The organism is Agrobacterium sp. Azo12 (genome assembly GCF_029193765.2).
In the GTDB taxonomy this organism is placed as follows: Bacteria; Pseudomonadota; Alphaproteobacteria; order Rhizobiales; family Rhizobiaceae; genus Agrobacterium.
In genome coordinates this window covers 461,374-515,000 of sequence record NZ_JARFYO020000003.1, presented here as the reverse complement: position 1 = coordinate 515,000, position 53,627 = coordinate 461,374, and the positions used below count along the sequence as shown (strand labels likewise).

The 53,627-nt window shown below is 55.3% G+C and carries 44 protein-coding genes and 1 pseudogene (1 of these 45 running past the window's edge); 18 read left to right on the top strand and 27 right to left on the bottom strand.

Annotated features, from left to right (window positions below):
• Nucleotides 1-189: 189 nt before the first annotated feature.
• Entirely contained in the window at nucleotides 190-1,164 is a 975-nt protein-coding gene (locus PYL13_RS24410) for an MBL fold metallo-hydrolase (protein WP_275643633.1), read from the bottom strand.
• Nucleotides 1,165-1,255: 91 nt separating this feature from the next.
• On the opposite strand from PYL13_RS24410, the gene PYL13_RS24405 reads away from it, so the two are divergent.
• Complete coding sequence (locus PYL13_RS24405) at nucleotides 1,256-2,194, top strand: LysR substrate-binding domain-containing protein (protein ID WP_192490297.1); 939 nt, start codon at nucleotides 1,256-1,258, stop codon at nucleotides 2,192-2,194.
• 69 nt (nucleotides 2,195-2,263) lie between these two features.
• Here the strand turns inward: PYL13_RS24405 and PYL13_RS24400 are convergent, their stop codons facing one another.
• Entirely contained in the window at nucleotides 2,264-3,157 is an 894-nt protein-coding gene (locus PYL13_RS24400; RefSeq protein ID WP_275643632.1) for a LysR family transcriptional regulator, read from the bottom strand.
• A gap of 156 nt (nucleotides 3,158-3,313) precedes the next feature.
• On the opposite strand from PYL13_RS24400, the gene PYL13_RS24395 reads away from it, so the two are divergent.
• Together PYL13_RS24395 and PYL13_RS24390 are read left to right on the top strand one after the other, a co-directional pair.
• Entirely contained in the window at nucleotides 3,314-3,958 is a 645-nt protein-coding gene (locus tag PYL13_RS24395) for a hydrolase (RefSeq protein ID WP_275643631.1), read from the top strand.
• An 83-nt stretch (nucleotides 3,959-4,041) separates the two neighbouring features.
• Complete coding sequence (locus PYL13_RS24390; protein WP_275643630.1) at nucleotides 4,042-5,007, top strand: quinone oxidoreductase family protein; 966 nt, start codon at nucleotides 4,042-4,044, stop codon at nucleotides 5,005-5,007.
• Nucleotides 5,008-5,185: 178 nt separating this feature from the next.
• Here the strand turns inward: PYL13_RS24390 and PYL13_RS24385 are convergent, their stop codons facing one another.
• Together PYL13_RS24385 and PYL13_RS24380 are read right to left on the bottom strand one after the other, a co-directional pair.
• Nucleotides 5,186-5,797: a response regulator transcription factor gene (locus tag PYL13_RS24385; protein ID WP_275643629.1), complete on the bottom strand. Its 612-nt coding sequence runs from the start codon at nucleotides 5,795-5,797 to the stop codon at nucleotides 5,186-5,188.
• A 12-nt stretch (nucleotides 5,798-5,809) separates the two neighbouring features.
• Complete coding sequence (locus tag PYL13_RS24380; protein WP_275643628.1) at nucleotides 5,810-7,849, bottom strand: two-component system sensor histidine kinase NtrB; 2,040 nt, start codon at nucleotides 7,847-7,849, stop codon at nucleotides 5,810-5,812.
• Between the two features lie 178 nt (nucleotides 7,850-8,027).
• Here PYL13_RS24380 and PYL13_RS24375 point away from each other — a divergent pair, with 178 nt between their 5' ends.
• The 4 genes from PYL13_RS24375 to PYL13_RS24360 all read left to right on the top strand — a co-directional run bounded on the left by PYL13_RS24375 (nucleotide 8,028) and on the right by PYL13_RS24360 (nucleotide 11,440).
• A complete protein-coding gene (locus tag PYL13_RS24375; protein ID WP_275643627.1) occupies nucleotides 8,028-9,032 on the top strand; it encodes a TRAP transporter substrate-binding protein in 1,005 nt (334 codons plus the stop codon).
• 75 nt (nucleotides 9,033-9,107) lie between these two features.
• Nucleotides 9,108-9,734 (top strand): TRAP transporter small permease, encoded by a 627-nt coding sequence (locus PYL13_RS24370; RefSeq protein WP_275643626.1) that lies wholly within the window; start codon nucleotides 9,108-9,110, stop codon nucleotides 9,732-9,734.
• Nucleotides 9,734-11,056 carry a TRAP transporter large permease gene (locus tag PYL13_RS24365; RefSeq protein ID WP_250985836.1) on the top strand — a complete coding sequence of 441 codons (1,323 nt, stop codon included), beginning with the start codon at nucleotides 9,734-9,736 and terminating at the stop codon, nucleotides 11,054-11,056. Before PYL13_RS24370 ends, PYL13_RS24365 begins: the two co-directional genes overlap by 1 nt.
• A 165-nt stretch (nucleotides 11,057-11,221) precedes the next feature.
• Nucleotides 11,222-11,440, top strand: a complete 219-nt coding sequence (locus PYL13_RS24360; protein WP_275643625.1) for a hypothetical protein — start codon at nucleotides 11,222-11,224, stop codon at nucleotides 11,438-11,440.
• A gap of 31 nt (nucleotides 11,441-11,471) precedes the next feature.
• Here the strand turns inward: PYL13_RS24360 and PYL13_RS24355 are convergent, their stop codons facing one another.
• The 4 genes from PYL13_RS24355 to PYL13_RS24340 form a co-directional block, all read right to left on the bottom strand.
• Nucleotides 11,472-11,975 carry an SRPBCC domain-containing protein gene (locus tag PYL13_RS24355; RefSeq protein WP_275643624.1) on the bottom strand — a complete coding sequence of 168 codons (504 nt, stop codon included), beginning with the start codon at nucleotides 11,973-11,975 and terminating at the stop codon, nucleotides 11,472-11,474.
• 166 nt (nucleotides 11,976-12,141) lie between these two features.
• Entirely contained in the window at nucleotides 12,142-12,846 is a 705-nt protein-coding gene (locus PYL13_RS27015; protein WP_441296702.1) for a ZinT family metal-binding protein, read from the bottom strand.
• A 1,219-nt stretch (nucleotides 12,847-14,065) separates the two neighbouring features.
• On the bottom strand, nucleotides 14,066-14,347 hold the full coding sequence (locus PYL13_RS24345) for a hypothetical protein (RefSeq protein WP_275643622.1): 282 nt from the start codon (nucleotides 14,345-14,347) through the stop codon (nucleotides 14,066-14,068).
• Complete coding sequence (locus tag PYL13_RS24340; protein WP_303299148.1) at nucleotides 14,344-15,588, bottom strand: CobW family GTP-binding protein; 1,245 nt, start codon at nucleotides 15,586-15,588, stop codon at nucleotides 14,344-14,346. The genes PYL13_RS24345 and PYL13_RS24340 overlap by 4 nt, the downstream gene beginning before the upstream one ends.
• A 310-nt stretch (nucleotides 15,589-15,898) precedes the next feature.
• Between PYL13_RS24340 and PYL13_RS24335 the strand changes: the two are divergent.
• From PYL13_RS24335 to PYL13_RS24315, 5 genes and pseudogenes are all read left to right on the top strand, one after another.
• A pseudogene (locus PYL13_RS24335) lies at nucleotides 15,899-16,765 on the top strand (peptidase dimerization domain-containing protein); the annotation flags it as partial.
• A gap of 72 nt (nucleotides 16,766-16,837) precedes the next feature.
• Nucleotides 16,838-17,554, top strand: coding sequence for an ABC transporter permease (locus PYL13_RS24330; RefSeq protein WP_192490289.1), 717 nt, complete (start codon nucleotides 16,838-16,840; stop codon nucleotides 17,552-17,554).
• The gene (locus PYL13_RS24325) at nucleotides 17,551-18,270 is read left to right on the top strand and encodes an ABC transporter permease (protein ID WP_275643621.1); all 720 of its coding nucleotides are present in this window, start codon (nucleotides 17,551-17,553) and stop codon (nucleotides 18,268-18,270) included. Before PYL13_RS24330 ends, PYL13_RS24325 begins: the two co-directional genes overlap by 4 nt.
• Nucleotides 18,267-19,061 carry an ABC transporter ATP-binding protein gene (locus PYL13_RS24320; RefSeq protein ID WP_275643620.1) on the top strand — a complete coding sequence of 265 codons (795 nt, stop codon included), beginning with the start codon at nucleotides 18,267-18,269 and terminating at the stop codon, nucleotides 19,059-19,061. The genes PYL13_RS24325 and PYL13_RS24320 overlap by 4 nt, the downstream gene beginning before the upstream one ends.
• 66 nt (nucleotides 19,062-19,127) lie before the next feature.
• On the top strand, nucleotides 19,128-19,979 hold the full coding sequence (locus PYL13_RS24315; protein WP_192490286.1) for a transporter substrate-binding domain-containing protein: 852 nt from the start codon (nucleotides 19,128-19,130) through the stop codon (nucleotides 19,977-19,979).
• 151 nt (nucleotides 19,980-20,130) lie between these two features.
• On the opposite strand, the gene PYL13_RS24310 is transcribed toward PYL13_RS24315, so the two are convergent.
• Nucleotides 20,131-20,616 (bottom strand): MarR family winged helix-turn-helix transcriptional regulator, encoded by a 486-nt coding sequence (locus PYL13_RS24310; protein ID WP_441296694.1) that lies wholly within the window; start codon nucleotides 20,614-20,616, stop codon nucleotides 20,131-20,133.
• 106 nt (nucleotides 20,617-20,722) lie between these two features.
• On the opposite strand from PYL13_RS24310, the gene PYL13_RS24305 reads away from it, so the two are divergent.
• A complete protein-coding gene (locus PYL13_RS24305; RefSeq protein WP_275643618.1) occupies nucleotides 20,723-21,904 on the top strand; it encodes an MFS transporter in 1,182 nt (393 codons plus the stop codon).
• Here the strand turns inward: PYL13_RS24305 and PYL13_RS24300 are convergent.
• Nucleotides 21,892-23,745, bottom strand: a complete 1,854-nt coding sequence (locus PYL13_RS24300; protein WP_275643617.1) for a GAF domain-containing protein — start codon at nucleotides 23,743-23,745, stop codon at nucleotides 21,892-21,894. The genes PYL13_RS24305 and PYL13_RS24300 overlap by 13 nt on opposite strands.
• A gap of 171 nt (nucleotides 23,746-23,916) precedes the next feature.
• Between PYL13_RS24300 and PYL13_RS24295 the strand changes: the two genes are divergently transcribed.
• The 4 genes from PYL13_RS24295 to PYL13_RS24280 all read left to right on the top strand — a co-directional run bounded on the left by PYL13_RS24295 (nucleotide 23,917) and on the right by PYL13_RS24280 (nucleotide 29,760).
• On the top strand, nucleotides 23,917-25,140 hold the full coding sequence (locus PYL13_RS24295; RefSeq protein WP_275643616.1) for an MFS transporter: 1,224 nt from the start codon (nucleotides 23,917-23,919) through the stop codon (nucleotides 25,138-25,140).
• Between the two features lie 9 nt (nucleotides 25,141-25,149).
• Nucleotides 25,150-26,541, top strand: coding sequence for an amidohydrolase (locus PYL13_RS24290; protein ID WP_275643615.1), 1,392 nt, complete (start codon nucleotides 25,150-25,152; stop codon nucleotides 26,539-26,541).
• Between the two features lie 852 nt (nucleotides 26,542-27,393).
• Complete coding sequence (locus tag PYL13_RS24285; protein WP_275643614.1) at nucleotides 27,394-27,909, top strand: GNAT family N-acetyltransferase; 516 nt, start codon at nucleotides 27,394-27,396, stop codon at nucleotides 27,907-27,909.
• Nucleotides 27,910-28,581: 672 nt separating this feature from the next.
• Nucleotides 28,582-29,760, top strand: coding sequence for a GGDEF domain-containing protein (locus tag PYL13_RS24280; protein ID WP_275643640.1), 1,179 nt, complete (start codon nucleotides 28,582-28,584; stop codon nucleotides 29,758-29,760).
• Nucleotides 29,761-30,183: 423 nt separating this feature from the next.
• Here the strand turns inward: PYL13_RS24280 and PYL13_RS24275 are convergent, their stop codons facing one another.
• The 13 genes from PYL13_RS24275 to PYL13_RS24215 form a co-directional block, all read right to left on the bottom strand.
• Nucleotides 30,184-31,218, bottom strand: coding sequence for a porin (locus tag PYL13_RS24275; RefSeq protein WP_275643613.1), 1,035 nt, complete (start codon nucleotides 31,216-31,218; stop codon nucleotides 30,184-30,186).
• A 551-nt stretch (nucleotides 31,219-31,769) separates the two neighbouring features.
• Nucleotides 31,770-32,540: an ABC transporter ATP-binding protein gene (locus tag PYL13_RS24270; RefSeq protein WP_275643612.1), complete on the bottom strand. Its 771-nt coding sequence runs from the start codon at nucleotides 32,538-32,540 to the stop codon at nucleotides 31,770-31,772.
• Between the two features lie 270 nt (nucleotides 32,541-32,810).
• Nucleotides 32,811-35,915, bottom strand: coding sequence for an IPT/TIG domain-containing protein (locus PYL13_RS24265; RefSeq protein ID WP_275643611.1), 3,105 nt, complete (start codon nucleotides 35,913-35,915; stop codon nucleotides 32,811-32,813).
• Nucleotides 35,916-36,905: 990 nt separating this feature from the next.
• Complete coding sequence (locus PYL13_RS24260; protein WP_275643610.1) at nucleotides 36,906-37,529, bottom strand: outer membrane protein; 624 nt, start codon at nucleotides 37,527-37,529, stop codon at nucleotides 36,906-36,908.
• Between the two features lie 581 nt (nucleotides 37,530-38,110).
• The gene (locus PYL13_RS24255) at nucleotides 38,111-39,733 is read right to left on the bottom strand and encodes a GMC family oxidoreductase (protein WP_275643609.1); all 1,623 of its coding nucleotides are present in this window, start codon (nucleotides 39,731-39,733) and stop codon (nucleotides 38,111-38,113) included.
• A 57-nt stretch (nucleotides 39,734-39,790) separates the two neighbouring features.
• Nucleotides 39,791-41,263: an FGGY-family carbohydrate kinase gene (locus PYL13_RS24250; protein ID WP_441296701.1), complete on the bottom strand. Its 1,473-nt coding sequence runs from the start codon at nucleotides 41,261-41,263 to the stop codon at nucleotides 39,791-39,793.
• A 13-nt stretch (nucleotides 41,264-41,276) separates the two neighbouring features.
• A complete protein-coding gene (locus PYL13_RS24245) occupies nucleotides 41,277-42,119 on the bottom strand; it encodes a class I fructose-bisphosphate aldolase (RefSeq protein ID WP_250985851.1) in 843 nt (280 codons plus the stop codon).
• Nucleotides 42,119-43,846 (bottom strand): glycerol-3-phosphate dehydrogenase/oxidase, encoded by a 1,728-nt coding sequence (locus PYL13_RS24240; protein WP_275643607.1) that lies wholly within the window; start codon nucleotides 43,844-43,846, stop codon nucleotides 42,119-42,121. Before PYL13_RS24240 ends, PYL13_RS24245 begins: the two co-directional genes overlap by 1 nt.
• A gap of 161 nt (nucleotides 43,847-44,007) precedes the next feature.
• A complete protein-coding gene (locus PYL13_RS24235) occupies nucleotides 44,008-45,006 on the bottom strand; it encodes an aldo/keto reductase (protein ID WP_275643606.1) in 999 nt (332 codons plus the stop codon).
• The gene (locus PYL13_RS24230) at nucleotides 44,999-45,976 is read right to left on the bottom strand and encodes a sugar-binding transcriptional regulator (RefSeq protein ID WP_275643605.1); all 978 of its coding nucleotides are present in this window, start codon (nucleotides 45,974-45,976) and stop codon (nucleotides 44,999-45,001) included. The genes PYL13_RS24235 and PYL13_RS24230 overlap by 8 nt, the downstream gene beginning before the upstream one ends.
• 32 nt (nucleotides 45,977-46,008) lie before the next feature.
• A complete protein-coding gene (locus PYL13_RS24225; RefSeq protein WP_275643604.1) occupies nucleotides 46,009-47,010 on the bottom strand; it encodes an ABC transporter permease in 1,002 nt (333 codons plus the stop codon).
• Nucleotides 47,011-47,024: 14 nt separating this feature from the next.
• The gene (locus tag PYL13_RS24220; RefSeq protein WP_275643603.1) at nucleotides 47,025-48,545 is read right to left on the bottom strand and encodes a sugar ABC transporter ATP-binding protein; all 1,521 of its coding nucleotides are present in this window, start codon (nucleotides 48,543-48,545) and stop codon (nucleotides 47,025-47,027) included.
• Between the two features lie 76 nt (nucleotides 48,546-48,621).
• A complete protein-coding gene (locus tag PYL13_RS24215) occupies nucleotides 48,622-49,605 on the bottom strand; it encodes a substrate-binding domain-containing protein (RefSeq protein WP_441296700.1) in 984 nt (327 codons plus the stop codon).
• A 647-nt stretch (nucleotides 49,606-50,252) separates the two neighbouring features.
• On the opposite strand from PYL13_RS24215, the gene PYL13_RS24210 reads away from it, so the two are divergent.
• Entirely contained in the window at nucleotides 50,253-50,393 is a 141-nt protein-coding gene (locus PYL13_RS24210; RefSeq protein ID WP_192490258.1) for a DUF1127 domain-containing protein, read from the top strand.
• Between the two features lie 157 nt (nucleotides 50,394-50,550).
• Here the strand turns inward: PYL13_RS24210 and PYL13_RS24205 are convergent, their stop codons facing one another.
• The 4 genes from PYL13_RS24205 to PYL13_RS24190 all read right to left on the bottom strand — a co-directional run.
• Complete coding sequence (locus tag PYL13_RS24205) at nucleotides 50,551-51,318, bottom strand: ABC transporter ATP-binding protein (protein ID WP_275643602.1); 768 nt, start codon at nucleotides 51,316-51,318, stop codon at nucleotides 50,551-50,553.
• Nucleotides 51,315-52,352 (bottom strand): ABC transporter substrate-binding protein, encoded by a 1,038-nt coding sequence (locus PYL13_RS24200; protein WP_275643601.1) that lies wholly within the window; start codon nucleotides 52,350-52,352, stop codon nucleotides 51,315-51,317. Before PYL13_RS24200 ends, PYL13_RS24205 begins: the two co-directional genes overlap by 4 nt.
• A 33-nt stretch (nucleotides 52,353-52,385) precedes the next feature.
• Nucleotides 52,386-53,219 (bottom strand): ABC transporter permease, encoded by an 834-nt coding sequence (locus PYL13_RS24195; protein WP_250985803.1) that lies wholly within the window; start codon nucleotides 53,217-53,219, stop codon nucleotides 52,386-52,388.
• Between the two features lie 107 nt (nucleotides 53,220-53,326).
• On the bottom strand, nucleotides 53,327-53,627 hold the final stretch of the coding sequence (locus tag PYL13_RS24190) for a membrane-bound PQQ-dependent dehydrogenase, glucose/quinate/shikimate family (protein ID WP_275643600.1). 2,138 nt of this gene lie beyond the right edge of the window; only the last 301 of its 2,439 coding nucleotides appear in the window; its start codon lies beyond the right edge, outside the window; the stop codon is at nucleotides 53,327-53,329.

Here is a 53,627-nt window from a genome sequence, read left to right as displayed (position 1 = left end):
CGCCGCCCTCGTTCAGTGAGCGGACTTATAGAGGGGACATTGCCTTATCGTCAATAGGCCTTTGGAAAAAAAATCATAAAAAATATTCGCTTATGATGACGACCTGTGGAAAACGGCACGTCTACACCCTCCGAAATCCCTGGCTGGCAAGGCGAAAGGGCGCCATCCCCCGACGGCGCCCGGCTTTATTCAGTAGCCAGCCTTATAGACAAGCGGCACCCAATCGTAATTGCTGTCATCACGACGGACATGGCCGATCCCGGGAAAGGCGTGATGGGCGCCAGCCACCAGATATTTCTGATCCGCGGCTTCCGCAAATGCAATGCCGCGGCTGGCTGCTGCAGCCTTCTGATCGACGTCAAAATCAACGGTGACTTCGGGTTGATCAAATTGCAGGACGTCGCCATGGGCGATATCTCCCCAGAAGATGATCTTCTCGCCTTTGCTCTCGACGATAATACCGCTGTGTCCAGGCGTATGGCCGGCATGCAGCACCGAACCGAAGCCTGGAATTGGCGCAGCGTCATCAGCAAAAGTCTCGAACTTGCCAGCTTCGACATAGGGACCGACGCATTTTTCTGCCTGGGCAATCTGCGGGCCGAGTACCTTGTCTACCTTTGCCTTAGCGTCTGCCTTCAACCAGAAATCAGCCTCGCGCTGGTTTACATGCAGCACGGCATTTTCAAACACCCGCTTGCCGCCAATAACAAGACCGCCGGAATGATCGGCATGGATATGGGTGAGGATAACGTGGTCGATCTCAGACGTCTTGTAACCTGATGCTTCGATATTGGCGACCAGCTTGCCAAGCGCCGGTCCCATCAGATCACCTGTCCCGGCATCAACAAGCACAAGTTTTTCGCCAGTATTGATGAGGAAGGCATTGACTGAGGTTTCGGCGTCACCGGCCTGAAAATGACCTTCAAGATAGGCCTCGGCATCCGTTTCCTTGATATTCCGGTAAATCTTCGCCATCGGCAATTTGACCGTACCATCGGAAAGCGCGGTGATTTCATAATCGCCAAGCTTCAGACGGTAATAGCTGGCGGCTTGCCTGGCGATGATTGCTGCCTTGGCAAGCACCGTGGACGGCAAGGCAGTGATGACACCGGCGGCAAGAGCGATACCGGCAGAGGATTTCAGTAGGTTGCGACGGGTTTGCATAAAAGGCTCCAGGGATTGTGTTGACATGGTCTTGAACTGACCCGGAGAGCATTTATGTATCGGACTATCAGTGAACAAATCGATGCGGCTCATGGTAACTATCGATCATTTCAATCTTCGCTCTTTTGATCTCAATCTGCTCATCGCTTTTGATGCTTTGATGTCGGAAGGCAACGTGACCAAGGCGGCGAAGCGGCTGAAAATCCAGCAGCCCGCCATGAGCCATTCGCTCTCCACCTTACGGGTACTTTTACAGGATGAGCTTTTTATCCGTGTCGGCCAGGTCATGCAGCCGACTGCGAGGGCAAGCAGTCTTGCTGTCCCGGTGCGCCAGGCGTTGCGGCAGGCTCAACTTGCACTGTCAGGCGGCGTTGCCTTTGATCCGGCGAGCGAGGAGCGCACATTTCGTATCGCCATGTCGCCGGAGATAGAATTGTTGCTGATCCCTGATCTCACCGCACGACTGCGGCAGCTTGCACCGGGCATCAAGGTGCTTGCCCGGGTTTTCCCCTATGAGGCGATGGAGCCTTCGCTGGAGGATGGCAGCATCGATCTGGCCGTCGGCTGCACTTACACCAAAACCAGCCGCCGTGCCTTCGAACCACTATATGCGACGGATTTTGCCTGCTGTTTCAACCCTGCGCTTCTGGATCTATCGAACCCGGTAGATCTTGAAGCATATCTTGCCGCCAAACATGCAACGATCTCACAGAACGAAACCTTGCAGGGCTGCATCAAGGACGCACTGGAAATTGCCGGCGTCGAACTCGACGTGGTGATGGCAGGGCCGGGTTACATGTCGGTACTTTCGGCAGCGCAGATAAGCCCGGTCATCGCGACTGTGCCAAGCCGCATTGCCGAGCGTTACGGGCCTCTGCTTGGTCTAGAAGTAAGCCCGCTGCCAGTACCACTCAGCTTTCCACCCGTTAACATGGTCTGGGCGCAACACGCTGATGGCGACGCCGCCAACGCCTGGCTGCGTCAGCAAATCCGTGAGATCGTCGCTGATGTCGGCATAACCAGGGAATAACTGTCAACGACAGCTGCTCATTGAGATGACGCGGTTGAAACTCCATCCCAAACGCTTTTCCGGGGCCTTTTAACTGTCCGCTCCCCAAAGCTCCGGGTTCTGTCTGAAGTACTCGACCAGCATTTCGGTAAGTACTCGCACTTTCCGGGTGGGATGCTGGCTGGGTGGTCGCACGACATAGACTGCACCCGGAGGAACCGGAAAACGCGTCATGATCGGAACCAGGGTGCCGGCGGCTTCGTACTCATGCGTGATGCACTGCGGGAGCCAGGCAACGCCGAGACCTGCCGCAGCGGCGGCGGCAAGTGCTGTGGCGCTATCGGCTTTGAACTTGCCCTGCGGCTGCACCGTAACGATCCTGTCGCCGTCCATGAACTGCCAGGCCTCCGTTCCCTGCATGAGGGCCGGATGGTTGACAAGTTGTAATATATTGTCCGGTGAGCCGTGTTCCTTGATGTAAGCCGGGCTGGCGACAAGCTTGCCATGGATCGGCCCAACGCGTTTGGCAATCAGGTTCGAGTCCTGAAGATAGGCGCCCCGGATCGCGCAATCAAACCCCTCTGCGATCAGATCGACAAAGCGATCGCTATAAGACGTATGGATGTGGAGCTGCGGATGCAAACGCGCCATTTCCGCAAGTACGGGGGCAAAGTGGGTTGGGCCGAAGGTAAGCGGCATGGCAACCCGCAAACGACCATGCAGTTGGCCTGTAGGATGGATGGTTTCCCGGGCAGTATCAATCTCAGCACTGGCGCGGGCTGCGTGATCCCTGAATGTTACTCCCGCTTCCGTCAACGCAGCACCTCGGGTCGTCCGCGCAAGAAGCTGCACACCAAGCTCGGCTTCAATCCTAAAAAGCCTGCGACTGACAATCGACTTAGACAGGCCCAGGCGACGGGCAGCCGCCGATACTCCTCCGGCATCAGCCACGGCAACAAATGTCCGCAGGTCCTCAATATCCATCTCAGCGTTCCTGATTCCGCGACACAGCTAGTCCGAACTTGATACTATTACAACATCAACGGGAACGGCAAATTGTCTTCTGGCAGCATCGCTCGCTGGCGTGTGTTTCCTGTGAACCCATGGCCGTCCACAACGGCAAAAAAAAAGGAACTCTTGATGACCCCTCGTAACGGCCTCGATTCTCTTCTTCGTCCCGAAGATTCGGTCCTCGTTCTGATCGACCATCAACCTTATCAACTCGCGAACCTGAACAGCCACGATCCGCAAGCTGTCGTCAACAACACGACCGCGCTGGCGAAGCTGGCAAAAGCCTTCAATGTTCCAACTATTCTTACCAGCGTCATCGCGACGCGCGGTGGACTGCTTTTCAAGCAGATCACCGACGTCTTTCCAGGCCAGGATGTCATCGATCGCACTTGGGTAAACACCTGGCAGGACGAGAATGTCGTCAACGCCGTCAAGGCGACCGGAAGGAAGCAATTGATCATTGCCGGTCTGTGGACCGAGGTTTGCGTTGCAATGCCCGTGATCCAGGCCGCCGGAGAGGGCTGGGACGTGACCGTGATCACCGACGCATCGGGAGGGATCTCAAAGGAATCCCACGAAGTTGCCGTTCAGCGCATGATCTCGGCCGGCGCCAACGTCATGACCGTCATGGCTCTTGCTGGTGAATTTCAACGCGACTGGGCACGCACCGAGCATGTCGATGAGCTGACTGAGATTCTCATTCAGCACTTCGGCGGCAGCGGCATCGCCTATCTTTGGGAGCAACAGCTCCTCAACACGCCAGTCGCTGATTGATTAGGCGGCTTTAGCAAGCACCTCGGTGAGGGTCAGAACAAGCCGCCCTCACCGCCTTTCTCTCAAGCAATGACAGAGCAACCATGAAAGCAGCAGTCTACGATCACGCCGGGACACCGGATGTCCTCCGTTACGTGGATGTGCCCGATCCAGCCTGCCCAAGCGATGGCGTTCTGATCCGCGTCGAGGCCGCCGCCATTGAAGGTGGCGATCTGATCAATCGTGCGTCCACCCCTCCTCCCCATGCAGCCTTCATCGTCGGTTATGCTGCCGCAGGAGAAATCATTGCGGTCGGGAAAAACGTGGCGGACCGTCACGTTGGCCAGAAGGTGACAAGTTTTGATCTTGCCGGGTCACACGCAGAGCTGCGCGCTGTTGCCGCTGGCCGGACATGGCTTGTGCCTGATGGGCTGGACATGGCCGCCGCCGCTGCTTTGCCAATCGCATTCGGCACGGCGCACCACTGCCTCTTCGCAAGGGGAGATATCAAGCGCGGCGAGACGGTCCTCATTCAGGCGGGCGCTGGCGGCGTGGGGCTTGCCGCCATTCAACTGGCGCATCAGGCAGGTGCGACAGTGCTTGCAACCGTCTCGGGGGCCGAGAGGACGGAACGCCTTCTGCAGCTTGGCCTTGACCATGCAATCGACCATCACGCGACAGATGTCGTCGACGCGGTGATGCACCTGACGGCAGGTCGTGGCGTCGATCTGGTCATCGACCCGGTCGGAGCAACCCTGCAAAATTCTCTGGCGGTTCTGCGTCCCGAGGGACGCCTGGTTTTCGTCGGCAATGCCGGCGGTTCAAAGCTCAGCCTTGACCTGTGGCCAGCACTGCAGGCGAACCAGGCGCTTTTTGGTGTTTTTATGGGAACGCAATTGGAAAAGCCTGATGTCTACGACACAATTTCCCAAATGCTAAAGTGGGCTGCGGCCGGTACTGTCAAAGTGGTCGTGGACAGGACATTCCCGCTTGACGCGGCTGCAGAGGCCCATGCCTACGCCGAAAACAACTCCATCCTCGGTCGCGTTGTCCTCCTTCCCTCGGGTTGAACACTAACGACAAAGAGCAACCGATTTCCAAATCGCCATTTGCGGAAAGCACGCGCCGAATGGCAGCCCAGCATTTTATGAAGCGCCACCGGACGATGGCTTCCTGTGCAGGAAAGCAGTGAGGCGGCAGGCTGATTACGGCTTCAGGGTTTATCGTGTTGCACGCGCCCTAATTTCCTCAGACTTTGTGTCTCTCCTGCTTCCGATTGATTGCAGCAAGTTCCAACGCATTGCGAACCCCCATCTTCATCAACACCTTGCCGCGATGGGCCTCCACCGTTCGCATGGCGATGCCAAGAGTGTCGGCGATTTGTTTGTTCATCGCACCAGTCAACATCAAATCCATGACCTCGACCTCGCGCGCAGAAAGTGAAGCATGCCGGGTCTCGAGATCGCGGCGGCTTTCCGCCTGTGCCTGCATCATCTGGCCGGCTTCGATGGCATTAAGCGCGAGATCAACGATTTGATTGTCGTTAAACGGCTTTTCGACAAAATCGAAAGCTCCCGCTTTCAGTGTACGTACCGCCACCGGCACGTCAGCGTGACCGGTCAGGAAAATGACGGGAACCTCAGATCCCATAATGCGTAATCGCTCGTAGACCTCAGGCCCCGACAGCGCTCCCATCCGCACATCCATGATGACGCAAACCATGTCGTCCAACGGCTGCGCCGCTAGAAAATCTTCACCTGAAGCCCATGTCCGGGTCTGCACGCCACGGGAGGCAAGGAGAAAAGACAGTGCGTCGCGAATTGCCTCCTCATCATCGACGATGTCAATCAAGTTACTCATCTGTATCCTCCCTCATACATCCTCCAGTTCCTCCTGCTTCGAGTAGCCCACGTCAGCAAGCGGAATGGAGACACTGAATATGGTTCCTCCCCCCTCCGCTGGCTGATGCATCAAGTGGCCTCGATGCAATTCGATAATCGTGCGGCAGATTTTCAACCCCATGCCCATGCCCTGCGTTTTTGTGCTCGCAAAGGCATCGAAGATCGTATCGACCATTTCCGCGGGAATTCCAGAGCCTGCATCCTCGACTTCAATCACCGCCTGCCCGTCGTGTTCAAACAAACGAACGGTGACCGCACCATCTCTTCGCGTGTCGGCCATCGCCTCCATTCCGTTGCGAATGAGGTTGATGAGAACCTGCTCAAGCAGAATGGCATCAGCCGCAACCGCGCAGGCTCCCTCCCCTTCGCGCAGAAGCCGCACGCCATGTTCGCGCGCATCGGCCTGAAGGAAATCGAGCGTCTCGTCGATGACATCGGACAGCTGCAGATTGGTAAACCGTGGCTCGCGTTTTTTGACCAGATCCTGAATACGTCTAATGATGAGCCCTGCCCGATCCGCCTGACGCGCCAGCTTTTCCGTCGCTCCCCGCAAAAGTGTGAGATCCGTGTCCGGCCGGTGCATAAGATTGAGCATGCCAGCCGCATAAGACGCAATTGCCGATAGCGGCTGATTAAGCTCATGCGACAATGTTGAGGCCATCTCGCCAAGCGTCACCAGCCGGCCAGTTCTCGCCAGCGTCTCATCGTGAAGACGAGCCCGCCGGGCGGCCTGTCGTGCTTCGGTTACATCGATGATCGAGCCCATCCAGCCACGATGCTCACCACGCGCGTCAATCAATGGCGCCTCATAGACCTCGACTTCGATCTCGCGTCCATCGCGTGACACAAAATAGGTCTCAAATCGCTGGCTGACGGCACCGCCCGCCGCAAGTCGACGATGGCGCTCTTCCGTTTCAGGCAGATGGGCCGGGTCCCAGTAAGGCAACGGTGGAGAGCGCCCGATAAGTTCATCTGCGCTCCATCCAACCAGCTTGCAGAATGCCGGATTTACAAAAAGAATCCGGCCATCGTGATCTTTGGCCCGCAATCCGACCGTCAAGCTTTCTTCCATTGAGCGCCTGAACGCGGTTTCTGCCCAAAGACGCATCTCCGTCGCCCGCCTTCTTTTGCTCGACCGGTGCAGGATAATCATCGTCAAAACAGCGAATGCAGCAAGGCCGGCAATTGCTCCAAAAAGAGCTGTCGAAAGAAATGTCAGCGGGCGGCCATAGGCGCTGATGCGAAGCCAGGTGCCGTGTAGAGGCGGATCGATACTGATCACATGTGTCGGGTTTTCAGGATCGATTTCCAACCGTTGCCGGCTGGCGAGCACATTGCCGGACAGATCGACCAGCGTCACGCCATATTGCTCGGCAATCCACCAGGGCAGATGCCGATCAAACACTGACGGCAGTGAAATGGTGGCGGTCAGAACGCCGCGCTGGTCGGCCAGCAAGATGCCGAAAGTCACATGGCCTTCGGGTGTGATTTGTCCATAAACGGGTCTCGATGTGACCGTTGCAACATCCAGAATCTGCGCCGCCAGTGTCGGGTCACCGGGTGCTGCGTTGTCCGGGAGGCCTTTTTGTACCTGACCGTCAGAGCCATACCAGAGAATGGAGACAACTTCAGGGTTGCTCGTGATATGACTACGCGCTCTGGCCGCAATAACCGGATCTGCCGTTTCGCCGGCATGATCCATCGCCAGGCGAACCAGCATATCTTCATCAACACCGAGCTGAAACCGCAGTGTCTGCTCGACCCACAAGGCATCCGTCGCCAACTTGATACGCGCACTTTCGCTATCGTCACGCGCAACAGCCCAGACGAATGCCCAGACCATTCCTGCCAAAGCAATGATTGCAATCAATGGAACAATCGACAACAAATCAATGCGCATGGCCAATGGACTGGGATTATCATCCGACCATGGATACCAGGCAGCATTTGAAGGATTGTTGGTCTGCGTTAGAGAAGAACGCGTTGATTTTCGAGTTTTCTTGTCTCTCAATACCGGTTCCGTCCCCCAAACGTCCGCGAGCCTTTGCAGGCCTTGTCCGCACCATAGCCTTGTGTGCGTCAGGCCACTATTGCGGGAATCCACAATAGCGAGATTGCAAACATGGTGGCAAGGAAGCGGATGATAATTGTGTCGCAGCTGGAGGGTTGCGACTTTCAGGAGGAAAAGAATGTTCACTCGTCGTTCGTTAGCGGCCCTCGCCAGCGCAGCTATCATCTCGTTGGCTTCGGCCTTGCCAGCTCTGGCAAACCCTGTCGTCATCAAGTTCAGCCATGTTGTCGCCCCAGATACCCCCAAGGGCAAAGGCGCGCTGAAGTTCAAGGAACTGGCAGAGCAATATACCAATGGCGCGGTACTGGTCGAAGTTTATCCCAACAGCCAGCTCTACAAGGATAAGGAAGAACTGGAAGCACTTCAGCTTGGTGCCGTCCAGATGCTGGCACCATCCCTCGCCAAATTTGGTCCATTGGGCGTCCAGCAGTTTGAGCTTTTCGATCTGCCGTATCTGATGTCTAACTACGATGATCTGCGTAAAATAACCGATGGCGAGGTCGGCCAGCATCTTCTTGGCCTGCTCGACAGCAAGGGCATAAAGGGCCTGGCCTACTGGGATAACGGCTTCAAGCTGATGTCGGCAAATTCGCCGATTGCATCACCCGATGATTTCCTTGGCCTGAAGATGCGAATTCAGTCATCGAAGATCATCGAGGGGCAGATGCTGGCTCTTGATGCAGTCCCGCAGGTTCTGCCATTCTCGGAAGTTTATCAGGCACTGCAAACGGGCGTTGTCGACGGCACCGAGAATCCGCCGTCCAACATGTTCACGCAAAAAATGCACGAAGTACAAAAGCACGCGACCCTGACCAACCACGGCTATCTCGGTTATGCCGTCATCGTCAACAAGGGGTTCTGGGACTCACTGGACCCGGAAATTCGCACGCACATTGACCGTGCGATGGACGAATCCACGACCTACGCAAACTCGATCGCCCGCGAAGAAAACGAATGGGCTATGGCCGAGATGGTCAAGACCGGAACGACTAAGTTCCACGAGTTGAGTGACGAAGAGCGTGCCGAATGGATCGAACGTCTGCGTCCACTGCACGAACAGATGTCGTCTCGCATCGGTGCGGACCTCGTCAAACAGGCCCATAGCGTTTTGGGTATCCAGTAATTTCTTCAAAGAACTTGTCCAGTTGCCCAAAGGGGGTGCCTATCGCGCCCCCTCTCTTATTCGTGAGGTTTGACTATGCTGCGCATGCTCGACCGTTTCGAAGAAATCCTTATCGCGGCGCTAATGGCGGCTGCCGTGACATTGATCTTCGTCGCTGTTCTTCACCGTTTTTCGATCGGTTATGCTGCCGATCTCGTTCGTTTTGCTCGTGCCAACAACATGCCCGAACTTCAGGCATGGGCGCGCTGGGTGTTTGCCAACATCAACGCCATCAAGCTGACATGGGCCCAGGAGGCTTGCATCTATCTTTTCGTCTGGATGGCTAAATTTGGCGCCGCCTACGGCGTACGTATCGGCATCCATGTCGGTGTCGACATGCTGGTCAACATGCTGGATGACAACCGTCGTCGGGTCGTGACGATAATTGCAATGTCAGGCGGCGTGATCTTCACCGCAATACTTGTCTGGATCGGCTCGACATTTGTCTACCACGTGGGTGTTGGAGGCCAGATTTCCGCCGATCTCGAAATGCCAATGTGGATCGTCTATCTCGCGGTTCCCCTGGGCTCCGCCTTGATGTGTTTCCGGTTTATTCAGGCGCTCCATCTTTACATCACTAAGGGCATCATCATTCACCACGAACTTGGACACGTGGATGGTGTTGAAGACGAGTCCGCCGTTCAGCATGGAGGACATCGATAATGACCGCCCTCATCATTTTTACGATCCTGACCATTCTGCTGGCGACAGGTATGCCTGTCTCGATCGCCCTCGGTTTGACGGTATTCAGCTTCCTGTTCGCCTTCACCAATATCCCCATGGATTCCATCGCCCTGAAACTTTTCACAGGCATCGAAAAGTTCGAAATCATGGCAATCCCGTTTTTCATTCTGGCGGGCAATTTCCTGACCCATGGCGGTGTCGCAAAACGCATGATCGGGTTCGCCACCTCCATGGTCGGTCATTGGCATGGCGGCATGGGCCTCGCGGCGGTTCTAGCCTGTGCGTTGTTTGCTTCGATCTCAGGCTCAAGCCCCGCAACGGTCATGGCCGTCGGCTCCATCATGATCCCGGCTATGGTCAAAATGGGTTATCCACCGCAGTTTGCCGTCGGTCCGGTCGCCGCAGCCGGTGGTTTGGGAATCCTCATTCCACCTTCCATCGTCATGGTGATGTATGCCGTCGCAACGTCCGGCATGCTCGCAGTCGGACCGGATGGTGAAACGGTATTTTCTCCATCGATCGGACAGATCTTTATCGCAGGTGTGGTGCCGGGGTTGATCCTCGCCGCCATGTATGCCGCAACCACCGTCTGGCGTGCCTGGAAAAATGGTTATCCGCGTCTGCCAAGAGCCGGATGGCGCGAACGATTTGTCGCGTTTCGAAAGTCGGTGTGGGGCCTTTTGCTGGTCGTTATCATCATGGGCGGCATTTATGGTGGATTGTTCACGCCAACCGAAGCGGCTGCAGTCTCGGCCGTGTACGCCTTCGTGATTGCCGTCTTCGTCTATAAAGACATACGCATGAAGGATGTGCCGCGCATCCTGTTATGGTCCGCAGCCATGTCAGCCATGCTGCTGTACATCATCACAAATGCCGTGATGTTCGCGTTTATCCTGACATCGGAGCAGATTCCGCAGCTGATGTCCGACTGGATCGTCTCGCTTGGTTTCGGCAAGATTGGCTTTCTGTTGATCGTCAACATCATGCTGTTGGTGATCGGCATGGTTATGGAGCCATCGGCAATCATCCTCATCATGGCGCCAATTCTTTATCCGATCGCCGTCAAATTGGGGGTTGATCCTGTCCATTTCGGGATCATCCTGATCGTGAATATGGAAATCGGTCTCGCCACGCCGCCAGTTGGACTTAACCTCTATGTTGGTTCCGCGATCTCACGACTGGGTCTGACGGAAGTCTCCAAATCTGTCGTGCCCTGGCTGCTGACAGCCATCGTTTTCCTGATGATGATCACCTACATCCCGGAAATCACGCTCTTTTTGCCAAGGCTACTAGGAATGTAAAAAAGCAACGCCTTTTGCCCCATAAGCCGCGGTCGACCTTGCGTCAGCCGCGGTTTTGTTTTGCACATGCCATTGCCTTCGTCGCTCCTCAAAAGCCGCTTGCCAGGACCTTCTTCTGCGGTAGCTTGGTTCTGCACAAAACACGGCAACAAGGGGGGAATACATATGGAGAGTTTTCGCAAAGGCCTGCTGTTTCCTGTGGCGCTTATCATTGCTGGCGTGGCGATATTCTTCCTCTATCTGTTCATCATCGGCCATGATCCGGATGAGCGCCCACTGACCGTCACGCAATGGGTAATCGGTGGAATATTGATCGGTCCCGGTTTCGGCTATCTGCTGAAGTGGAGGAAAGCGAAGGATAGCCAAAAGCCGAAATTGGACTGAGCAAACAATCACCTTTTATCATCCAACGACCTTACTCCGCGTGACCGGACAGCAATGCCTCGAGTTGATCCAATTGCTCCGGCAAAGCGGCCGCCGATCCCTGTAGCGCTTCTTCAAGCCCGTCACTTGATGGATAGGCCTCATGGTAAGTCAGCAGTGTTTGACCGTCTCGGTCCTCAAAGGTCACGGTCGTGATTGCGCCTTCTTCGCCCTCGTCATTGGTCCAGACAATACGCGCATTCGGCACGACCTCGAGATACTTGCCGTAAAAGGCCATGGTTTCCGCGCCTGTGACAGCAAACTCCAGCCGATATTTACCGCCGGTTCGAACATCCAGCTCACACGAGACAAGCGAAACACCGGACACCGATTTTGGGAACCACCACCGCTGGAACAGTTCAGACTGGCTCCACGCTTCGTACACCCTGCTCCGCGGCGCATCGAACACCCTGATCACAACGAGTTCGCGATCTCCTCTGCGCTCGACTGAAGTACGGTTCAGCGCAGAACCTGCATTACTAGTGCGCTCGCTCATCGCTTCCTCCTGTTCCACCTCTTGGGTGATGTCACCCAATGCTAGAAATGGATTTCGAAGAATTTGCGGCGGCAATGTCTCCGTCACTCCCGCATGTAAGAGACACATGGTCTTTCACAGGAGCCCTGCGCCCAGCCTTTCCGGCCAGGCGCCGGTTTTAATTGGTTTAGTGAGCCTTCATCTCGCTAACAATCTGTTTTGCGTCCATCGATGACGGATAATAGGTCGGCCAATTCGTGACTTCTTCCAGAAGAGCGGCGCGGTCATTACCCCAGTAGAGATGGTAATGGTCGGCTTTTTTCGGTGCGATACCGTGGTCGCTGAACTGGATGAACTGCGGGGCAGCGGCATCACCTTCGGTTTTCTTGAAGATAAACCGCACACCACGATTGCCCTTCTTGTAGGTTAGAGTTTCCTTGCCGTCATAGGCATAGTTACCTTTCGTCGGCTTTCCGTCCTTGTAGAAACTGACAATATCACCCTCGATGGTGATCCGATCCACATCGGTCTTGTAACCGATCTCGTATTCGGCACGGTATTCCTCGGCACTCATGGAGCCCTTCTCGGCCTTGTGAGCCCATACTGGGTCAAGCGTGCCGTCCTGCAGGAACGGATAAACCGACTGCCAATCGCCAGCATAGTCGGAGATTGGGCGGTCTTTGACCTGCGCATCTTCGAAATAGCCTGCGTAGATCTTCGGATCACCGTGGCTGTGGCCAGCATGGTCATGGTCTTCACCATGTTCATGAACCTTGCCGCTGCCACCTGCTACCGCAATGTTGTAGGGTTTGCCTTCAACAGCGATCGTGCCAATTTCCTTGAGGTCATCCCTGGAGATACGGCGTACCAAGCCGGCATTCGGATCGCTCATGACAATCTCATCACCGGCCATCGCGATACGGGGGCGAGGATCATTCCAGTGGCCATCCATGGAGTAGGGTTCGGTCACTTTGGCACTCTTGGACAGTGTACCGTCCAGCACATCGACTTGATGAAGGGATCCATCTTCTGTCAGGACATATCCAAACCGGGCATTGGCCGGATCAAGGACAAAATCGATGCGACGGAAGGGAAGCTCGATATAACGGAAGTTGGGGGCATCGACAGGGTCAACGACAACCAGGCCCTTTGCTCCATAATTTCCAAGGAACACCTGCATGCTTTTGGCGCCAAGCAAGGTGCCTGTGGTCTCGCCTGCAGGAAGGTCATCGGGATAGTTCAGCATGCTGGTGACCAAACCACCTTTACCTGATGTCACCGTGATGATCCCCTCCTTGCACCCGGCCGCCAGATAGGCACCCGAAAAAGCTTCGCCATGGATGCCGGTGCACGTTGCAACATCGCCAACCGGCGTGCCGTCGACGCTTACAACTTGCAAGCCGACGCGTGATGGTGCTGCGTCGCCTTCTACAGGTGCGTCAGAGGCAACCGTCGTCACCCAACCCTTGCCGATAGGTGCGACAAATCCATGATGGGCACGCGCTTGTGTCAACCGTGTTGATTTTATTTCACCTTTAGACAAATCGCGTGCCGCGATGATGTCGGCATATCCACCTTTATCGAAGTGAACGACCACCTTGCCGTCATGATCGATGACGTGGAATGGGCGCGGACCAATCAGCGTTTCTTTTACCGCAGCCGGGTCAGCAATCTCGATGTCAGAATGATCGCCGTGCGAATGAAGGGAAATACCGCTATTGATGAAGTTGACAGCATCATTGTCCGATTGAACGGCAACGATGCCTGCCCCCTCATTGACGCTATAGAGTTTGTTCTGGCCGGTGGTATCAAATGTCCAGCGATTATCCGGCTTTTCCAGATCAAACGCGGTAATCTTGCCCGCATCATGGTCTCCAACAAAGACGCGGTACAACGTTACATTCTCACTAGCACTATCATCGGCAAAGGCCATGGGGCCAATCAAACTTGCCGATAGCGCAAGGGCGGATACGCCCAGGATTAAGTGTCTCACGTTTCTCTCCTTTTTTAATGATATATCATTACGGTTCAAGGTTATTTAAAACCGGGAATATCGGGGTTTCAGCCACCACTTATCGCAGGCCGCCAATGTCGAGGTTTCATTCCACACCTCACGAATGCTGAAGCGCTCGAAAAGCATCAGCGACATCGTGTTCCAAGACGTCCGCCATGGCTTTGTGAATGGAGACCTGGATCGTGTCGCCATTGCTCATCACGAGAATGACGGTTTCCTTTGGCGGGCAATCCGGCAGAGCACATGAGATTTCATTGACAGATACAACGGCATCATCCGGAATTGCCAACACCTGCCGGGCCCATTGTTTGATGGATCGCGCCTTTGCGATGATGTCTGAGGAGCCACGCGCCAACGGGTTGTGGAATGCTGCACTCATGTCCTTGCACCTCGTTTTCGCGAAGGACTTGCTGCCACAGCACGAAACAGGTCACGAATTGGACCAAGCGGCATATCCAACCCGATCAGTACGACACGACTGGAACGGTCGTGATCGGGCCACGCACTCAGCCGTTCCATCGGATAGACCCGGTGCTGCACCGCGTGAGCAATGGCCGGCTTTTCCAGATTGTCCGCAAGGGCGAATATGCCTTTTAATCTCAACAGGCCGGACCGGGTATTCGTCGTGATAACATGGAGAAAAGTTTGCAAAGCCTGCTGAGACAGGGGCACATCATGCGTCAACACCACAGCTTCTATCTCGTCACCATGCCGATGAATGTCGTGTGTATGATCGGCATGTTTGGTCAGCGCTTCCATTGCCAACCAGCCGGCAACATCCTCGGTCTTGCCTGAAATGGAATAAGCATCACCGTCCAAGAGATCAGCAATCTTGAAATCGGCATCATGATTATCGTGAAAATGTGCTGCCGGGTTGAGCAACTTGAGTTCACGTACCCAATCCTTCCGCTCATCGGCCAGATCTGTTTTTGTCAAAACAATATGATCAGCAAAAGCCAGCTGCTTCCAACCTTCGATGATGCTGTGAAGTGTCATGCGGCCGTTCAAAACATCGAAAGTGGTCACAACTCCAGAAAGTCGGAATTGCCTGGCAACCACATGGTCTCTCAGCGAGGTGGCAGGCGCACCTCCGGGTATGATGCTGTTTATGATGGGAGCAGGATCGGCCAGTCCGGTGGTTTCTATGATGACACGATCGATAGCCGGTATTTTCCGCTTTCGCATCGCATCGTGCAATTCATATAAGGACACGCGAATATCGCTGGTCGCGGTACAACAAATGCAGCCGGTTGTTGTTTGAAAATACCGTTCCGATCCGACACGCACCAAACCGTGATCAATCGGCACACTACCAAATTCATTGACGATAACAGCCGTGCCCGCCATGCGTGGATCAGTCAGAATCTCATTGAGCAAAGTGGTCTTTCCAGAACCAAGAAAACCCGTCAGGAGCAATACCGGCACGGAAGCTTCGTTGCTCTGGCCCTCGATTTGAGACGGACCAGACGGTTGCGATCTTTTGAACAGCCGGTGGAGCATTACCATCTCGCAATAAGGACATGAGAATAGTCTAGTTGTCCGCGACACCCAGATCCGTTGAACTGGTTGTGTTGGGTCAATGCAACCCGAATATGTTACGACATTACACGCGTCAAGCATTATGTTTTGTTATAACATAACTTTCTATCTTGTAATCGATTTTGATAACGCTAGCGACGCTCTTACAGGGTAAAGCGCAGAAACTTACCTGGGGAATTGAACCGCGCCTGAAGCCATCACTCTGATAAATTGAGTGCGATCTTGCTCAGCAGACGCCAATTCGCCTCTCAGGACTCAAGATCGTTTTTTCCGCCTTACACCAAATAGTTGGCAAATCGACTCATGTCCTAGCAGAATCGTTGGAGAAAACATGCCACAGGGTCGACAATTCAATTCCGGCCCCGGAAAACCGGTGGCAGGAAATGTGTGAAACAAGATAACGTTCCATTTCACGGGCCGTGCCGCCCATGCCGCTTCTGCCCCTCACCTGGGCCGAAGCGCACTGGATGCAGTCGAACTGATGAATGTCGGCGCAAATTACATGCGTGAGCACATGCCCTCCTCTGCACGTATTCATTATGCCGTGATGGATACTGGCGGGTTTGCCCCCAATGTCGTGCAGGCAAAGGCCGTTGTTCGTTACCTGATACGCGCCCGCAGCCTTCCGGAAATGCAATCCCTGCTCGAACGCGTCAAAAAGATTGCCGAAGGTGCAGCCCTGATGACCGAAACTACAGTACGAAGCGAAATTGTCAGTGGTGACGCCAATCTGATCGGAAATGTCCCGCTCGAACTCCTCATGCAGCGCGAGCTTGAGCGGCTCGGGCCGCCTGTCTTCGATGAAAAAGATCAAGAAACAGCGCGGCGCTTTCAAGCAACGCTGACCAAGGAAGATATCTCTGACGCCTTCCGCCGTTTTGGTGCCGAGCCGAAGGCGGATCTCGCGTTATGCGATGCTATTTATCAGCCCTACCACGGCGATAATTCCCTTGTCGGGTCGACCGACGTTGGCACGGTAAGCTGGGTTGTCCCCACCGTGCAGATGCGTGGTGCGACCTGCGCTATTGGCACGCCGCTTCATTCGTGGCAGATGGTGGCGCAGGGAAAATTGCCTGCTGCTCATAAAGGAATGGCTCATGCTGCCAAAGTCATGGGCAGCACGGCGGTCGAACTGTTTCGAAATCCCGACCGGATTGCAGAAGCCAAGCGAGACCACGCGCGTAAGCTGGACGGCGTTACGTTCGTAAATCCGATCCCTGACAGCGTGCAGCCGGCTCTGCCCGTCGAAACGAAATGAAAGACAGCTCCTGGAGTTGACGGAAAGTGAAATGACGTTCAATTGCTCCCTCAAATTATGGCCTGATACACCATGAAGGCCTTTTTCGACATTCTCAGCTTCGGTCCTGACGGCTGGGGTTATGTTTTAACCATGGCGGTCCTTGTGACGGTATCGCTGGCGGCGATGGGCTTTGCGCTTGGTGCAGCCATTGGCGTCTTTGCCGCCTGGGCAAAGATTTCCGGCGGGCGTACATTGCGGACAATCGCTGATGGTTACACGACGATCATTCGTGGCATTCCCGACCTGCTGGTTATCTACCTGTTTTATTTCGGCGGCAGCGCGGCCGTGACCGCCATCGGCAAGTTTTTCGGGGCGCAAGGTTTTCTTGGTTTTCCGGCTTTTCTTGCCGGGGTGCTGGCCATCGGCATTTCCTGCGGCGCCCATCATACCGAAGTGTTTCGCGGTGCATTCCGTGCCGTGTCGAAGGGGGAACTGGAAGCAGCCTCCGCCTGCGGCATGGGACAGGCACTGAAGTTTCGTCGCATCATCGCGCCGCTGGCGCTTCGCCACGCTTTGCCCGGTCTTGGCAATGTCTGGCAGGTTGCCCTGAAAGAATCCGCGCTCATTTCCGTCGTTGGTGTTGTTGATATTCTGCGTCAGGCGCAGATCGGTGCCGGGTCTACCGGGCTGCCGTTCAACTTCTTCCTGATCGCAGGCGCGCTCTATCTGCTGATCTCCTCGGTTTCAGGCACGATGCTGCAGGCCGCCGAACGACACTTCTCACGTGGTGTCAGGAGGGCAAAATGAATCTGGAATTTTACACCGAAGCCTTCCTGGCAATGATGGGTGGCGTGCCCCTCACTCTGCAGCTTGCAGCCAGCGCTATCATCTGCGGCGCAGTGCTTGCCCTGTTACTGGCGCTGATGCGCCTGTCCGGCGTCACTGTACTTGACTGGATTGCACGCCTCTACATCTTCGTGTTCCGCGGCACGCCACTTCTGGTGCAGATATTCATCATCTATTATGGTCTCAGCCAGTTTCCGGCGATCCGCTATTCCTTCCTGTGGCCCATTCTGCGTGAGCCCTACTGGTGTGCGATCATAGCGCTGACCTTGAACAATGCCGCTTATGCCGGTGAAATCATCCGTGGCGGTCTTCTATCCGTGCCTCACGGCCAGGTTGAAGCAGCCAGGGCCTGCGGCATGTCGCGTTTCACCTGCTTCCGACGCATCGTGATGCCACTTGCCATCCGGCAGGCCCTGCCCGGTTACGGCAATGAGATGATTTCCATGGTCAAGGCAACATCGCTCGCCTCGATCATTACATTGATGGAAGTCACCGGTATTGCGGCGAAACTCATCTCGGAAAGCTACCGCGTCATTGAGGTATTCGTCATCGCCGGTGCAATCTATTTGGCCATCAATTTCGTTCTGACCCGCCTGCTTCTGATCGCGGAATACAGGCTTACGCCCTACCTGCGTCAGCCAACGATCAGCATCCTGACCGAAGGAAAAACACTTTGAGTAAAGTTATCTCTGCCAATCCCCCGGTGGCGCTGAACGTTGAGAACCTGCGAAAAAGCTTCGGCCCGAATGAAGTGCTGAAAGGCATTTCGCTTGAAGCACGAGAAGGCGAAGTCATTTCAATTCTTGGCTCGTCGGGCTCGGGAAAGTCTACGTTGTTGCGCTGTATCAATCTCCTGGAAATCCCGACCTCCGGCACGGTGACTGTTTCCGGCGAAACCATTCGCATGGCCAAAAACTCGAAGGGTGAGGCTTTTCCTGCCGACAAACAACAGGTTTCGCGCATCCGCTCTGAGTTGGGCATGGTTTTCCAGAGCTTCAATCTTTGGTCACACAAGACTATTCTCGAGAACATTATCGAAGCGCCGATCTATGTTCAGGGCCGCCCCCGTGCTGAATGTGTCGATGAGGCGGAAGCCTTGTTGGCCAAGGTCGGTATCGCGGACAAGCGTGACTTTTACCCGGCTCACCTGTCCGGTGGACAGCAGCAGCGCGCCGCGATTGCCCGTGCATTGGCAATGAAACCCAAAGTCATGCTGTTCGACGAACCGACATCCGCACTCGACCCGGAACTGGTCGGCGAAGTTTTGCGTGTCATGCGTGGGCTAGCCGAAGAAGGACGGACCATGCTGGTCGTCACCCATGAAATGGGTTTTGCCCGCGACGTATCCAACCGTGTCATCTTTGTTCATCAGGGCGTGGTGGAAGAAGACGGCGCGCCGGAAGACGTGTTCACCAACTCCAGATCGGAGCGGTTCCGTAAATTCATCAGCCACGAAAATGCGGGCTGAATATTTTAAACGGCATTCATTCATGCCAAACGCGGTTTGGCATTTAACTGCAGTAAGGGAAGTAAAATGAAGACCAAGGGATTTTTGAAAGCCCTGTTCGTTTCGGCCATCGTTGTGACCGCCGCTTCGGCACACGCTGAAGAAAAGACATGGACCAAGATCACCATCGCGACCGAAGGCGCCTTCCGGCCCTACAACTTCACCAAGCCTGATGGCACGCTGGATGGTTATGAAATTGAGTTGAGCAAAGACCTTTGCGCACGCATGAAGGTGGAATGCACCATGATTGCGCAGCCGTTCGACGGCATCATTCCAGCACTCAACGCTGGCAAGTTCGATGCGATTATGGCAGGCCTCACAGCGACCGCGAAGCGTGAAGAAACCATCGATTTCTCGGTATCTTACGGCCTGACACCACAGACTTTTGCGACGCTGAAGGATAGCCCGTTCGCCAAGCTGCCACACACTGGTGAAACGCTTTATCTTGCCAAGGACGAAGCTGCAGCCCAGAAGGCGATTGACGACGTTGCTGCGGAAATCAAGGGACGGACAATCGGCGTGCAGACTGCGTCGCTGGGCCTGACGCTTCTCGAAAAATATTTCAAGGATTCCACTGACATCCGCGAGTACAAGACCACCGACCAGCACGATCTCGACCTGAAGTCTGGTCGCGTTGATCTCGTTGTCGCTTCGCTTGCCTATCTCAGCGACACCGTCAAAAAGCCAGGCAACGAAGACATCGTTATGACCGGTCCATTCTTCAAAGGTGGCATTCTTGGGCGTGGCGTTGCCGTTGGTCTGCGCAAGGGCGAACCTGAGCTGCAGAAGATGTTCAATGAGGCGATCGACGCTGCGAAAGCAGACGGCACTGTGAAGCGCCTGTCTGAAAAGTGGTTCGGCTTCGACGTCACGCCGTAATCTTTGAACATGCTTTTAAAAAAAAGGCCGCCTCAGGGCGGCCTTTCTTTTGAGGAGTTAGGAGATAAGCAGGTTCTTCGCATTGATCATTTTGAAGCGCATGGCGCATGGCGCATGCCATCACACATGCGATCGCTTCACATGAACAATCTCATCGCTGCGAAGACAGCAGCTTTTCCAACAACGAAGACAGGGTTTCCTGCTCATCCTTGCTCAAACCGTCCACAATCAGGTGTTGGTTTGCAACATGGGCAACGACTGCTTTCTCAATCAACGCTAACCCGTCTGCGGTGAGCGCAACGAGTGTACCGCGCTTATCGGATGGGTTTGGACGACGCTCGATCAGCCCGGCTTTCTCCAACCGATCAATTCGGTTCGTCATGCTGCCGGAGGAGATCATCGCCACTTCGTAAAGTTCCGTCGGCGTTAGCGCGTAGGGAACACCACTGCGTCTGAGCGTCGCCAACACATCGAATTCGCCGGGTTGCAGTCCGAAGCTCGTGAAGACCGGACCAAGCCTGTCGCGACCAATGACCAACGCAGCCTCGTTCAACCGACCAAGCAGGATCATGGGACCTGTCTTTATCGTCGGCATTTCATTGGCCCACTGTGTGGCCGCAAACATTGCTCTATCCATACCTCACCTATCTTGACGTCAAGATATATTGCCCCTACACCGAAACATATAGCTCTACATAGAGATATAATCCTCGAGCCTTCCCGGCAATAGCTTTGGCAGAAAAATGAACAAGTCCCCTTCTTCCCTCCTGTTTTTTACAAGTGTCATACTCGTTGGCCTTAACCTCCGTCCCATCCTTGCATCCATCGGCCCGTTACTCGATGGCATACAACGTGATACTGGCCTTAACGACAGCGCCGCAAGCCTTCTGACAACACTGCCTGTCGTCATGATGGGCGTTTGCCTTCTTGGAACATCATGGCTTCGACGGACTATCGGCGAAGACAGAGGAATCCTTCTTGGGCTGGCGCTCATTTTCTTAGGCGCTCTCGCTCGGATCATCGGGCCGACGTCGATAAAACTGTTGCTCACGGCGACGTTAGGCGGCGTTGGCATCGCAATCGTGCAAGCACTGATGCCGACAGTCGTCAGGAGGCGTGCTGGTTCTCAGACTGCTCAACTCATGGGGCTATATTCAACCGCCATTATGGGCGGTGCGCTGCTCGCCAGCATGATATCGCCGTGGCTTGCAAATATGTGGGGTTGGCCGTCAGCACTTGGCGCATGGGCACTCCCTGCCCTTTTGGCGATTGCCAGCTGCCTAATAACGCGAGACGGCCCGCAGGTCGTAGCAACCTCATCAGCTTTGAACATTCACAGGTCGCCGCGGGCCTGGGCACTGCTTGCTTTTTTTGGATTGGGAACCGGCGCCTACACCCTTGTTCTGGCCTGGCTACCACCGTTTTTTACCCAACTGGGCTGGACGCCTCAGGCAGCAGGAAACATTCTCGGCGCTCTCACAGCGGCTGAAGTTATCGCGGGCATTGCCGTCTCCTTATGCGTGGACCGCAGCCATGATCGCAGACCGGCATTGCTGACCGCATTGGCATTTCTGCTTGTCGGAATGCTTATGCTTTGCCTTGCGCCTCTTGCATTGGCCTGGCCAGCTGCAATTTTTGCGGGACTGGGGATCGGCGCATTGTTTCCTTTGTCGCTTATCGTCTCGCTGGACCACGGTGAGGGTAATGAAGCTGGTGTAATCCTAGGCTTTGTTCAAGGGGGAGGATATGTACTGGCCGCTACACTCCCCTTTGTCGCCGGCATATTGCGACAAAACCTCTCTGACCTGACACCCGCATGGTGGCTGATGTCTGGGTTTTGTGTGGTGCTTGCCACTATCGCCGTTCGTTTGCGTCCCACTGACAGAATTCGCTCGTCAGAGATACAATCCGCTCAATCAGCATAGGCAACATGAAGCTGGCAGGCGACGCTCAGCAAGGTAAAATCCGCAGCATCGGCAATGTTGCGCCCCGTCAGGGTCTCGATACGGGTCAGTCGCTGATAAAGCGTATTGGTGTGGATTTGTAACGCATCAGCTGTGCGGCCCGCCGACTTTCCCTCCTGCACGTAGCGAAACAGGGTTTGGTAAAGGACGCGATGTTTTTGATCACTGAGAAGTGGGTCCAGGACCTGGCGGGTAAAGCGCAATACTTCTTGCCGGTCGCGCCCACCCAATAGCAGTTCGATGCCCATATCCCTATTGGTTAGAATACCTGGACGGCCCCGTCGCAAAAGGCACTCGGCCGCCTTTATGGCTTGGGCCTGTGCAGACCTGTGAAAACCCGGCTGTTCGTAAATATCGCTCGCCCCAATGCATACCGCCGCTACACTGGCCACATCCATCAATACCGCAAGGTTTCTCTCAAGCGCCGCCATGGTCGAGGCTGAAAAAAGCATGACGATCTGCTCGCGCTCATGAAACACAAGAGCATTGGTCAACTTGGTTGCATTCTGGAGTTCGACCTCATGTTTGTGCAAGGCCAGGTGCGCTCCAACGAGCGCCCGCTCACCGGGAGGCGTCGCAACAAGGATTTGGCTGAAACGATCCGGCCTGAAGCCAAATTGCGGTCTGAGAACGTCGCCCTCTATGCCCTCAGCCAGATCCTCGAAATAGGCTTTTTTGCTGGCGTTGAGCACATTGACGCGGGACATGTCCCGTACGAAATCCAGCGCGACAAAGGCGGCCAGCGTACCAAACAAAGCGCGGTGAAAACTCGTGTCACCAGACACATCGAAATGGAAATATCCAACCGGCGCTTCAGCCACCTCCACGACTTGCTGCAGTGTTTCGCGCTCGCTGCTCCACTGCCCGGAGTGATAGTCCATACCAAGAACGTTTTCGAACCGAAACTCGACATGGAACAGCTTGGCGACCATGGCAAGTTGTTCAGCCAGTCCGCCGCTGGTCGAGAATATCCGCAGCAATGTGTCGTGTAATTGAACCGCACGATCAAGCTCTGCATTCTTGCGGGCAAGATCGCTACGCATCGCTTCCAGCCGGTCAGATGTCGCAAGCGCGTTCTGGTAGACAAGCGACCTCTGGTAAGCGATCGCGACCTGTGCCGCCAGGGATTCAAGAACCTGCCGGTCAAATACCGAAAAAGCACCGTCGCGTGAAAAACACAGCGTCGTCAGTGTACCAAGGCGCTTACCTTCGGCCATGACGGGCACACACAGTAGCGCATTGGAAATTTGCGAACGTTCCATGAAGGATTGATTTTCAGGGCGCATGACACGGTGGGCATCAATAATGTTTTGACGACCGTTATGGATCGATGGCCGGCCGGTGGTGAACACTTCCCCGGAAACGGATTCGTTTGGTTGCAGGCGATAGTCTTTGTAGTCATCCGGCAGGCCGTCATACGAGACGGGGATGAGATAACCGCTGTCTTCATCAAACAAGCGAAATACCCCGGCATCCGAATGAGGCAAGACATGCATCACTTCGCGCAAGACGTTATCGACAATTTCATTGTCGTCCAGCGAGTTGATGACAGCAGCGTTAACCGATGCCAGCATGCTGACCGTCTTGCTTTGAACGGAAATGATTTCATCCCTGACGATTTGCAGGATTTCGGCGACAATCATCTCACTCTTGCTGCCGAAAATTTCAAACCGCGTTTGCTTTGCAGTAAAATACGAGTGGTCAACGACCAGCAAGAAACTGCCACCCGCACGCGTGATGGAGTGGTTCAACGACAGCGGTGCGTTTTCAATGTCGACATCAAAATCCTGAAAACGGATCATCCCGGATCTCGCCAATTCGCGCAGCCGAGAATGAGAGTGCAAATCGATTTTCATAGACACCTTTATGGCTGAACACACATAACAATAATCATTCTCATGTGTGTTTCAACATAGCTTTATTTTGAGGGGGTGCCACAAAGAACAAAAGCCAAAGCAAGGGGAATTCTAGACATGTTTTCGAATATACAACGCCGCCATGTGATCATAGGAATGTTGTTCCTGTGCTGGGTTGTCGGTTTTATCGACAAGACCGCAATCAACATCGCCATCATCCCGATCAGCGAGGAGTTCGGCCTTAGCTCAGATCATCAGGGCATGATCATCAGCGCGTTTTTTCTTGCATATTCGATGACCCAGCTGATCGGCGGTTATCTGGTGGACCGTTTCGGAGCGCGGCGTGTTCTCAGTTCCGCTGTCGCCGTCTGGTCGCTTGGAACGGCAGTTTCTGGCGCGGTGAGTAACGCGGTGGGTCTCGCCGCTGCGCGTGCCGTTACTGGTGCAGGTGAAGCGGTGTTTCCGGCAGGCGGCTCGGTTGCCATCACGGAACACTTTGAAAAGTCGCAGATGGCGCGCGCCAAGTCGGTGCTGCAGTCCGGCGCATCGGTTGGTTTTGCCGTCGGCTCCATCGTCATTACAGCACTGATTGCTGCCCATAGCTGGCAGATGATGTTTTATGTGCTGGGCGGCGTTGGCATCTGCATGTCAATCGCGCTTTTCTTCGTCATGAAGCCAGTAGATGACCAGTCCGTTGCCAAGACAAAGGTTGAAAAGGTTTCCGAAAAGAAACGCATTGGTGCGTTGCTGAAAAACTCGCTGACCTGGAAAATCACGCTCGTCTATTTCTTCACCAACATCGTCTTCTGGGGTCTGCAGTCCTGGCTGCCGTCCTACTGGGTGAAAGTGAAAGGCATGAGCATGGTGCAGATGGGCGCCTATTCGATGATCCCACCAGCACTCGGGTTTATTTCGTTTCTGACCTGCGGCTGGCTGCTCGACCGCTACTTCCACCAAAAGGAAAAGTATCTCATCTGCATCGGCTCTGCCGTGTCTGCGATCTTCATCTACCTGATGGCTAATGAAGAATCCATTCCGCTGGCCTTTGCCTATCTCTCGGTTTCCAACGTCTTCCTCAATGCGATCTCGATTAGCGTCTTCGTCAGCATTATGAAGCACTTCCCGCAGAACACCGTCGGAACGGCGACTGGCCTGATCAACTCGCTCGCCCAGCTCGGTTCCTTTGCATCACCGATGCTGATCGGAGCTGTCCTTTCGGCCACTAATCAGAATTACGGCATTGCATTCTCGGTGATTGTCGCCTGCGCGGTTGTGGTCTGCATTATCGCCACCACCTTTCCCGCCGTTCACGGCAAAAAGCCTGTCGAACAGACCGCCTGAAGGAATAAAATGACTTACCTCGACATTATCGAACGGACTGTCACGTCCCAGTCCGACAATCTCAAATCCGTATCCGATGCGATCTGGTCTTTTGCTGAAATCCGTTATGAAGAAACGCGCTCCGCAGCCCTTCTCGCCGACGAACTGGAAAAGGCTGGCTTTGATGTCGCGCGTAATGCCGGCAACATCGAAACCGCCTTCGTCGCAAGCTACGGCGAAGGCCAACCGGTCGTCGCAATCCTCGGTGAATTCGATGCCTTGACCGGCCTCAGCCAAAAGAGCGGTGTCACCAGCCACGATCCAATCGTTGCAGGCGGTAACGGTCATGGTTGCGGCCACAACCTTCTCGGCACCGGCGCGCTTGCCGCCATTCTGGCGCTCAAGGCCTGCAAGGACGAACTAGGGCTGAAAGGCACGATCCGTTATTATGGCTGCCCCGCAGAAGAAGGCGGCGGCGGCAAGGCCTACATGGCGCGCGAAGGCCTGTTTTCGGATGTTGATGTGGCATTCACCTGGCATCCGTGGGATGAAAATCTCGCCTATAATGCCCGCATGCTGGCGACCAATCAGTTGTATTTCACGTTTCGTGGAACAAGCGCTCACGCAGGTTTTGAACCCCATCTGGGACGCTCGGCGCTGGACGCCGTCGAACTGACCAATGTCGGCTGTAACTATCTGCGCGAACACATCCTTCAGGATGGCCGCATTCACTACGCGATCACCGATACCGGTGGGCGCGCACCGAATGTGGTGCAGTCGCAAGCTCAGGTGCTTTACAAGGTGCGCGCGCCGCGCATGGATCAGGTCCGTGACATCACCGAACGGGTCAAGGACGTGGCACGCGGTGCCGCGCTAATGACCGGCACCCAACTGGAAATTACTTTTGATGCGGCATCGGCTGATCTTGTGCCGAATGTCACGCTGGCACGGATGATGCATCAGGAGTTCGAAAAATTCGGTGTTGCCGGTTTTTCAAACAGCGAAAAGGATTTTGCCGGTAGCATCCAGAAAACGTTTTCGAGTGAAGTTCAGGCCCGAATTGCCAAACGCGGCAAGATCCTGTCAGAGGACCTGAACGCATTCGAGGAGGTGCCAACATTCCTGCATGGTTCGACTGATGTCGGCGACGTCAGCTGGCTTGTTCCAACAGGCCAGGTCTATGTCGCAACAGAAGCCTATGGCACACCTCCACACACATGGCAGATGGTGTCGCAGGGAACCTCGGGTTATGCCCATAAGGGCATGTTGCAGGCTGGCAAGGTGCTGGCAGCTTCCGCCGTGCGTGCACTGACCGACCCCGAACTGATTGCCGTCGCAAAACGCGAACACCAGGAGCAGTTGGGCGGGGAAAGTTACATGCCACTGATCCCGGTAGACGCCACCCCGCAGCGTCTCCGCTGACAGACAATCCGCACCAGATCCAACCTCCCTGACTTGAGAAGCGGATGATCACGTGAAGCCAGACATGTTGACCCGCCCGCAGCCTCTTGTCAGCGAAGTCGCCTGACGAACGCTCGCCGGCATCAAAATCATTTGTTGGTCATTTAGCGCAAAAACTTGTCCGAAAGGACAAAGGTAGCCGGACGATCTCTTCCGAAATTGATACTATCGGACCCCTCTGCGTTTCGTCGTTGGGAAATCAGGCAGCGTCTTTCTTTAATAGACTATTTTGATGAATGACAATTCTAAAGCGATGGGGTTCTCAAAAACGGCTCAACACTAAAAAATAATGCGATTGAATTTTGCGCCTCCGCACAATCATCGGGGTTTGAGAAATGGGGTCGGAAATGAGGATGCAGGGCAAGTTGAAAAAGGTCAGGAATAATGGGACATCGACGACGTCCATCCGTTGTCCGCTATCAAACATCATTCCGTTGTTTTTCGCGAGAACGTGTGGCGGATAGTGACTGGCGTGGTCAAGATCATGCATATGGCCCGAGGCTGAAACCATCACGCTATTACCAGCAGGAAAAAGCCCGGCATTGCTGCCGGGCGTTCCCTATCGACTTTTGTTAGACCAGAACGAACGGGTCAGACGAACCCAACCGGAAGTCGCGTCATCGATATTCGCGCTTTGGTTATAACCCTGTACTGCTAATTCAAGCAGTAAATGCCGCTGATCAAGCCCGAGAGGCGCAACCCAACATGAGGGCCAGCGGGCTTCATGGTGAAGAGAATTACAATCTTCCGTTGCAAAACCCAATCAGTTTGATAGACAAATAGCCATATAGGCTCTTTGATGACGAGTGACATATGATCGAAACTGATAGGCTGTTATTACGGCCGTACGTGTTGGCTGAATGTCAGTCTTATCTGGCAATGTGCTCCGATCCCCTCGTACTCAAATTTCTGGGTGGAAAACCCTTTTCACCCGAGGATGCCTGGCATCGGATTTTACGCTACACGGGCCACTGGGCATTGCTGAATTATGGCATCTTCGCCGTCATTGAGAGAAGTTCAGGCGAATATATCGGTGAAACCGGGATCGCGGATTTCCACCGGGGACTTGGTGACGCCTTTGATGGATACGGTGAAGCCAGCTGGACATTCGCTTCGCGGGTGCACGGGCGTGGATTTGCATTGGAAGCGGCCGAGGCAGCGCACAAATGGTACAACGCCAACTTACACCAGAACCGAACCGTATGCCTTATCGATCCCGATAACGCAGCGTCTCTGAAAATGGCTGGTCGACTGGGCTACACCGCCTTTGATACGAGAGATTATAAAGGGCAGACCATGGTAGTGCTCGAACGCACGGCCTCTGCTTAGTAAACTATCGGCAGGCCTTTATAGGAGAGAGGTCGGAGGAATGATGAAGTACGATATCGACAAAACAAGCACATCGGTACCATTGCTGCTGGCTCTCTAGGTATTTAGCGAAGCACCGTCAGCTTGCCGTCAAACGCGATGACGCCCTGAATGATTTGCATCCACTCAGCGGTTTTATCGATTTACCGTCATCTATCGATGCAAGATCGAGTATCACAGCATTGGCAATTGTATGGGCACGACTAGCGACTGCGATTCACCTGGGTCTCCGCGAGACACAAGGATTTGATGATCCGGCGTGGGGTCGATGCGGGTGCTACCAAGGTCTGCCACGGCCAATATGTTTGCCGCCAAGTCGCGGATTTCCTGAAGAAGCGGCGGCGCCATTCGGAACGCAAGCAACCAGACAACATCGTCCTCAGGTAAGGTCGTTCTGCTAACTGGTGCATTTGGCTGACTTGATCGATTGCGACAGAACCGGGACTATTGAGGCGTAGGCTCTAGCGCCTTTGCTTGCAGACCTGTGCTCAACGATGAGGTCGAATGAGATTCAATGATCCCGCAGCTTGAGCCTACGGGTGAGTTTTTAGCGGCGCCAGTAAGAAATTGGTCATGGAAACCCCATACGCTCCTACCGATATGAAAGGCGGTGGCTGCCATGGTTTTTTCGGCATGATCGTTGATTACAGTTCACTCTTGATTGCGCTTGCCGTCTCGACGACGTGTCTTGGTGTGACCCTGCTTGGCAGTTGGTTCGCACGCCGCTCCGAGACCTTTCTACTGAGCTGTACGCTCGGGCTCGTGCTTATCGTTGGCGGCATTGTTACCTACGGTCTCTATGTAAACGATCCTGCTGTTTCGTTTGGCGTTGTGTCGTTCATACTTCTTCATGCAGGTTTCGCAATTATCTGGGGAGCGGGCTGCCAATTTCGCAGCAACATCTTGCCGCTGCGAGCTACAATTACTTGGGCTTTGGCAGCAATGCTTGTCTCCATTCCTCCGCTGCTGATCGGTTATGACGGGATTGCATTTATCGCTCAAAATACGGCGATTGCCGCAATGCTCTTCGCGACCGCCTGGCAATATTGGCGCGCGCGCGGAGAAGCACTTGTTCCTCTCATCGGAATTTCCATCCTCTATTGCCTGGCGGCAACATCCTTTGTTGTCTGCGCCGCCGTTCTCGTTGCCGAGGGAAAGACCGTATTGGGAGTTGCGCCAAACAATTGGGCCGAAGATCTCAATATCGCTGTTTGCATTGCTGGCATGACCGGCATCGGCGCCCTTTCACTGGCCCTTCACCAATGGCGGCTCGCCGCACGTCACCTTCTTGAAGCCATCACAGATCCACTAACCGGCCTGCTAAATCGCCGTGCGCTATTCGAGCGCTACGGTCAGCGTTTGATCGGACCGGAAACGGCAGTCTTGGTCTTCGACCTTGATCATTTCAAATCCATCAACGACACTTTCGGGCACGCTGCCGGCGACCGGGTGTTGAAGATCTTTGCTGCTGAGCTTGCGGTTAATTGTGGACCCAGCGACACTGCTGCGCGTCTTGGTGGCGAGGAATTCGCGCTGATCTTGACCGACGTCATGCCCAATCGTGCCGAGATGGTGGCGGAGGACATTCGCAAAGCCTTCGAAGATCAGAAAATCCATGTGGAAGGTGAAACCCTCACGTCCACGGTCAGCGCCGGGATCGCCTTGGGATGTCCCGTTCCAATGGATTTCGACGCTATGCTGAGTGCGGCAGACAAGGCACTCTATATCGCCAAACGCGCGGGCCGTAACCGGATTGAGCTTGCAAGCCATCTGCACTCTGTATCGATTGGTGCCGCTCGAACCGTATCGTAGGCGAACTGTGCATTAAGCAGACCAAGAGCAAGGGTGTCCCGCCGCTCTCATCGTCAATTACAGCCAGCAGTTCGACAGCTAACTCGACCCTGAGTACTTGATCGGGCTCGGGCCTGGCGATGACACCATACGCGCAAGAAACGCAAGGTCACATTGGCAGGAAGAGACCATCAGCCACTGCGGACATAAGCGAGATCGCCACCATGATTTACCTACGTTAGCCGAGGCAAACGATTAGGTCTTGGCCTCTCAAACCGAAGATGCGACCTGGTAGCACACCTAGCCAAGGAAATCAGGGAGTTGTCGGGTCTGCCGTCTATTCACGACGCGTTCACCGCGGAACAAGGTTCATTCACGCAAACTATGCGCAAAGAAAAAGCCCGGCATCTCTGCCGGGCTTTCATTAATCGACTTTTCGTCAGATTAGAACGAACGTGTCAGGCGCAGGAAGCCAGAAGTGTTATCGTCGCCAACGTCTGGGCTAACGTAGTCAACAGTCGCACCAACCTTAAGGCCTGTCGCAAGCTGGTATTCAGCCAATACGCCAACGCCCCAGATGTCGTTGTTGTCCTGCGTGCTCCAGTAAGCAAGGGAAGGAGCGATTGTCAGCTTCTCTGTTGCCTTGAGAGCGTACGAACCGGAAACGGTCCACTCGTAGGACGTGGCAGCGAAGTCAGAGTTAAAACGGTCGACGTAAACGTTGTCACCCGAAGACCAGCCTGCGCCGAGTTCCAGAGTGCCTGGGCCGATCGGTGCAACGAGCGTTGCATAGATGGCGCCTTCTTCAGCTTCGTTGTCGTAAACACCGCGCAGTGCAGCGTTTGCGGAACCGAAATCAACCTGTGCATAACCCTGCAGACCAAATTCGGAACCTGCACGATCGGAGTATTCGCCAGACAGATCGTTGATGCCAACACCAATGCGGAATGTACCTGCGTCATAGAGGTAGTTGACAGTGTTGAAGTTTGTTGCAGCTTCAAACGCGTCAAGCTCACCGTAAATGCCGATGTCATCCCACCAGGTCAGAACTTTACCTGCCGTCAGGCCGCCGACGCTGACCCAAGCCTGCTCAAGCTCGAGAGACGAGGAAGAGTTTCCATCGCGAGGACGGTAGTCACCCTCCAAACGAATGTAGGTGCCGATGGTGCCGAGTTCGGAGTCGGTCTTCGTGTCGAAGAACACGCGAGCACGAACTTGGGAGTTCCAGTCAGACGAACGACCGCCTGGAGCCAGACCACCAATGTCTTCGCCGAATGCGACGGTCGCACGAACTTCGCCACCAATGCGCAGGCAGGTTTCAGTGCCTGGGATGTAGAAGTAGCCAGCGCCAAAAGCGTCGCAAACGCGTACGTATTCCAGAGGCTCGGGTTCGGCAGCGACGATAGCGTCAGCGGCCTGTGCGCCAGAAACTGCTGCGAGTGCTGCAGCGGAGCCGATGAGAAGGCTCTTGATGTTCATAGTGACCTCCAGTGAAGGATTAGATTGCTATCGGTTAGATTTGTGAAAATCATCTCAAAACCTAAACCAGTTAAATAAAAACAGGCGAAGCCCGCTTCTTGACGGAAAGAATACGCGACGCACTCACGGTTGCAATCACGTTGCCTCAATTAGTGCAATTTTTTGGACGCTTCCCACCGTGACGTTGCAAAATGCACACAAAAGTAATGAGAGGGCATCAATCGTCACTTATTTCGATATCCACCTGAAAAATAACGAATTGTGTTAGAATTCCGGTCGAATTACGGCAAAAATACGCCCTTATCTTCGGAGCAAAAAGCATCAGACAAAGAGACCGACACGCCTCTCCCGTAAAAACTGAGCGTCTAGAAATTTAGCCTGACAAAAACAATCATAGATTGTACTTCAGTTCAAATATCAAGTCCTCCTGAGCTTTTATAGCTTGTCGTGAAGAAGAAATTTGAGAAGAGGTGCTGACCATCTAGCAGCCATCAAGCCGGTAAAATCGACGTATCTTGCGATCAAACGGATTGTGTCATCCTCTTCGCCCATTACACCAAGAGAGCGTGCTGCGTGTTGGAAATGAACTTTCGGAACCGCTCTGATTTAGGATTACGAAATACCTCTTCAATCGGACCGTCCTCCTCAATGACGCCTTCGTGAAGGAAGACAATACGTGTTGCCACATCGCGTGCGAAAGCGATTTCATGCGTCACCAGCAACATGGTCCTTCCTTCTTTGGCAAGCGCACGCATTACGGCCAGAACCTCGCCCACGCGTTCGGGATCCAGTGCCGATGTCGGCTCGTCGAACAACATGACCTGAGGATGCATGGCGAGCGCCCGGGCAATCGCAGCACGTTGCTGCTGCCCACCGGAAAGATGACCGGGATAGGCATCGCTCTTGTCGGCAATACCGACATTTTCCAGGAGGGCACGAGCTTCAACAACACATTCTGCCCGCGGCCGCCCCTGGACGTGGACCGGCGCCTCGATGGGATTCTCAAGAATCGTCATGTGAGACCACAAATTGAAGCTCTGAAAAACCATAGCGGCGCGTGCACGAATACCATCGATCTGCCGACCATCGGCAATGGCAAGACCGTTACCCTGCTTTTTGAGCTTCACGGTTTCCCCTGTCACCACGACCTCACCAGCTGTCGGAATTTCCAACATGTTGATGCAACGCAGCATCGTGCTCTTGCCTGAACCGGAAGAACCAAGGATCGCGATAACCTCGCCCTTATGGGCATCGAGCGAGATGCCTTTGAGTACTTCGAGCGTCCCGAAGCTTTTGCGCAGGCTAGGTAGATGGGGTGTCAACCATGCTTTTTGGCTTTAAAATAAACAGTGAGCCATGCACAGAGTAGTACTCAGATGAGTGCTGCTCATCGCGTATCGTTCCGAACGTGACCTTCCAGCCCGAGCACAGCCAGATCGTTGGGTCATCGCCCTGCGTGGTTACGTTAACGTTCAGCGATGCCGTACCGCCTGCCACATCGATTTCCACACCCCACCGCGCAGAAAGAACTGGCCCATGTCTGTTCCGCCACTTTGAAACCGTCGCAATTTGGGCCTTGGACCAGAAAATTTTCAGAATTGTTTGCTGGCAGCGAGGGACGCTCCGATCGATTTCTGACCTTCGCCTTCAATATTGAAGAGAATGCTTGCATCGACCATCCACAGATCGGCCGTTTGCAGTGACATACCTGCCTTTATCATGCCGAATGTCCCGGATCCGTCTAGAGCAGCAAAGCCTCCCGTTGCGCCAAGCCTCGGTTTGAGCATTGCGCCACTTTCGAGGATAAAGGAACGTGCAATCTCGGCGCCGAGACTAACCCGGAATTGCTTTGCATCAAAGCCATCAATGGTGATCGAGTCGCCTGCAGCGTTGCCGATCGTGTAGTCCTCGACCTTTTCGGAAAAATACACAGCCCTGAGTTTTGGAGCCAGAATCGTGTCGTTGCCAAGATCCCACTGGCCGTCGATCGATGTATCGGCCATCCAGCGCCTTGTCTCGAATGCGCCATCCCAGAACATTGTATCGATATCATTGGATGAACCTCCATAGAGCAGGCTGCTGTTCCAGAACACACCCTTGCCGATTTCGAAGGAGGCGTAAGGACCGGCGAGCCAGCCATTGCCCTTCAACTCTGCGTCCTCATCGGTCGGGTTGGTCATGTGGTCGTAATGGAACGAGAGACCGAACAGCGCCCTCTCGTTCAGCAGATAGTCTGCCCCCATGTTGATCATTGCGAAGCTGCCCCATTTGGCGCCGTTGATGTCTTTGTCACTGTGGGCCAGAAAGGCACCGTCGATCCAGATGTTGAAGGCCGAGGAATAACCGCCGGTAATGCCATCCGCACTGTCACGTGCTGCTTCCATCTGAGCGAGGCTGGTGGAAACGTTGACCGTCATGCCGTTTTCGGACGGTGTCATGCGTGCAGTGACAGCATCGGTTGCCTCAGCCATCCGACGCCGCTCCAGAAGACCGGGAACATGGATCATGGAGGAAATCATGTTCTGGCGGCTCTGGATGAAGCTGCGTACAAACCGGTCAGCATCAGATGCAACCTGCGCCGCGTCGTAGGCAATGTTATATGTCACTGTACCGGTGTTGGAGATTCCGAGAGCACTTGTCAGCTTGAACCCGACACGGACCTGTCCTTTATAGGCCGGGTTCGGTGTGAACTGCAGATACCAGCCGACTGGTGTCGTGACGGGCCCACTCTGTGCGAGTTGCCCCTGAATAATCACAGCAGTGCCAGCATTCGGTGGCTCCACGAAGGTCCTCTCGGCTTGCACGAAAGGCCCGCCGGTAGCACCACGATTAAGATACACATCGGCAGGCGATGAACCGGCCTCGACTGTGACGACTTTATCAACGACGGTCACGGCACGCGCTTTGACTGCCAGTGTGTAGCTGGCCGTTCCAGTGGCCCCGTTGCCATCATGCGCCTCAATGGTGAAAGCATAATTCTTTGCTTCAGCATCCGTCTCTAATGGGCCTGTGAGTTCGCCTGTCGAAAGGTTGAGCGTCATGCCATCAGGAAGCGCGCCAGTGAGCAGGCTGTAAACAAGAGCGCCGTTGCCGCCCGTTGCGCTGATAGGCTGGCTATAGTCTTCGCCGACCATGGCTTCCTTCAACGTGGCAGCAGATGGCGTGAAGACGAAACTGCCCTCTGAAGAATTAACTTTCAGTGCATAGGTAGCAGAGCCGATCAGATTGTTTGCATCAACCACCGTAACCGAGAATTCGTAGGTTCCCGCCGCCGTCGGCGTTCCGGAAATCATGCCTGTTGCGGGGTTGACGGTGAGGCCTGCGGGCACCAATCCTGACGTTGTGAATAGGTATGGTGCGGTTCCGCCAGTTAAAGAAAGAGCCTGATCATACACCACACCCTTCGTTGCCTCATTCAACACTCCGCTCCCAGGTGAGATAATGATTGGCTCCGCCACATAAGTGAAGCTATTGACCAGCACGTCTGCACCGCCCGGCGTGCTCACGGTCACATTGAACGCACCGGCTGCATGAGCGGGTGTCGTTGCGGTGATCTTTGTCGACGAAACGACGGTGATGTCTGTTGCGGCCACGCCGCCAATACTGACGTCTGTCGCACCTGTCAGGTCCGTGCCGGTGATTGTAACGGAGGTTCCGCCCGCCGTGGTGCCGGAGTTCGGGGTAATGCCAGTCAGGGTCGGCGCAGCAGCGACCACTGTTATCGTGACAGTTGCCTCAGCCGATAAGCCATCGTCATTGCTGGCAGTGTAGGTGAAACTATCGGGGCCTGAGTACCCAACCGTCGGTGTATAGGTGATCGACGTACCCGATGCGGTTGCCATGCCGTGACTGGCCTGCGTGCCAACCGCGACCGAAGTCGCAACACCGCCTGTTATGTCGAGAGCAATCGGATTGTCGGAAGAGCCCGCAGACACGCTTTTCGAAACAGCATTAGCGACCGGCGGGTTTGTTGCGACATAGGTGAAGCTATTGGCCAGCACGTCTGACCCGCTTGGCGTGCTCACGGCGACATTGACGGGCCCCGCCGCATGAGTGGGTGTCGTAGCGGTGATCTTGGTCGACGACACGACGGTGACGTCTGTTGCGGCTACGCCGCCAATACTTACGCCCGTTGCGCCTGTAAGGTTGGTGCCTGTAATGGTGATGGATGTGCCGCCCGCCGTTAGGCCGGTCGTAGGAATAATCCCGTCCAATGTCGGTTCAGTGACCGGAGCCGAGCAAACAATTGTCACTGCGCTCAGGTAGTTTTTTGAATCTATCACAATACCCAGCCCATCGGTGCTGAGTGTACTGTGGGTACCGGAATGGGCTCCAGCAGATCCGGAATACGAGGAGTAGCGGAAAAAGACCGTACTGCTTCCGTAGTTGTTTAGTCTGATTTGGCCGGAGAAAATTTCCGGAACGGACTTCGGGTCGGTCCCGTAGTCCGTGAATGATACGCTGACAACCTCACCCGCTTCGAAATCGGAGGCAGGAAAATCCCGCGAATATCCTGTGGTTCCACTAATGCTGTTCAGTGCATTGCAAGCGGCCGAGAGAGCAAATGCGGGTGTGGAGATTGCCGCTGTACCGGCCATAAAAACAACCACGAGAACAATCGACGAGAAGACAGCCTGCATAAACTTCGGAACATATGATTTTTTTGCAGGAAGGTGGGTTGCGGTGGTGCCATTCATGTCTGCGCGTTTCCGTCGATTCTGCGTGTTGGCAACTACGTTGCCGTCTTCCACATGCGTTAAATCGGTTCGCTATATTTCGAAAGAGCACAACTGGAACGGAATGATACGAATTGTAACGGTAGTTGTGCTTTGACCGCAACATTGGGCCGAAAATGCAAAATCCCCTTGAAAATGAAGCTGAAAAACGGACGTGCCGTATCATTCTGCTGACTTACGCATCCCTGGAAACTGCATGATTGCCCGTTGCATGATGATGGCCGAACCAGCCGTAATACAGACTGCGATAATGCTCGTGGCGCTACATAACACCCCGCATCCGGCCAGGACTAGCAAACAGCGAATTATGCTTCGCCAGATAACTCCACAATATGATCAAACACTGCGGCCGGATCGTCATGATCTGGGTTAAGCATATCTGCACTCCGTTCAAGCGACGCAACAAGTGCGGAAACGGCAGAAAATTGGACCATTCACCTCACATTTTGCCGCTAGCTCGCACCCATGCCAGCGCTTCAAAGCCATCATGCACATCGCAGTTGCGCGGCATGCCTGTAACTTTCGAGAATTCGGCCAGTTGATTTGAATGGCTGACTTGGAGGCGAAAAGTTGCACGTTGGCATTCGCCTGCAAAGACAACTTTGGACCGGTCGTGTTGAGAAACTCGTCATTGTCGTAGCTGCCGGAACTCCCCGCTATGGCAAGGGAACGCAATGCCACCGCGGTGGCTCAATGATAAGTGTGGCGTCTACGTTTTGTAGCTGGGGTGATACGCGATGTCGAACTGGTCACTCTATTGCCTAGCCACGACGTGCGCGGTTTCACCCGCACTTGACTCACCCTCTATACCCCCCGGCCAGCGACAGGCTGGCCAAGGGTGATCATCGACAGGTGGCAAATATTGCACTCCCATACGGGGTCAACATTTCAGCACCTATTGTCGTCATACGGGGCACAGAGCGCTGCTCCTGCCCCATATGAGTGTAGATTTTAGAAGTGGTAGTTCACGCCAGCCTTGACTGTGTGGTCGCTTACGGTCGTTTCGCTAAGCGGGCCACCGGTGCTGCTGCGCACATCGCCAGTGCGCGCGTAGTTGTATTCTACTTTGCCGGAAATCTGCTGGTTGAACTTGTGTTCAACGCCAGCGCCGACCAACCAGCCGGGCTTCCAGCCGTCCGGACCCTGAGCCGTACCGTCGCGCATGCTGGTAATCGTGGCGCCTGCCGTGCCGTAGACGAGTGTATCTCCAAGAGGCATGCCGGCCTTGGCCTTGGCAGAGACGCGGTAGCGCTCTTCCAGATTGCCGCCTGGTACGAGTACCTTGGTGTCGCCCAGGTGTGACAGTTCTCCTTCGCCACCGACAACGAAACCGTTCGTTTCCATGTTGTAGCCACCCTGAATGCCACCCATGAATTCACGGTCGCCGGAGAAAGGATTGCCATGGCGCGAAGCCGTACCGGCATGAAGACCGACATAACCGCCGGTCCAGCCGGATGACTGCCCTACCGGCTCGTTGTACGACGGTGCTTCATAGGAATTGGTGAGGTCGGCTGCGAAAGCAGGACCGGAAATGACAGCGGCTGCAAGCACTGATGCGATGTACTTCTTGATCATGACTTTACTCCATACACAGCCCGCAGATGGTGAATGCGCAGGCGAAACATCGGCTTTCGCCACGGGTGAGTTCAAATCGGAACAGCTTGGTCGCTGACCGTAAGCACACCCGCACCGGTATGCCTTTCATTTTCATTAAAACATTAACAGCCTGTTAACCGAGAGAGGCGAGGTGCCGAGATGAAGTGTTCAATTGGTCGGCTTATACGGTGGCTCACACAGCAATAGTGTAGGGGGTAGAACGCGAGAGACAACGGAATCAAATGCTTGCAATCGATCCAGGGATCGCCATCCTTCGATTTTCAAACAGAGAACATTTTTTCGTGAGCATTGCGCTAAAATTACGTGATCGCGGCGTCTCGAAACACGATCCATAGACTTTCGTCTGCAGGTGGTATGACAATCGGCTTTCCCGCCACAATAAGCGGCGGCCCTTCTATCATCGTACTCCATTGGCACTACTGCGGCGCTCTGACCAACTTCATCGCGCAATGTTCAAACAACGTGCCAACACCAGGGCCGGTATTGCCTGGCACCGTCTTGGGACGACCTTATGAGCGCATGTTATTCTTGAGCCCACCCTAGGTGCCCCTGCGTTCCATCCGGATCATATCCGCTGCCTTTTCGGCAATCATCACCACTGGCGATGCGGTGTTGCCGGAAATGATACGCGGCATGATCGAGGCATCGACAATACGCAATCCATGAACGCCTTTTGCCCGCAACGCCGGATCAACAACAGCGGCGTCATCCACGCCCATGCGGCATGTACCGACCGGATGGAAGATGGTGGTGGCGATATCGCCTGCTTTTTCCAGAAGCGCGTCATCACTTTCGAACTGGCGGCCGGGGAGAATCTCCTCGGGCTGGTACGGGCGCAATGCGTTGGCCGCCATCACCTGCCGGGCCTGACGGATCGCTGCGATAGCAACGGAGCGGTCATGGTTGGTCGACAGATAGTTTGGCCGGATTTCCGGTTGCTGGTGCGGATCGGTCGAGCTGATGTGGCATGTGCCCACACTGCTCGGGCGCAATTGGCAGACCGAAACGGTAATGGCCGGGAACGGATGCAGCGGATCGCCGAGCTTGTCGGTGGAGAGCGGTTGGACGTGGTACTCGATATCAGGACGGTTTGCGCCGGGAGTGGATCGCGTGAACATGCCGAATTGGCTCGGTGCCATCGACATCGGTCCGGAGCGCATCAGCGCATATTCCGCTGCGATCCTGATCTTGCCCCTCCAGGAGTTGGCGAGCTGGTTGAGTGTGATGGTATCCTTGACTTTGAAGACGGTCCGGATTTGCAAATGGTCCTGCAGATTTTCACCCACAGAGGATTTTGCCAGATTGACCTTGATGCCAAGCGATCCGAGACGGGCGGGATCGCCGATGCCGGACAATTCCAGCAGCTTCGGTGAGTTGATGGCGCCAGCCGCCAGGATCACTTCACCGCTGGCTTTCGCATGAAACGAGCCTGCGGATGTGCTATACTGGACGCCGGTGACGCGGCTTCCCTCCATCGTCAGCCGCTCGACCAGCGCATGTTTGATGAGACGCAGGTTTGGGCGCTTCAGAGCGGGTCGCAAAAAGCCGCGCGCCGTGTTCCAGCGCACGCCCTTATGCTGGTTTACGTCGAAGAAACCCGAGCCTTCATTGTCGCCATCGTTGAAGTCCGCACGAGGCTCAATGCCGAGTTCGCGGGCACCCGTCTGCACCGCCTCGAGGATCTTCCACTTCAGCCGCTGGCGACTGACCTTCCACGGTCCACCGGTCGAATGCATGTCGCCTTGCGGACCATGGAAATCTTCGGAGCGTTTGAAATAGGGCAGCACATCCGACCATCCCCAGCCGTCATTGCCGAGCTCGCGCCAGCCATCATAATCGGCGGCTTGCCCACGCATATAGATCATGCCGTTGACCGACGTGCAGCCTCCCAGCACCTTGCCGCGCGGGTAAGCGAGACTGCGTCCATTGAGGCCTGCTTCGGCAGCTGTGCGCATCATCCAATCGGTTCGTGGGTTGCCAATGCAATAGAGGTAGCCCACGGGGATCTGCACCCAATGATACCGATCGGAGCCTCCGGCTTCCAGCAGCAGGACACGTACGGTTGGATCTTCCGTAAGGCGGGCGGCCAACACACAGCCTGCCGTCCCTGCCCCGACGATCACATAGTCATATTGGCCATCCAGGCCAGTCGTTTCCGCCATGGTTCCTGTCCTCATTGGCAAGGGTAGTCGCGTTACATCCTTGCGAACCACCTCACCCTAATTTTTCAATGCGTTCCAGAAATTCCGCATCTGGCCTGTAAGAGCCGCGTAAATGGCATAGCGTCTGCGAAAATGCTCGAACCGCTTGGCTTCAGGGCGAAAGTCGCGGGCGACCCGGGTCATTGCCTGAACGGCATCTTCGTAGGAAGGATAATGGCCAACGGCGACTGTCACGCCAATCGCAGCCCCCAACGCTCCAGTCTCCCTCGCTTCTGCCACGGTCAGCGGGATTTCCAGAACATCCGCCATCATCTGCGGCCAGTGTGGGCTTCGCGAGCCGCCGCCCGACATGACAGCCCTACTCACAGACAGTCCGGCATTTTCCAACACCTCGATATGGCGGCGATGCTCGAAGCAGACGCCTTCGAACAGCGCCCTCAGCATATGCCCTTCACCGTGCCAGCCCGCCAGCCCATAGAAGCCACCGCGAAACTCCGCCCCTAAACGCGAGCCGAAAATGAAGGGATGGAAGAACGGATCGTCGGCGCGTGGCACGACTTTGCCGACTTCATGATTGCAGCGCTCGAAGGCCTGGTCGCCATGGTCGCCGCGCATGCGGTGAACATACCATTCAAGATTGGCAGCAGAGGTGGCGCTGGACTCGATGTTGACATATCGGTCCTTGCCGAAGACCGTCACCATAAAGACATCGTCACTGATAACCGGCTTATCGGCAAAGACCTGGTTGATACTCCAGGTTCCAGCCACCACCGAGGCCTCGCCTGCGTGAATGATGCCGGAGCCCAGCGCACTCGACACCACATCGAAGAAGCCGCCGATGACGGGTGTTCCTTCAGCAAGTCCGGTGGCCTGTGCCGCCTTGGCGCTCACACGTCCAGTGATCTCCGCCGATTCAACACGATCAGGAAAGAAGGAAAGCGCGTCCTCCAAATGGTAGAGGCTCAGCAAAGCCTCGTCGAGCACGCTTTCCGGCATGGCGAGAAGCCCGGCACCACTCAGGTCGGAAATGTCGTTGGTCAGACGGTCCGTCAGGCAGAAGTTGATGTAGTCCTTGCAGAACAGCACGGCGCCGATCCGGGCGTAAAGCGCTGCTTCGTGACGTTTGACCCAAGCAAGAAGTGTCGGCGTTTGCGATGGCCAGGGTCGTTGCAGGCACCGCGCCTGAAGAGCCACGCCGTTTTCATGGTCGAGTTCGGTGGCAATATCGCAGGCGCGGCTGTCGAGAGACTGGATACCCTTCAACGGGCGCATCTCCTTATCGAGCAGATAAAGCCCGTTGCCATGGCCGGCGCAGCCGATGCCGAGGATCCGGCTGGGATCGACCCCGGAGCTTGAAATCACCTCGCGGATAGCCCTGCAGCCATTCTCCCAGAGCTCGGATAGATCGCGTTCAACATGCCCAGGTTCCGGGAGGCTCGATTTTCCGTCGAGCGCGCATTGCGCAACCTGATGCCCTTTCGTGTCAAACAGCACGGCCTTGATGACCGTGTTGCCCACATCGACGCCCAGAACGTAATTTGTTTCAGCCACGGTTGTAGATATCCCACGCTTCTTCGCCACCGGCACGCTGATGAATGATAGCCATCAGCGCCTTTACGACGGCCTTCGGATTATCATGTTGATAGATATTGCGGCCATAGACCATACCGTTTGCGCCCTGCTCCATGATAGCAGCAGATTTTGCCAGCACGGTACGCAAATCCTCCTTCCCGCCGCCGCGCACCAGAACCGGGCAACGGGCCGCTTCGATCACCTTGTGGAAATCCGCAGGGTCCGTCGTCGGATCGGCCTTGATGATATCGGCGCCCATTTCTGATGCCAGGCGCACCAGGGTTACGATCTTTTCGGCATCTCCATCCACCTGATAACCGCCACGTACATCATTGGGCAGCATCACCAGCGGCTCGATCATCAGGGGCATGCCGTAGCGATGGCAATCTGCGCGCACGCGGCTGATGTTTTCGACGCATTGGCGAAACAGTTCCGGTTCGTCCGGCAGCATGAACAGGTTGACGACAACGCAGGCCGCATCCATTTCCAGCGCGCCAATGATCGGCTCTTCGTGATTTTGCAGTTGCGACCACATGCTGCGGTGGCGCGTGGAATTGTAAGGATTGCCCATATCAATGCGCATCACGAGTGCCGGCTTGTCGCGCTCCGGTCTGGATTGCAGCAGGTCGGCCTGACCATAGGCCATCTGAATGGCATCTGGTCCGGCTTCAATGAGTTTGCCGACAACTCCGGCCATATCTTCCAGACCGACGAGAAAGCTCGGCTCGTTGCAGACCCCGTGATCGAGTGCGACATCGAGGCAGCCGCCTTGACGAAACAGCCTGTTCATTCTTGCCTTGCGGGAAACGCGTATCATGATGCCTTGTCCTTTGCTTTACATCTATCCTGAAGCATTTCGATCGACACGCCGTAATAGGCCTGAAGTTCGTCGATCACCTGTCGCCGTTCGGCGAATGCGTTATCAGCTGTCCAGCCGAGTTCGCGCGACGCGACGGCAAGCAGCGTGTCGAGGATGTCGAGATCAAGCTCGCCGGTAATGGCGAGGCTAGTGCGTCGCAGCACCAGATCGGACAGGTGCCGCACATCCTCTGCCTGGATAAGCCAGGCGATCTCGGCGAGCGTCATGGCCGTCGCGGCAGAGAACGAGATATCGTCGGAGCGCGAACGGCAGAAGGTCATCAATTCGAAGGCCCGCGAGCCATAGGTGGTCGCCAGATGATCGGCACGCGCCTTGCCGATGGCGAACTCACGGGAGAGCTGTTGGGACAAGAGATCCGCGTTACCCGGGTGGTTCATGCCGCCGCCAATGGGGCGATTGTTCGTCGAGGTGACGCGGGACCGTCCTATTCCAGCCAACACCTCGTCGGTAAGCTGCTCACCAAATGCGCGGAAGGTCGTCCACTTGCCGCCGACCATGCACAATTGCGGCGGGTTGGAATCGACGCGATGGATCAGGTGACTGCGCGAAATCTTTCCCGTGAACTCCGCTTCGCTGCGCGGCAGAGGGCGAATACCGCTATAGCTGAAGACGATATCTGAGGCCGCAACATTGATGTTGGGAAAAACGGTTCGCACCGCATCCAGGATGTAGTCGCGCTCTTGCGGTTCGCAGCGTGTCCGGTCAGGCGTGTTCACCTTGATATCGGTTGATCCGGCAAGCACGCGTCCGAGATAGGGGAAGAGAATACAGACCCGATTGTCGACATTCTCAAAAAAGATCATGTGCCCGTTCAACGCCTCATAGAGCGCCTGATTGGCAAGGATGATATGGGAGCCCTTGGTGCCGGTAACGCTCGGCTCACTGGTTTTCGCGGCATTGCCAAGAGCGCCGATCGTCTCGTCGATCCAGGCCCCCGTTGCGTTGACGATCATCCCTGTGCGGATCACCATTGGTTCATCCGCCTCTTCCGCCAAGAGATGATAAGCGTCGCCGCTTCGGTTCAACTGCGCATAGTTCAGGGCGATTGCCTGCGGCGCATCGCGACGCGTATCCAGCACCAGTTCCAATGCCAACCGCTCGGGCTGACGGATCCAGGCGTCGTAATAGGTTGCCGAGGAGCGCACGCGCACATCGAGTTCTGGCCACCGCGATCTGGTGGTGCGATTGTTGTGAAACTCGTGCCGTGGCAGGAGACGGTTCTTGCGAGTGACGAAGTCATAAAGCGCAAGCCCGATCTTGATCGCCACCGCCCCACGGCTCGCTGGCTTGCCCGATGAACCGAAGAACGTCGCCGCAGCATTGAAGAGACCGCCAAAAGTCGAATGGATGGGAATGGTCGTGGGCAAGGGATGGACCAGATGCGGCGCCAGGCGCAGCAGTGTATCGCGCTCCATCAGCGATTCCCGCACAAGGCCGAACTCGCCATTTTCCAGATAGCGGAGACCGCCGTGGATCATGCGGGACGGAGCGGCACTGCACCCGGAAGCAAAATCATTGCGCTCCACCAAAAGCACTCTCAGACCCTGCAATGCCAGATCGCGGTATGCGCCGATACCATTGATCCCCCCACCAACAACGACGACATCAAAATCGGCATCTTGTCGAATTTGTCTGAGCGCGTCCTCGCGGAAATTGGACATGGAAATACCGTTCGCTGGTTTTCACGCCAACGTCCCAATCTGGTGTTGCGGTGTTTGAGACTTAGAGCACCTCCGGGAAACATGAGTTCACCTGCACTGCTCTAACTATTTGTTTTTACGAATTTCCGGGCGCAAAGCCGAGTACGCGTTCTGGAAATGCTCTAACGGTCTAGGTCAACCAGATGCTCTGCAATGCCATCAGATAGTATCGCCACCTCGTGCGCTGTCAGGCGCAAGCGCGCCGCTCCAGCATTCTCGACGGCTTGTTTGGGATCACGAGCCCCGCACAGGGAAAAAGTAATCCCAGGCTGGGCCACCGTCCAGGCAATCACCGCCTGCGCGATGGTTGCCTGATGACGATCCGCCACCGAAGTGACGACCTCCATCAGGCGCGCCACTTTCTGGCGATTGCCGGGACTGAAGCGCGGATTGTCTTTCCTCTGGTCATCGCCGGTGAAGACCCTGTCCGGGCCAATCTTGCCAGAGAGAAGACCAAGCGCCAGCGACGAGTAGCTGAGGATGGAGACGTCATTGGCAAGGCAAGTCGGCACGAAACTGGTTTCGATGTCGCGCTTGACCATCGAGTATTCTTCCTGGATGGCATCGAGGGCACCAGTAGCGATGTAGGCGGCAAGGTCTTCCTTCGAAACGTTGCTTGCGCCAATCGATCGGATCTTGCCCTCCTCCTTCAGCCGCGCCAGTTCACCGACTGTGTCTGCGATCGGTGTCGTGGCGTCCTGCCAATGGGTGACGTAGTGATCGATGTAGTCGGTACCGAGCCGTTTGAGGCTATGTTCGATCTCGTAGCGAAGGGAGTGCGGACCAAGGTAGCGGTGCACTGGCTTGCCATCCTGGTGAAAGAAATAGGCGCCTTCCGCCACATTCCAGACCAGGCCGCATTTCGTCACGAGCACGACCTTGTCGCGCTGGCCAGCAATGGCTTTGCCGACGATCGTCTCTGCGAGACCCATGCCGTAAGCAGGTGCCGTGTCGATGAGAGAAAGGCCAGCGTCGATGGAGGCCCGGATCGCATCGATCGATGCCGTCTCGTCGGTGCCACCCCACATCCAGCCGCCGATCGCCCAGGTACCGAGCCCGACAGCAGACGCTTCGATGCCGCTTTTTCCGATCGGCCGCTTCAAGGTAGGTGCGTCATTCATTCGTGTAATCCTTCCCTAAAGTTTCAAGCGCCTTGGCGATTTCCTCATCGACAACCAGCGATGTCAGGAACCGACCCGCGAGCGCTGCGGACACCGGGCCGGCCTTCAATTCACCCGCAGCAACCCCGATGACCGAAGGGCAATTGGCCAGTTGCTGCGGATCGAGAGCCACGACCCGCGAGTTCAAGTCACTGTCGGCAAGCGAACCATCCGCGCGGATCAGGTGCGCCAGAAACTCGCCTGCAATACCTGCATCCATCAGCGCCTGGCTGCCTCGGGCCGGATCCGGTAAGAGATCGTAGTAGCCCGAGCCCGGAGCCTGGACAGATCCGATGCCGACCAGCGCTACCGTTGCCTGACGCGCCAAATCGAACACGTCGCGGATCGAGGCGACATTCATCAGCACGTTACGTTGCTGCTTGTCCTCGACGAACAGAGGCGCATGAACCAACTGTGCCGTGCCGCCGAGCTTTTCCGCCAACTGGGTGGCGAGATGGTTGACGTCGGTATAGTGCTTCCCCTGCACTCCCCCTGTCAGCGGCACCACCCGCACGTCAAAGCGCCGCTCCGCCTCCAGACTGTCAACGACTGCGCTCACTGCCTTGCCGCCGGTGATGGCGATGACATCGCCGTCACGGATCGTTTCAAGCAGATGGTTCGCGGCAACGCGTCCGACCATCTGCAAGGTTGTCTCGGGATTGTCCGAAACGGTCGGCGTCACCATGGCCTGCTTGAGGCCGAACCGTCCGACGACGTTATTTTCCAGATCGACGAGCCGCTGGTAGGGGCTTGAGATGCTGATCTTGACCATGCCCGCCTTGCGGCCAGCGGCAATCATTCTGTTGACCTTCGTGTGAGACAGATTGAGCTTTTCAGCGATCTCCGACTGTTTCATACCCTCGATAAAATGCAGAACGAGAACGGAATACATCTGGCGCTGCTGATCGAATTCATCCCTGTAGTCCACCATGATGTATCATCTCCTTCTTGATCGTCGGCACTTTAGCGGCGGCGCTTTACCAGGTAATGGTCGAAGAGCACGGCGGCGAGCAAGATGCTACCCCGAATAATGTCCTGCCAGTAAACGGAAACGTTGAGCAAGGCGAGCGAGCTTGAAACCACCGAAAGCAGAACGGCACCGAGGATTGCGCCGAGGATCGTACCAGATCCGCCTGAAAGGCTTGCCCCACCGATGACTGCAGCAGCGATCACGTTAAGTTCCATGCCGACACCGAAGCTTGGTTGAGCCGAGCCGAAGCGGGCCATGTAGATCACTCCTGCCACGCCGCAAAGCATTGAGCAAAGCGTGGTCGTGGCGAAGACGACGCGGCCGACCCGGATGCCAGAATAGGCGGCGGCTTTTGGGTTGCTACCGACGTAGAAGACTTTACGGAAGGCCGTCGTGCGGCGCAGCATCAGATCGAAGGCAACGACGACCACCACGAAGATGATGAGCACGAGCGGAACGCCATAGACCGAACCCTGGCCGATGAACTTGAATTCCGGCGGTAGAGAAAAGAGGCTGAGTGGCCGGCCACCCGTTGCAAGCAGGCACACGCCTCGAGCAATGACCATGACGCCGAGCGAGACGATGAAGTGGTGCAGTCCGACGACGGTCGTCAGAAAGCCCATGGCCATGCCGATACAGGTGGTGGCCAGGATTGCGAGCGCGGCGGCGGCCCAGGGGTCTACACCGTTCAGGAACAGCCAGCCGGCAACCACCATGGCAAGTGCCGTGACCGAACCTACCGACAGATCGATGCCTCCGGAAATCAGCAGGATCGTCATGCCGACGACGACGATGCTTTCCACCGCAAAGGCCATGGCCATCGCTCGAAGGTTGTCGACGGTCAGGAAGTAGGGCGAGGTGAAGGACATCACGGTAAAGAGCGCGAGGATGATGACGATGAGGCCTGTCTCGCGGGCCTTGATCGCGGGCGTCCACCACCGCACACGGGTTTCTGCCGCCGTCGGTGCGTGATGCTGTGTATCGATCGTTGCCATGTCTGCTATTCCCCTCACGCTTCGCAGAGCTGCGATTGACTACTGATCGATGCGAGATGCATGATCTGTTCTTCCGTCATGTCCGCACCGGTGACCTCTCCGGTGATCCGCCCTTCCCGCACAACGAGAACTCGGTCGCTCACACCGATGAGCTCGGGGAGTTCGGACGATATGACCACCACGCCGACACCCTCATTGGCGAGATCGCGGATCTGTCGGTGGATTTCCGCCTTGGCGCCGACATCGACACCGCGCGTCGGCTCGTCGAGAAAAATAACCTGCGGCTCGACCGACAGCATTTTCGCCAAGGCCACTTTTTGCTGGTTGCCGCCGCTCAGCGTATTGACCGCCTCACCGACACCATTGGAGCGCAACTTCAGCCGGTCGCCGAAGTCGCTCGCACGCGCAGCCTCTTTCCGTCGGCTGATAAGGCCCAACCCGTTCGAGACGCGTCCGACATCGAGAGCCGAAACATTGGCGGCAATCGACATGTTGAGAAACAGGCCGTCTCCCTTGCGGTCTTCCGAAACGTAAACCAGCCCCTCGCGAATGCTGTCGCGATAGTCGCACAACGAAAGCTTTCGGCCTCTGAGTCTCACCTCGCCCTCCGGCTTGCCTTCCAGCCGACAGATGGCGCGCACGATCTCGCTGCGCCCTGCCCCGATCAGGCCCGCCAGCCCAAGAATTTCACCGTTATGCAGATCGAAGTTGACATCGCGGACGCGACGCCCCTCGTTAAGTCCGCGCACCGACAGGATCACCTCGTCGGACTTTGCATTCGGTGCCTGTTTTGGCGGATAGAGCTTGTCGAGCACGCGCCCGACCATGCTGTTGACAACATCTTGCGGGTTGACCGAAGCAATATCCGCCGTCTTGATATGGCAGCCATCGCGCATGATGGTGATCCGGTCGCAATGCTGGAAGATTTCCGCCATACGATGGGAAATATAGATAATCGCAATGCCGCGCTCAGCGAGGCGATGCATGATCTTGAACAGTGTCTGCGCCTCGGACTCGGTCAAGGCGGCGGTTGGTTCGTCAAGGATGAGAATGCGGCAATCGAGCGTCAGCGCCTTGGCGATTTCGACGATCTGCTGCTGCGAGATCGAGAGATCGCCGGCACGGCACCTCGGATCGATATCGCCAAGTTCCGTCAGGATGTTTTCGGCACGCACGCAAAGCGAACGATAGTCCATCAATAGCGTGCGGCTACGACCTGTTTCCGCCATGAACATGTTTTCTGCGACCGAGATTTCCGGGCAGAGTGCAATCTCCTGATGGACGAAACCAATACCGAGGCGATTGGCGGCATTGGGTGAGGATATGCGAACTGGCGCACCGTCCAGACGGATTTCACCGCTGTCCGGCTGCAGAATGCCGTCGATGATATGCATCAGGGTCGACTTGCCGGCACCATTTTCACCCGCCAAAGCGTGGATCTCGCCGCGGCGCAATTCAAGCTCGGCGCCCCGCAAGGCCTGGACAGGCCCGAATGACTTGTGAATATTCGTCATGCTGAGTACGACCTCTGCCATGACACCCTCCCGATCAATCATTGTTGATGCCCCCGGCAGTGCAAGCCGCACCGCCGGAGATCTCTAGGGACGTCGCTCAGCGACCCTTCATGTAGGTGTTGAGGTCGAAGGAGTCGGCGTTGTCTTTGGTGATCACAGCAAAACCATTGTCCATTGACGGGATCTGCATCGGATTGAACCCGGAGACCTTATAGTCGTTGAACGGATCGCTTAGATCGGGATGGGCGCCGAGAAAGGTATTGATGAACCCCATGAAACCCTGAATGCCCTGGTTAGGGTTGATCGCCATATGGATGTTGCCCTGCTTGATCTGCTCAAGCGTTGCGGGCGTGATGTCCGCGTGAAGAATAAGGACCTTTTTCTTGGCCGCTAGGACGGCAGCAACTGCACCTTCGGCAGAACCCGCTTCAGGAATCCAGAGAGCGCCGAGGTTCGGATTGGCCTGCAGCATGGCGGAAACCGCCTGATAGGCCGCGTTGGAATCTTGGTTCGTCGCCTGGCGGGCAACGAGCTTCATGCCAGGATGAGTGGTGCCCATGTAATCGACAAGTGCGGTGACGCGCAGGTCATGGTTGCTCTGGCCGGGATTTTCGAGGACGGCATATTCACCCTTCTCACCCAGCACCTTGACGATTTCGTCCGCGGCAAACTTGGCCTCAGCGACGTTATCGGAGGTGATGTAAGCCGTGCGCTTGGATTTCGGAGAGTCTGCGGCGAAGGTTGTGATGGAAATACCGGACTCGATTGCCTTGTTGATCGGCTCGATGAATGGGTCGGCCTGCATCGGGTGCAGCAGGATGCCCTTCGGCTTCTTGACCACCTCCTGCTCGAAGGAGGCGATCTGCTTGGTGATGTCATATTCCGGCGTGCCGGTGAAAACAGCCTCGCAGCCAAGAGACTTGGCGGCCTGCTTGAAGCCTTCGAAGACTGGCACCCAATAAGGATGGCTCGAGACCATCACGTTCATCGCATAGGTTTCACCTGGCTCGCAGGCAAACTTTCCCTCAGCATTGGCAGACTTAACAGACCAGCCAGCAACAACTGCAGCAATCAGAGCCATAGCGGTCGCGGCTTTCAAAGACTTCAGCATTTTCCCCTCCCAGAGATAATTCGGTCAATGAAATAAAAATCTCTATGAGAAATTTATTGCACGAAAGGATAACTAACCTACGGCCCAACTCGCGTCAATGGCTCTGCATAATATTTCTATCTGTGCAATTTATTTCACATCGGGGAATGATTAAGATAAAAAGCAAATGAATCTCGGTCCGCATGCGCATCAGCTGTACGCCGTCCCAGACCGAAACACCGTCCGACGCATTGCTTGCTCTGCAGCGCAAAACTTGACGGGAGCCACGTAATGTCAGCTTCGACATTCTCCGTTCCACCGGACAACCTGTAAGCTTTCTGTTGCTGGAGGCATTCGAAGATGAAGAGGCGCTTGCTACAATTGCGTGGATGGCTTCCTGCCGTGTACCACAACGTTGAAGTAACCGCTCGGCGGCGTGCTCATATAAGCCAACGAGCGTGTCGTTTGCTGACATTTCCCACATTCCTACGATCGCCTTTCGCGACAAAGTCAGCAATCCGCGAGATGAAGGTGGCGGAAGCTCGCCAAGATTTGCATGCCTCCCGTGCAAGCAGATGCCTACTATCCTCCCTTCAAATTGCTTATTTTACAGGCAACAGAGTTACTGGAGAACGATCATGAAATTTCGTGAAAAGCTTAAGAAAATGGTTCAAAATCGCCGCGCATTCCGCGAACTGTCGTCGCTTGACGATCGCACATTGGAAGATCTCGGTGTATCGCGTTCGAACATTCTCGCGGCTGTAGAAGGTCGTCGTTGAATTTCAAAATATGCGAACTGACGAATTTTATATCGGTTTGCAAAAGTCTCTACAGGGCGAACAATCGCCCTCACGTCTCGGAAGTCGCGATTTTTTTTACGGTCCGCATTGGTGGAAACGTACTGACGTATGTTCCAACTTGTACTGCCGCTATCCTTTATCGAGCCTTTGCGATGGATCGGAGTTGGTTCGAAATGTCTGCCAGATGTGTGTAAAACTCTGGAGATGCACGACGATCTTCACCATCTGCGCCCAGTGACAAACGGATCTCTTTGACAAAGCGACCCGGCGATCCGGCCATCAAGATGATCCGATCGCCAACAATCAATGCTTCTTCTACCGAATGGGTAACAAGAACAGTTGTCATGGATGGTCCCGATGACAGCGATGTCAGGTTCGTTAACACGCCCTGCATGTCTTCCCTTGCGAGCGGATCGAGATTGGCAAAGGGTTCATCAAGCAGCAAAAGAGGAGCTTGCAGAGCCATCGCCCTGGCCAGTGCCAGACGTTGTTTCATGCCACCCGAAAGTTCATGTGGCCATTTGCATGCATGATCCTGCAGCCCAACTCGCGACAGCAACTCATCGATGCGCTGTTTTTTCTGCTGTTTTGAGTTCGATTTCAAAACCACGCCGATGTTGCCTGCAGAATTTCGCCATGGCAGCAAGCGCGGATTCTGGAACACCAGCGCCGAACTTACACCCGGCTGTGGCGCTTTTCCCTCAATGTCGACGGTACCGCTGCGGGCGGACATAAGACCACTCAGTATGTGCAAAAGGCTCGTCTTGCCGCAACCGGAAGGTCCCAAAATGACGACCCTTTCTCCCGTAGCAACCTCAAGATTGATGTCGCTCAATACCGCGACACCTGAGTAGTCATGGTTCAGAGCCTTAACATTCAAAAGGGGGCGTTGCGCGCTGGTCATTCACGATCCAACGTATCGCCAAGATCGGAAGTGCCGATTTTTGTGAGAACACGATCCATGGGAGAGAAGTTTGCCCAGTTTTCAACCTCGATACGAAATGGTGTATCTTCGCCATCCACTTTCAGAACAACACCTGACTGAGTGTTCTTGGCAGTATAAATCAGCTCTCCAAATTGCAAGCCGCCATTTACGGTCCAGCTACCCTGATAAATTTTTGCCAGTTCGGAAAGTGTTGCGAATTTGACATCGGGTCGCGCCCGTTCCATGGCTTCCACCCATTTTTCAGGTGACTGTGCATAATCCCTGGCCGCCAGGGTCAGGGCCTCAAGGACCTTGTCCACCTCGTCTGCGCGTGTCTCAAGTGTATCGCGCCGCAAGACGTCAACCTTGGTCACCAGCGGAACGGTCTCGAAGAAGTCGGTGACATCGACCAAAATCTTGAAACGGTCACGTTCAGGCATGGCAAGAAACGAACCGATCGACATGGTGGTTGCGTCGATACGTCCAGTCGCCAGCGCCTGGGCGCGAACCTTTGGTTCACCAAGGGGCACAAGTTGCAAGGTGTCGATATTCACTCGATGACCCTCCAGAACTCGGCTGGACAATTCATGGTCGAGGCTACGGATACGGCCTATTCCAAATGAGGATCCGGCCATGGTTTCAAGCGTCAAATCTTTTCGGCCGGCAATGACGTAGGGGATCGTTTTGCCCGAGGAATGAATGGCAACCACATCATTTGCACCTTCACGATGCAAGGAAATCAGCGCATCAACGGAGATGTTGGCCATTTCGCCCTGCCCCGAGCGAAGGGCTGCCACCGCCATGGGCGTTTGCGCGGCTGGCACCAGCTCCACATCGACACCAGCCCTGTCGAAGTAACCTTCTTCCCTGGCCAGATAAAGAAGCGAGTTTGGAACAAGTGGTGTTTCGGTTTCCGTCACAATAATGCGAAACGGATCAGCAAGCACAGGCCCCGCTGCAAAGCTCAAGCCGAACGCTATGGTGACACCAATAGCCTTGATAATGTGTTTCATCTCAATTGTTGCCTATCAGGATACGGTAAGATTTCAGGCTAGGTAGCGGCGTCGCGATGGCGGTGAAAGACGATTTTCCAGCAAGGATAGCAGGCCGGTGAACACCGTGCCGATAGCCGCATAAGTCAGGACAACCGCCAGATAACGGTCCATGCGGAAACTGTTGCCATATGCCTGCAGGAGGGCGCCAAGACCGGTCATTGCGGTGTAGAAATCTGCAATAACCGATGTGACAAGGCCGGCAATCGCTCCAAGACGTAAGCCGGCCATGATCTGCGGCAATGCTGCAGGCAGGTAGAAATGCCTGACGCGGCCTGTCAAAGAAATATTATATGCGGCGGCCATCTCGCGCAAATCGGAGTCCAAGGTTTGTACCCCTGTCTGGGTGTTTACAAGCACAGGCATGACCGCACCGAGTGCGATAATCAAAACCTTTGCCTGCCAGCCCAACCCAAGAAGCAGAACGATAAGCGGTATCAGTGCAATGACGGGCAACGCTGCCACGGCATGGATGAAGGGCGCGAAAGTTCTAGACAAAAGCGGTATGCCGCCAAAAAACGCACCGAGCAAAATTCCTACCACGGCGGCGAGCAGAAATCCCGCGAGATAGACAAAAAGTGTTGTCCCCAACGCGATCAGGAAATCCTGACGATTGTCAGCCAGCATCAGGAAAAAGGCATCAATGGTCAGTGTTGGCCCGGCAAAGAAGCCGTTTGGAAGGACGCGGGCCATCCATATCCATGCCAACAAGACAAGCAACAATACAGGAAGCCGAAGCCAGACATGCAATGGCACACGCCAAAGCCAATCCAGGTCATCGCGGAACGAACCCAGCTCGTTGCATATCCATGCCTTAAGTGACGTCATGAAATTCATCCCGCCGCAAAAGACGCGGCATTTTACAGAATATCACCTGCGACCGACGTGTAACCGGCGCGGTCGAGTTTGCCCGCGCCGGTCTCTCATAGTCTAACTTAATCCAGCCTATAGGCTATGACGGAGTCTCCGGCAGTGGTGCCCAACGATCCGTGGCCGCCTGCGGCAATGACAACATATTGTTTGTCGTCTTTACCACGGTAGGTCATCGGGGTCGCCTGACCGCCTGCTGGCAACTTGTGCTGCCAAAGCGTCTTGCCGGTCTGCATGTCATAGGCGCGGATGATGTCATCAAGAGCCGCGCCCGTGAATGCTACGCCACCTGCCGTTGTCAGTGTTCCGCCATGGGCAAGCATGCCCATTTCGAACGGGATCGGGAACTGGATGCCGGCGACCTTC

Coding starts and splice junctions, on each gene's coding strand:
- PYL13_RS24410 (WP_275643633.1), bottom strand. CDS start 1,164: ATGCAAACCCGTCGCAACCTACTGAAATCCTCTGCCGGTATCGCTCTT.
- PYL13_RS24405 (WP_192490297.1), top strand. CDS start 1,256: ATGGTAACTATCGATCATTTCAATCTTCGCTCTTTTGATCTCAATCTG.
- PYL13_RS24400 (WP_275643632.1), bottom strand. CDS start 3,157: ATGGATATTGAGGACCTGCGGACATTTGTTGCCGTGGCTGATGCCGGA.
- PYL13_RS24395 (WP_275643631.1), top strand. CDS start 3,314: ATGACCCCTCGTAACGGCCTCGATTCTCTTCTTCGTCCCGAAGATTCG.
- PYL13_RS24390 (WP_275643630.1), top strand. CDS start 4,042: ATGAAAGCAGCAGTCTACGATCACGCCGGGACACCGGATGTCCTCCGT.
- PYL13_RS24385 (WP_275643629.1), bottom strand. CDS start 5,797: ATGAGTAACTTGATTGACATCGTCGATGATGAGGAGGCAATTCGCGAC.
- PYL13_RS24375 (WP_275643627.1), top strand. CDS start 8,028: ATGTTCACTCGTCGTTCGTTAGCGGCCCTCGCCAGCGCAGCTATCATC.
- PYL13_RS24370 (WP_275643626.1), top strand. CDS start 9,108: ATGCTGCGCATGCTCGACCGTTTCGAAGAAATCCTTATCGCGGCGCTA.
- PYL13_RS24365 (WP_250985836.1), top strand. CDS start 9,734: ATGACCGCCCTCATCATTTTTACGATCCTGACCATTCTGCTGGCGACA.
- PYL13_RS24360 (WP_275643625.1), top strand. CDS start 11,222: ATGGAGAGTTTTCGCAAAGGCCTGCTGTTTCCTGTGGCGCTTATCATT.
- PYL13_RS24355 (WP_275643624.1), bottom strand. CDS start 11,975: ATGAGCGAGCGCACTAGTAATGCAGGTTCTGCGCTGAACCGTACTTCA.
- PYL13_RS27015 (WP_441296702.1), bottom strand. CDS start 12,846: ATGAGCGATCCGAATGCCGGCTTGGTACGCCGTATCTCCAGGGATGAC.
- PYL13_RS24345 (WP_275643622.1), bottom strand. CDS start 14,347: ATGAGTGCAGCATTCCACAACCCGTTGGCGCGTGGCTCCTCAGACATC.
- PYL13_RS24340 (WP_303299148.1), bottom strand. CDS start 15,588: ATGCTTGACGCGTGTAATGTCGTAACATATTCGGGTTGCATTGACCCA.
- PYL13_RS24330 (WP_192490289.1), top strand. CDS start 16,838: ATGAAGGCCTTTTTCGACATTCTCAGCTTCGGTCCTGACGGCTGGGGT.
- PYL13_RS24325 (WP_275643621.1), top strand. CDS start 17,551: ATGAATCTGGAATTTTACACCGAAGCCTTCCTGGCAATGATGGGTGGC.
- PYL13_RS24315 (WP_192490286.1), top strand. CDS start 19,128: ATGAAGACCAAGGGATTTTTGAAAGCCCTGTTCGTTTCGGCCATCGTT.
- PYL13_RS24310 (WP_441296694.1), bottom strand. CDS start 20,616: ATGGATAGAGCAATGTTTGCGGCCACACAGTGGGCCAATGAAATGCCG.
- PYL13_RS24305 (WP_275643618.1), top strand. CDS start 20,723: ATGAACAAGTCCCCTTCTTCCCTCCTGTTTTTTACAAGTGTCATACTC.
- PYL13_RS24300 (WP_275643617.1), bottom strand. CDS start 23,745: ATGATCCGTTTTCAGGATTTTGATGTCGACATTGAAAACGCACCGCTG.
- PYL13_RS24295 (WP_275643616.1), top strand. CDS start 23,917: ATGTTTTCGAATATACAACGCCGCCATGTGATCATAGGAATGTTGTTC.
- PYL13_RS24290 (WP_275643615.1), top strand. CDS start 25,150: ATGACTTACCTCGACATTATCGAACGGACTGTCACGTCCCAGTCCGAC.
- PYL13_RS24285 (WP_275643614.1), top strand. CDS start 27,394: ATGATCGAAACTGATAGGCTGTTATTACGGCCGTACGTGTTGGCTGAA.
- PYL13_RS24280 (WP_275643640.1), top strand. CDS start 28,582: ATGATCGTTGATTACAGTTCACTCTTGATTGCGCTTGCCGTCTCGACG.
- PYL13_RS24275 (WP_275643613.1), bottom strand. CDS start 31,218: ATGAACATCAAGAGCCTTCTCATCGGCTCCGCTGCAGCACTCGCAGCA.
- PYL13_RS24265 (WP_275643611.1), bottom strand. CDS start 35,915: ATGAATGGCACCACCGCAACCCACCTTCCTGCAAAAAAATCATATGTT.
- PYL13_RS24260 (WP_275643610.1), bottom strand. CDS start 37,529: ATGATCAAGAAGTACATCGCATCAGTGCTTGCAGCCGCTGTCATTTCC.
- PYL13_RS24255 (WP_275643609.1), bottom strand. CDS start 39,733: ATGGCGGAAACGACTGGCCTGGATGGCCAATATGACTATGTGATCGTC.
- PYL13_RS24240 (WP_275643607.1), bottom strand. CDS start 43,846: ATGTCCAATTTCCGCGAGGACGCGCTCAGACAAATTCGACAAGATGCC.
- PYL13_RS24235 (WP_275643606.1), bottom strand. CDS start 45,006: ATGAATGACGCACCTACCTTGAAGCGGCCGATCGGAAAAAGCGGCATC.
- PYL13_RS24230 (WP_275643605.1), bottom strand. CDS start 45,976: ATGGTGGACTACAGGGATGAATTCGATCAGCAGCGCCAGATGTATTCC.
- PYL13_RS24225 (WP_275643604.1), bottom strand. CDS start 47,010: ATGGCAACGATCGATACACAGCATCACGCACCGACGGCGGCAGAAACC.
- PYL13_RS24220 (WP_275643603.1), bottom strand. CDS start 48,545: ATGGCAGAGGTCGTACTCAGCATGACGAATATTCACAAGTCATTCGGG.
- PYL13_RS24215 (WP_441296700.1), bottom strand. CDS start 49,605: ATGGCTCTGATTGCTGCAGTTGTTGCTGGCTGGTCTGTTAAGTCTGCC.
- PYL13_RS24210 (WP_192490258.1), top strand. CDS start 50,253: ATGAAATTTCGTGAAAAGCTTAAGAAAATGGTTCAAAATCGCCGCGCA.
- PYL13_RS24205 (WP_275643602.1), bottom strand. CDS start 51,318: ATGACCAGCGCGCAACGCCCCCTTTTGAATGTTAAGGCTCTGAACCAT.
- PYL13_RS24200 (WP_275643601.1), bottom strand. CDS start 52,352: ATGAAACACATTATCAAGGCTATTGGTGTCACCATAGCGTTCGGCTTG.
- PYL13_RS24195 (WP_250985803.1), bottom strand. CDS start 53,219: ATGACGTCACTTAAGGCATGGATATGCAACGAGCTGGGTTCGTTCCGC.